Genomic DNA, 42,415 nt, shown 5'->3' with positions numbered 1-42,415 from the left:
GCGATTGGCGCAGCGGTAGCGCGCTTCCCTGACACGGAAGAGGTCACTGGTTCGATCCCAGTATCGCCCACAGACAAACCCCCGGCCTCCCGGGGGTTTCTTCTTTGCCCGGAGCTGATCGCGCACCTCGGTGCGCGGTGTCAGGGACGGAGCCTGGGCCGCCGCAGCGCCCGCTCCGTCGACAGCCAGACACCGTAATCGGGCTTCTCCAGGGTGCCGCCGAACACCGACGCGTGGGCCACCGGTTGGCGCCCGGCTTCCAGGTGCGGCCGCAGTCCCCGACCCCAGCCGGCCGCGAGATAGGCGGGGATGTGCCCGCAGGTCTCCGTGACATCGCCGAACCGCAGATCGACGCGCACCGCATGGGCGTCGACGGGGTTGCCGGGTTCGGGCCGCAGGATGGCCAGGATCGGCGCATCGGCGGCACCCGAGTCTTTCCAGGCCGACACGACACGGTGAATGCCGGCGTAGTAATGGGATTCGCCGACGATCTCCTGCAGCCCATCGAACGGATAGAAGACCGTCTCCGTGATCGGCACGGGCTCGTAGGTTCGGTGCCTTCGCTTCGCGGCACCGAGGGAGACCATCGACACGTGTGACGCGACGAAGTCCACGACAAACCAAGCGGGTCTGGCTCCGGGCCGCCGCCCGATCTTCCGGTCGAAATCGTTCACTGTGCTCCCTGCCCTGCTCTGATCCTCCCAAGGCGCCGCTACCGTGCGCACCGCCCAATTGGAGGGGCAGCGTCGTGCGGCCGCACCGGTGCGGCGTCATCCGTACTGGGGATGGCGGCGCGGGCGCGGGTCCGCCAGTCTCGAGGTGGAGGTCCATCGATGGAACTGTTCGTGGTGGTCGCACTGTCCCTGCTCGTGATCATCGGCATCGCCGCCTGGCGCATCCGGGTGGCCGGCCGGTCGGTCGGCCGGTCGGCCGGGGCCGACGTTCCCCGTCGCCGCGCCTCCGATGCCGTGCCCGCGCCCACTCCGCGGGCTGCTCCCGCCCCCGCCGTGTCCGCGAACACACGCCCGGGGATGGCTTTGAGCCGATATCTGCCGCCGCAGGACTGGGCGAGACTGCTCGTAGCCGACGCCGGGGGACTGCCCACTCTGTACCTGCAGCCGCACGGCGGGGAGCTGTGGCTGACCGAGCCGACGACGGGCCTGCTTGTGAGCATCAGCAATGTGCACCTGCGCGGCCTGGGGATCTGGACCATCTGGCTGCGCAACGTGGATTCGCGCACCATCGTCGCCCGCGAAGGCCTGATCCAGCCCGGAGCGATGGTCTCCCTGGTGCGTGAGCCCGGGCATCCGGCTGCCGGCGGCGCCGTTTCCGTGCACTCGTCCAGCGGGCGCAGGGTCGGCCAGGTCAGCCCCCGGATCGCGGCGGGGCTGGCCGACCTGATCGACACCGGCACCGTGCTGCACGCGGTCGCTGTCGCCTTCGACCCGAAGCCGGGTGCGGACCGGCCGGGCCTGATCAAGGTTCTGGCGGCGCCGCCGGCAACCATCGAGCACCTGTTCCGGCGGCTGCCGCGCGCCGCCACGATCGCGCTGAACGACCGGGACGCCGTCCTGTCCGGGCCCTGGGGGTCGAAGGCTTCACTTGCGCCGCTAAAGTTGGAGAGGTTCGCACACAACTGAGGAGTTACACACGTGGTTGACGGCTTTGAGCTTTTCACCGACCGGTCCGTTGTCGCAATGCGCGTCAACGGCGAGCTCAGGGACCTCGCCGCAACGGTGACGCCGACGGATGCCGTCGAGCCCGTCACCCTGTCGTCCGCCGACGGCCTCAACATCCTTCGGCACTCGGCCGCACATGTGCTCGCGCAGGCCGTGCAGACCGTGAACCCGGCCGCGCGGCTCGGCATCGGCCCGCCCGTCACCGACGGTTTCTACTACGACTTCGACGTCGCCGAACCGTTCACCCCGGATGACATCAAGTCGCTCGAGAAGGCCATGGACCGGATCATCCGCCAGGGCCAGCGGTTCGTGCGCCGGGTCGTCACCGCCGACGAGGCCAGGGCTGAGCTCGCCGCCGAGCCGTACAAGCTCGAACTGATCGGGCTCAAGGGCGCCGCTCCCAGCGGGGACGACGCGAGCGCCGAGCTGGGAGCCGACAACGAGTCCGTCGAGGTCGGCGGCGCCGAACTGACCATCTACGACAACGTCGACCCGAAGACGGGGGAGACCGTGTGGAAGGACCTCTGCCGCGGTCCCCACCTGCCCAACACGCGCATGATCGGCAACGGCTACTCGCTCACCCGGCTGGCCGCCGCCTACTGGCGCGGCTCGGAGAAGAACCCGCAGCTGCAGCGGATCTACGGCACGGCCTGGCCCACCAAGGACGAGCTGCGTGCCTACCAGGCCCGCCAGGAGGAGGCCGCCAAACGCGACCACCGCAAGCTCGGCGCCGAACTGGACCTGTTCAGCTTCCCGGAGGAGATCGGCTCCGGCCTGCCCGTCTTCCATCCCAGGGGCGGCATCATCCGCCAGGAGATGGAGAACTACTCCCGCAAGCGCCACGCCGAGGCCGGGTACGACTTCGTCTACACGCCGCACATCACCAAGTCGAACCTGTTCGAAACCTCCGGGCACCTCGACTGGTACTCCGACGGCATGTTCCCGCCGATGAAGCTCGACGCCGAATACGACGCCGACGGGCACATGACCCGCCAGGGCGTCGACTACTACCTCAAGCCGATGAACTGCCCGTTCCACAACCTCATCTTCCGCTCCAGCGGCCGCAGCTACCGCGACCTGCCGATGCGGCTGTTCGAGTTCGGCTCGGTCTACCGCTACGAGAAATCCGGCGTGGTGCACGGCCTCACCCGGGTGCGCGGGATGACCCAGGACGACGCCCACATCTACACCACGAAGGAGGGGATGAAGGAGGAACTCACCTCCACCCTGAACTTCGTGCTGAAACTCCTCGCCGACTACGGCCTCGAGGACTACTACCTCGAACTCTCCACCAAGGACCCGAAGAAGTTCGTGGGCAGCGACGAAGCCTGGGACGAGGCCACCCAGACTCTCGCCGAGGTCGCCGAGGCATCCGGACTCGAACTCGTCTCCGACCCGGGCGGAGCGGCCTTCTACGGCCCGAAGATCTCGGTGCAGGCGCGGGACGCGATCGGCCGCACCTGGCAGATGTCGACCATCCAGCTGGACTTCAACCTGCCGGAGCGGTTCGACCTCGAATACACGGCGCCCGATGGCTCCCGCCAGCGCCCGGTGATGATCCACCGTGCCCTGTTCGGCTCGATCGAACGGTTCTTCGCGGTGCTCACCGAGCACTACGCCGGGGCGTTCCCGGTCTGGCTTTCCCCGGTGCAGGTCGTCGGCATCCCCGTCTCCGAGCAGTACGGTCCCTACCTCGATGAGATCATCGGCCGGCTCAAGGCGGCAGGCGTGCGCGCCCAGGTCGACCATTCCGACGACCGGATGCAGAAGAAGATCCGCAACCACACCAAGGCCAAGGTGCCCTTCCAGTTGATCGTGGGGGAGGAGGACCAGGCCAACGGCGCGGTCAGCTTCCGCTTCCGCGACGGCAGCCAGGACAACGGCGTTCCGATCGACGAGGCGATCACCCGCATCGTCGCCGCGATCGAGACCCGCGCCCAGGTCACCGGCCAGGGGCAGAGCTAGATGGTCCCCGGAAACGACGACGTCGGCACCGGAGCAGCCGGCACCGGCGCGACCGCCGACGACCGATTCGAGGGGATCGAGCACTCGTCCGACTTCGCCGCGGTACCGGATGCCTTCCAGCGGCTGTGGACGCCGCACCGCCTGGTCTACATCCAGGACGGCCAGCAGCCGGACGAATCCGACTGCCCGTTCTGCCGCGCCCCCGAGATGACCGACGAGAAGGCCCTGATCGTGGCGCGCGGGAAGCATGCCTACGTGCTGCTCAACCTGTTCCCGTACAACAGCGGGCACCTGCTCGTCTGCCCGTACCGGCACATTGCGACGTATGACGAGGCGACGCCCGAGGAGGTCGCCGAAATCGGTAGCCTGACCCAGGTGGCGATGCGCGTGCTCACCGAGGTATCCCACTGTGACGGCTTCAACATCGGCATGAACCAGGGCCGGGTCGCGGGTGCGGGCATCGCGGAGCACCTGCACCAGCACATCGTGCCGCGCTGGGCCCTCGACTCGAACTTCTTCCCGATCATCGCCAGGACGAAGGCCGTTCCCCGGCTGCTCGGCGAGGTGCGGCGCGAGGTCGCCGACGGCTGGCCGAAAGACGAGAACTAGCTTCACCTTCACGCTCCGCGCGGCACTTCGTCGTGCGAAACCCACAAGACGCAAGGAATAGAATCAAGGCTATGACTGAAACCACTTCCGCCGAGCAGTTTGGGTCGAGCCGCGTCAAGCGCGGACTCGCCGACATGATGAAGGGCGGCGTCATCATGGACGTCGTCAACGCCGAGCAGGCCCGGATCGCCGAGGATGCCGGTGCCGTCGCCGTCATGGCCCTCGAGCGGGTTCCCGCCGACATCCGTTCCCAGGGTGGTGTCGCCCGGATGAGCGACCCCGACCTGATCGACAGCATCATCGCCGAGGTCTCCATCCCGGTGATGGCGAAGGCCCGGATCGGCCACTTCGTCGAGGCCCAGGTGCTGCAGGCCCTGAACGTCGACTACATCGACGAGTCAGAGGTGCTGAGCCCGGCCGACTACGTCAACCACATCGACAAGTGGAACTTCACGGTTCCGTTCGTCTGCGGCGCGACCAACCTGGGTGAGGCGCTGCGCCGCATCACGGAGGGTGCCGCGATGATCCGCTCGAAGGGCGAAGCCGGCACCGGCGACGTCTCCGAGGCCATGAAGCACATCCGCACCATCAAGGGTGAGATCGCCCGCCTCTCGTCGCTGAGCAAGGACGAGCTGTACGTCGCCGCCAAGGAACTGCAGGCCCCGTACGAGCTCGTCGCCGAGATCGCGTCCACCGGCAAGCTCCCCGTCGTGCTGTTCGTCGCCGGCGGCGTGGCCACCCCGGCCGACGCGGCGATGATGATGCAGATGGGCGCGGACGGCGTGTTCGTCGGCTCCGGCATCTTCAAGTCGGGCAACCCGCAGGCCCGCGCCAACGCCATCGTCAAGGCCGTCACGTTCTACGACGACCCCAGCGTCATCGCCGCCGTCTCGCGCGGCCTCGGCGAAGCCATGGTGGGCATCAACGTGTCCGACCTGGCCGCACCGCACCGCCTCTCCGAGCGCGGCTGGTAGCCCGCAGTTCGTGAGCGTTGGAGTCCTCGCCCTCCAGGGAGACTTTCGTGAGCATGCCGCGCTCCTCCGGGGGCTCGGCGCGGAGGTCGAACTCGTTCGCCGCCCGGAGGAACTGGACCGCATCAGCGGCCTGGTGATCCCGGGCGGCGAGTCCAGCGTGATGGACAAACTGGCGCGCGCGTTCGGCCTGGCCGAGCCGCTCCGGGCCGGGATCCAGGCGGGATTGCCCGTCTTCGGCACCTGCGCCGGCCTGATCATGCTCGCCGACACCGTCCTCGACGCCATCCGCGGCCAGGAAAGCCTCGGCGGGCTCGACATCGCGGTGCGCCGCAATGCCTTCGGCTCCCAGACGGCGTCGTTCGAAACCGACCTCGACGTTCCCGTTCTCGGCGCCGACCCGGTGCACGCGGTCTTCATCCGCGCGCCCGTCGTCGAGACCGTCGGGCCGCGGGCCAGGGCGCTGGCCGGCCTCGCCGACGGCCGCTGCGTCGCCGTCGAACAGGGGAACCTGCTCGGCACCTCCTTCCACCCCGAGATCACGGGCGAGCACCGGTTCCACCAGTACTTCCTGGGCACGGTCGCGCGGGTCGGCTTCCGTGGCTGAGGTCCGCCCGTGACGCGCTTCGTCGCGCTGCTGCGCGGCATCAACGTCAACGGCATCACGATCGCGATGAACGACCTCCGCGACACGTTCGAGGAACTCGGCCACACCAGCGTGCGCACCGTCCTCGCCAGCGGCAATGTGCTCTTCGACACCGACCAGACGGATGCCCCTGCCATCAAGGCGCGGATCGAGCGTGCCCTCGGCGACAGGTTCGGCTACGACGCGTGGATCGTGCTCGTCGACACCGGCAGCCTGGCCCGGGTGGTGCGGGACTACCCGTTCGATCCCGGCCGGGAGGGCTGGCATCCGTACGTGGTCTTCGGCTCTGAACCGGCCGTGCTCGACGAGCTCGCCTCGGCGGCGTCCGGGCTGGACCCGGCCATCGAACAGGCGGCGCCCGGACACGGGGTGCTCTACTGGCAGGTGCTCCGCAGCGTCGGAATCACGAGCCCGTTCAGCAAGTTCACCGGGAAGGCGAGATACCGGACGACGACGACGACCCGCAACTTGCGCACCCTGGACAAGCTGCTCGCCGCGCCACCGGCCGGGTGAGACGGCGCCCCACCGGGCGCCTCGGGTTAGAATGAGCAGCACCCCATCGGTGCGACGACCAGGCAGCAGTGCGGCCGGCGGCAGCAGGCCGGCACCGATCCGAAGCCAAGCGAGACAAACGGGAGATTCATGTCCGGACATTCCAAGTGGGCGACAACGAAGCACCAGAAGGCGGTCACCGACTCTCGTCGGGCCAAGGCCTTCGCCAAGTTGATCAAGAACATCGAGGTCGCGGCGCGGATGGGCGGCATCGACCTGTCCGGCAACCCGACCCTGGTCGACGCGATCCAGAAGGCCAAGAAGACCTCGGTTCCGAATGAGAACATCGACCGCGCGGTCAAGCGCGGCGGCGGACTCACCGGCGAGGCCGTCGACTACTCCACCATCATGTACGAGGGCTACGCCGCCCACGGCGTCGCCATCATGATCGAGTGCCTCACCGACAACAAGAACCGCGCCGCGGCCGAGGTGCGCACCACCGTCACCCGCAACGGCGGCAACATGGCCGACCCGGGCAGCGTCGCCTACAACTTCCACCGTAAGGGCGTCGTCGTCGTCGCCAAGGGCAACAACGTCACCGAGGACGACGTGCTCGCCGCGGTCCTGGATGCCGGCGCGGAAGAGGTCATCGACGAGGGCGACAAGTTCGAGGTCCTCAGCGAGGTGCACGATCTCGTCGCCACCCGCACCGCGCTGCAGACAGCGGGAATCGACTACGACTCCGCCGACGTCGCGTTCATCCCGCAGCTCAAGGTCGAGGTCGACGCGGAAACCGCCCGCAAGGTGTTCCGGCTGATCGACGCGCTCGAGGAACTCGACGACGTGCAGAACATCTACAGCAACTACGACGTGTCGGCCGAGGTCATGGCGGAGCTCGAAGCCGAAAACGAGTAGCGGCCGATGAGCGTCCGGGTGCTCGGCATCGACCCCGGGCTCACCCGCTGCGGTGTGGGCGTCGTCGACGTGGCGGGGAACCGCACCGCGACCCTTGTCGACGTCACCGTGCTGCGCAGCGCCCCCGACCTGCCGCTGGAACAGAGGCTGCTCCTGATCAGCCGCGGACTCGAGGAGATGCTCGACCGGCACAAGCCCGCCTTCGTCGCGATCGAGCGGGTGTTCGCCCAGAACAACGTGCGTACCGTGATGGGAACCGCCCAGATCAGCGGTGTCGCCCTGCTGCTCGCGGCCCAGCGCGGCCTGCCGGTGACGCTGCACACCCCGAGCGAGGTCAAGGCCGCGATCACCGGCTACGGCTCGGCCGACAAGGCCCAGGTCGGGGCCATGGTCGCCCGCGTGCTCGGCCTGACCGAGGTGCCCAAACCCGCGGATGCCGCCGACGCCCTCGCCCTCGCGATCTGCCATGCCTGGCGCACCGGGATCTCCGGCGGAACCCTGCCCGCCGCCCCCGGCGGACCGGCCGGCAGCCTGACCCCGGCCCAGCGGGCGTGGCGCGCCGCCGAACGAAGCTCGGTGTCGCCCGTGCCCCGTAGTCTTAAGCGGTGATCTCCTCCGTACGTGGCCTCGTCCTCTCCGCCCTCGGTTCCACGGTCGTGATCGAGGTCGGGGGAGTGGGCCTGGCCATCCAGGTCACCCCCACCACTGCGCTGTCGCTCCGCACGGGCACCGAGGCGCGCCTGGCCACCACCCTGATCGTGCGGGAAGACTCGCTCACCCTCTACGGCTTCCCCGGCGTCGACGAACTCGCGGTCTTCGAACTGCTGGTCGGTGTGACCGGGGTCGGCCCCAAGTCCGCCCTCGGCGTGCTGGCCGTGCTCACCCCCAACCAGATCGCCCAGGCGGTCGCAGCCGAAGACGACGGCGTCTTCCGCAAGGTCAGCGGCATCGGGCCGAAGACCGCCAAGCTCATCGTGCTGTCCCTGGCCGGCAAGCTCGCTGTCACCACCGTCGCATCCGCGCCCGGTCGCCCGGTCGCCAGCACCGCCGCGGCGGGCGTGCAGGCCGCGCTGATCGGTCTGGGCTGGTCGGAGCGGGTGGCCGCGCAGGCGGTCGAGGAGACCCTCGCCGAAGCCGCCGACCCTGACCAGGTCGGTGTGGCCAGCCTGCTCCGCCTCGTCCTGGCCCGCCTCGGCCCCGCCCAGCAGGCATCGGAGCGCCGCTCATGACCACCAATCCCGCGACCAACCCCGGCCTGGCCGGCGACCCCGGCGTCGAAGTGACCAACCCGGTGCTCGAAGGCGAGGCGGAACTCGCCTTCGAGGGTGCCCTGCGCCCCCGCAGCCTGGGCGAGTTCGTCGGCCAGCACAAGGTGCGCGGTCAGTTGCAGCTCCTGCTCACCGCCGCGACCATGCAGAACCGCACACCCGACCACATCCTGCTGGCCGGCCCGCCCGGGCTGGGCAAGACCACCCTGGCCATGATCATCGCCTACGAGGGCAACCGGCCCCTCCGGATGTCCAGCGGCCCGGCCATCCAGCACGCCGGCGACCTGGCCGCGGTGCTGTCCTCCCTGGTGCCGGGCGAGGTCCTCTTCATCGATGAGATCCACCGGATGGCACGGTCCGCCGAGGAGATGCTCTACCTGGCGATGGAAGACTTCCGGATCGACATCATGGTCGGCAAGGGAGCGGGCGCCACGTCCATCCCGCTCGACCTTGCGCCGTTCACCCTGGTCGGCGCCACGACGAGGTCCGGCCTGTTGCCGAACCCTCTCCGGGATCGCTTCGGCTTCACCGCGCACCTCGAGTTCTACGCGGAGTCGGAACTGGAACAGGTGCTCGGCCGCGCCGCCGCGCTGCTCGACCTCCCGATCGGCCGGGACGCCCTGGCGGAGATCGCCGGGCGCTGCCGCGGCACCCCGCGAATCGCCAATCGCCTGCTCCGCCGGGTGCGCGACTACGCCCTCGTGCACGGGGGAGACGCCGACCTGGCCGCCGTGCATGCGGCGCTGGAACTCTACGACGTGGACCAGATCGGCTTGGACCGGCTCGACCGCGAGGTCATGCAGATCATCCTGACCCGTTTTGGGGGTGGGCCGGTCGGGTTGAACACCCTGGCCGTGTCGGTCGGTGAGGAGTCGGAGACGATCGAAGCGGTCGTCGAGCCGTTCCTGGTGCGGATAGGCTTCCTCACGCGCACCCCGCGTGGGCGCGTGGCCACTCCGGCGGCCTGGCGGCACTTCGGTCTCGTCAATCCGCTGGGCGCCGCGCCTCCGGGCGCCGCGCCTCCGGGCGCCGCGCCTCCGGGCGCCCTCACCCTGGATGACCTATAATTCGAGTTGGCTCGTCACGAGCCGCTCGCACACGCTTCGGCCACCGCGCCGCAACCGGAAGGTTTCACAGTTTTATGGATCCGTTGACTCTTGTCATGCTCGCCGTTCTGGCCGTGCTTGTCTTCTTCATGTTCCGCAATGGCCGCAAGCGCCAGAAGGACCAGGCAGCACTGCAGTCCCAGATGGTGGCGGGCGCCGAGGTCATGACCAACTTCGGCATGTACGGCACCATCCTGTCCATCGATGAGGAGGCCAACAAGGTCGCCCTCGAGATCGCCCCCGGCACCGTCGTGCACCTGCACCGCCAGACCATCGCGCGCGTCGTCGAGCCCACCGTGGCCGAGTCCGAGGCCGAGCCTGTCCCGACCGTCCAGCTGAACAAGGACGAAGCGATCGTCATGGGCGAACCCGAGTTCGGCCAGCGCGTCACCGATGCAGAATCCGACGAAGAGCCCAAAAAGGGCGACGCGTAACCAACCCCTCTCCATGCCCGCGCCATCGGCGCGGGCATGTGATTAGAAAGCTGAGTTTCAAGGTGGCAAAGTCGACTCCGGTCAAGAAGGCCTGGCGTTCCCTGACCTGGCTGGGTGTGATCATTGTCGGTCTCATCGCCCTCAACAGCGCCGGCGTCCTCACCGGAGGCGGTTCCTGGGCCCCCAAACTGGCCCTCGACCTCGAGGGCGGCACCCAGATCATCCTTGCGCCGAAGCTCGAGTCCGGTCAGTCCGTCTCCCAGGAACAACTCAACCAGGCCGTGTCGATCATCCGGCAGCGGATCGACTCCGCCGGTGTCTCCGAAGCGGAGATCAACACCCAGGGCGGCCAGAACATCGTCGTGTCCATCCCCGGGATCCCCGATGACGCGACGATCAACCGGATCGAGTCCTCGGCGAAACTCGAATTCCGCCCGGTCCTCGTCGCGGCGGCGCCCTCGGCCGCCAGCGTCGGCGGTGACGGCACGTCCAGTGCGACCCCGTCACCCACGGTCGACCCGAACCTTTCCAGCACCCCCACCGCGGTCCCGACCAACGGCAGCGACCTCAGCTACGTCACGCCGGCCCTGCAGGCCCAGTACGACGCGTTCGACTGCAGCAAGATCGACACCTCCAATGTGGCGCCGGCCAAGGAACCCCTCGTCACCTGCGAGTCCGACGGGTCGGTCAAGTACATCCTCGGCCCGGTCGAGGTCAGCGGCCAGAACGTCTCCAACGCCACCAACGGCCAGAAGACCACCCAGAGCGGCGCCACCACCGGCGAATGGGTCGTCAACATCGCCTTCGACGGCACCGGAACCAAGGACTTCGCCACGGTCAGCACCCGCCTCAGCGGGCTGACGGGCGTGCAGAACCAGTTCGCCATCGTGCTCGACGGCAAGGTCATCTCCGCTCCCCGCACCCTGGCCGTGATCACCGACGGCAACGCGCAGATCAGCGGAAACTTCACCCAGGACTCGTCCAAGACGCTCGCCGACCAGCTCAAGTTCGGCGCCCTGCCGATCAGCTTCACCGTGCAGAGCCAGGACACCATCTCGGCCACCCTCGGCTCGACCCAGCTCGGCAGCGGCCTGATCGCCGGCCTGATCGGCCTGATCCTGGTCGTGCTGTACTCGCTCGTGCAGTACCGGCTGCTCGGGCTGGTCACGGTGGCCTCCCTGACGGTGGCGGCGCTGATCACCTACCTGCTGATCACGATCCTGTCCTGGCGGGAGGGCTACCGGCTCTCGCTCGCCGGCGTCGCCGGGTTGATCGTCGCGATCGGCATCACCGCCGACTCGTTCATCGTCTACTTCGAACGGGTGCGCGACGAACTGCGCGACGGCCGCGGACTCGAGTCCGCGGTCGAGGCCGGCTGGAAGCGGGCCCTCCGCACCGTGCTGGCGTCAGATGCCGTGAACTTCCTCGCCGCCGGTGTGCTCTTCATCGTCGCCGTCGGCAACGTGAAGGGCTTCGCCCTCACCCTCGGCCTCACGACGATCGTCGACGTCGCCGTCGTGATGCTCTTCACCCACCCGATGCTGCAACTGCTCGCCCAGACCCGGTTCTTCAACGAGGGTCACCGGTTCTCCGGACTCGACCCGCGAGCACTCGGCGCCACCTACCGGGGCAGGGCCAAGTTCGCTCCCTCCCCGCAGTTGCCGTCCGGCAAGCTGGCGTCGGCCAGCCGCGAGGCCGCGAAGCGTCAAACCATCGCCGAGCGCAAGGCGGCAGAACTCGTCGGTTCCAGTACGGATCGGTCGACCGACGGGAAGGATTCCTAATGGCCAGCTTCTCCCAGTTCGGCAACGACCTGCACACCGGCAAGCGTTCGTTCAACATCGTCGGACGACGCAAGACCTGGTACACGGTCGCGGCGGTGATGATCCTGATCGCCCTCGTGGTGCCGCAGCTCCGCGGCGGTTTCGTCTTCGGCATCGAGTTCACCGGCGGCTCCGAATTCGTGGTGTCGGATGTGCCCAAGCAGGATCAGGCGATCGCAGGCAGGGCCGTGAACAGCGTCGTGCCCTCCGCGGTGCCCAAAGTGTCCAACGTCAGCACCACCGGTATCCGGGTTCAGACCGACCAGCTCAGCAGTGAGGCCACCCGTTCGGTGCGCAACGCCCTGGCCGACTCGTACGGTGTGCCGGCCGACAAGGTGACGGCATCCTTCATCGGCCCGTCCTGGGGTGCGGACATCACCGGCCAGGCCCTCCGCGGCCTCATCATCTTCCTTGTGCTCGCCGCCATCGGAATGGCGCTGTACTTCCGCACCTGGAAGATGTCGCTGGCGGCCATGGTCGCCCTGCTGCACGACCTGGTCATCACCGCGGGGTTCTACGGCATCACGGGTTTCGAGATCACCCCGGCCGCCGTCATCGGCTTCCTCACCATCCTCGGCTATTCCCTCTACGACACGGTCGTGGTGTTCGACAAGATCAGGGAGAACACGAGGGAGGACGGACCGGAATCACGGCGCACCTTCGCCGAGTCGGTGAACCTCGCCGTCAACCAGACGCTCGTGCGGTCGATCAACACGTCGATCGTCGCCGTGCTGCCGGTCGGCTCGATACTCTTCATCGGCGCCTTCGTGCTCGGGGCCGGAACCCTGAGGGACATCTCCCTCGCCCTCCTGATCGGGATCATCGCCGGGGCCTACTCGACCATCTTCATCGCCTCGCCGCTCTACGCGCAGCTGCGCACCCGCGAACCCGATGTGCGCAAGCGGGACAAGAAGGCGCTGCTCATGCGCGCCAAGGCCGGATCCGCCTCCAGGGTGGAAGTCTCCGTGTGAACCGCGCCCCCGCGCCGGTCATCGGGGCCGCCCGACATCCGGTAACCTGATTCAACTCCGCGAGGGGCGATAATTGGGTGAGGGAGTGAGGTGACGCGATGACCGAGATAACGACTCCACCTGCCTCGGCGTCATCGGCGTCGTCGGCGGCGTTGCCGCCTGCCTCCCTCCGCCGCCTGGTGCCCCGGATATTCTCCCGGGCCCAGCCGGCCGGCGCGGTCGACACCCTGTTGAAGACCGTGCGGATGCACCATCCCAAGGTGGACCTGTCGATCATCGAACGCGCCTATGCTGCCGCCGAGGGTGCCCACGAAGGCCAGTTCCGCCGGAGCGGCGAACCGTACATCACCCACCCGGTCGCGGTCGCCCAGATCCTCGCCGACCTCGGCATCGGGCCCAAGACCGTCGCGGCGGCGCTCCTCCACGACACCGTCGAAGACACCGAGTACACCCTCGACCAGCTTCGCTCCGACTTCGGCGACGAGATCACGATGCTCGTCGACGGTGTGACCAAGCTCGACAAGGTCAAGTACGGCGACAGCACCCAGGCCGAGACCGTGCGCAAGATGATCGTGGCGATGTCCAAGGACATCCGTGTCCTCATCATCAAGCTCGCCGACCGGCTCCACAACGCGCGCACCTGGGGTTTCGTGCCGGCGGAGTCCGCGGTGCGCAAGGCGACCGAGACGCTGGAGATCTACGCCCCGCTCGCGCACCGGTTGGGCATCCAGACGATCAAGTGGGAACTCGAAGACCTCTCCTTCGCTGTGCTCTATCCCAAGCTCTACGCCGAGATCGAGAGCCTGGTCAAGCAGCGCACCCCGCAGCGGGAAGAGTTCGTGCAGCACGTCATCGACGCCATCGTCGACGACCTCAAGGCCGCCCGGATCAGGGGCAAGGTCGCCGGCCGGCCGAAGCAGTACTACTCGATCTACCAGAAGATGGTGGTGCGTGGCCGCGAGTTCGACGAGATCTACGACCTTGTCGGCATCCGTGTGCTCGTCAACTCGGTGCGCGACTGTTACGCCGTGCTCGGGGCCATCCACGCCAGGTGGACGCCGCTGCCCGGCCGGTTCAAGGACTACATCGCCACCCCGAAGTTCAACCTGTACCAGTCGTTGCACACCACGGTGCTCGGGCCGAGTGGCCGCGCGGTCGAGATCCAGATCCGCACCCAGGAGATGCACCAGCGCGCAGAGTTCGGCGTCGCCTCGCACTGGAAGTACAAGGAACAGACCACCGGGAAGAGTTCGGGACCCGGCCCGCAGAGCGACACCGACATGGCCTGGCTCGCGCACATCTCGGACTGGCAGGCTGAGACCGCCGACCCCGGCGAATTCCTCGACTCCCTCCGCTACGAGATCGGCGCCAAGGAGGTCTACGTCTTCACCCCGAAGGGACGGGTGATCGGGTTGCCGACCGGCGCGACCCCGGTGGACTTCGCTTACGCCGTGCACACCGAGGTCGGCCACCGCACCATGGGCGCCAAGGTGAACGGCCGGCTCGTACCCCTGGAGAGCCCGCTGATCACGGGCGACGTGGTCGAGGTGTTCACGTCGAAGAACCCCGACTCCGGTCCGAGCAAGGACTGGCTCAACTTCGTCAAGAGCCCCCGCGCCCGCAACAAGATTCGCCAGTGGTTCACCAAGGAACGCCGCGACGAGGCCATCGAGCAGGGCAGGGACGCCATCGCGCGCGCGATGCGGAAGCAGAACCTTCCGCTGCAGAAGCTGATGAACCAGGACTCGTTCGCCGAGGTCGCCGCGGTGATGAAATACGAAGACGTGTCGGCGCTCTACGCCGCCGTCGGCGAGGGTCACGTCTCCACCCAGTCCGTGCTCGAGAAGGTCGTCGCCACGCTGCAGAGCGTGGAGGAGAGCGACGCGACCGATCTCCCGTTCGCCCCGCACGGCAGAACCCAGACCCTCCGGAACAGCGACTCCGGAATCCTCGTTCGCGGAGCCCCCGACATCCTGGTCAAGCTTGCGCGCTGTTGCACCCCCGTTCCCGGTGACAAGGTCGTCGGCTTCATCACCCGCGGGGCCGGGGTGTCGGTGCACCAGGCCGGCTGCCGCAACGTGCAGTCCCTGCTCAAGGAACCCGAGCGGATGATCGACGTGGACTGGGCTCCGACCTCGAAGAGCCTGTTCCTGGTTCAAATCCAGATCGAGGCGCTCGATCGGTCGGGTCTCCTCTCGGACGTGACCCGGGTGCTCTCCGAACACCACGTGAACATCCTGTCGGCCACCGTTCACACCTCGAGCGACCGCCTCGCGATCAGTCGGTTCGTCTTCGAGATGGGGGATACCACCCACCTCGACCGCGTGCTCAACGCGGTTCGCCGGATCGACGCCGTCTACGACGTCTACCGGGTCAACGACGGCTGACGCCAGCCCTCGGCCGCTGCGAGACGCCCCAGTGCGAGGCTCCGAAAGGGAACGTAGGCCCGGTCGCAGCGCCCCAGCGCCTGCTCGGCTCCGCCCGGCCCGCAGAGCCTGAGCAGCGCGCCGATCAGCGGGACGACGTCGACGTCGGGGTCCGGCCAGCGGGCGAGGTCGACCACCGTGCGGAGGGGCCGGGTGACCCGGAGGCCGGTGATCGAGGCCGTGTCCGTCGGCGGGCAGGTCACCTCGCGCAGGATCAGCCTGGCCGAGGGCTGCAGATGCACCCTGGCGCCCACCTCCACGCAGAACTGATGGCGGCGGGGCTCCGCCGCGAGCCCGAGGATCCAGGCCGCGGTGAGGCGTTCAGCGATCGCCCTCGGCGGCACGAGGAGCGCCGCAGCCTGCGCCCGCGTGTCGGGGGCGTCAAGCTCGTCGACCGGGCACCAGAAATCGCCGAGGGTGAACAGCTCACCGTCCAGCCGGGCGCTGCACAGCTCGGCGACGGGCAGGTCACGGCCGGAGAGAACGGAACGCAACCTGGTTGTCATCCGCCCAGAGTGAGGCCGCCGCGGGCGGCCGGAAAAGCGAAACGGGGATCTGTGGACAGATCCCCGTTTTCACTGCTGTGGACGAACCGGGCGCCCCGGCGCGGCCCTACTGGCCGATGGCCTTCAACCACGCCTTGCGGGTCTCCAGGGCCTCGGTCGCCGCGGCGATGGCTGCGGCATCCTTCCCGGCCTTCGCCTCGTCCAGCTCAGACTCGAACTTGGCGATGGCGTCGTGCAGCTGGCCGGCGAGACCCTCGGCACGGGCCTTCGTCTCCGGGTTGTTGCGCTTCCAGTGGTCGTCGTCGAGCTTGCGCACGGCGGCCTCGACCTTGCGCATGCGGTCTTCGACAACCTTCACCGAGTCGCGCGGAACCTTGCCGAGCGCGTCCCAGCGGCGCTGGATCGAGCTGAGGGCCGTGCGCGCACTGGTGCGGTCGGTCTCGGTGAGCAGCAGCTCGGCCTCGGTCAGCAATTCGAGCTTCTGGGCCAGGTTGCCCGCGAACTCCTCGTTGTCCTGGGCGTCGATCTCGCTCTTGACCGAGTAGAGCACGTCGCCGGCGGCCTTGAACTTGGCCCACATGGCGTCGTCCTGCTTCTTGCCGCTGCGCCCGGCTGACTTCCAGTCGTCGAGCAGGGTGCGGTAGACGGGGATGCCGTCGGCGCCCTTCGGGGCAAGCGCCTCGGCCTGCTCGATCAGCTGCTGCTTGCGGTTGCGCACGTCCTTGTGGGCGCTGTCCAGCTCGGCGAAGAACGCCTTGCGGTTCTGTTCGATCGTGGTGCGCGCGGCACGGAACCGCTTCCACAGGTCGTTGGCCTCGCCCTTGGGGATGCGGGGTGCGTCGTGCTGGTGCGCCTGCCACTTCGCGAAGAGCGCCTCCAGTGCGGCGCTGGTCTGCTTCCACTGCGTCTTGGCCGGGTCCTCGGCGGCAAGCGCCTCGGCCTCGGCCACGATGGCGGCGCGCTCGGCGACGGCCGCGGCGGCCGCTGCCTTCGCCTCCGCGCCCTGCTGCTCGGTGAGTTCGGTGACGGCGCCGCCCAGGGCGCCGAGGCGAGCCGCGAGGGCAGCGAGGTTGCCGACGGCGTTCGCGCCGGCCACAGCCTCGGTCAGGTGCGCGACGGACTTCGCGATGTCTGCCGCGGGAGCGCCGCCCTTGGCGCGCTGTTCGAGGAGCGTGACTTGTCCGTTGAGCTCAACGTACTTGCGCTCGAAGTAGGCCAGGGCCTCTTCCGGGGTAGCGTCCGGGTACTGTCCGACGGCACGTTCGCCGGTCGCCTCGCGCACGTAAACCGTGCCGGATTCGTCTACGCGACCCCATGGTTGCTGATCTGTCGTAGTCAAGAGCCTCACCTTTAAATGTCGTTGTCTGCCCACGAATGAGCCAATACCCGGTCAAGCCTATTGCAAGGCCGACCGCTGTTCGCCTGAAACTACTTAACTGATACCTGAGTGATGGTCGTCGGGACGACGGGCTTGCCGTCCGTGGCACCGCCCTCCACCCCGGCGGCCACGATCTCGGCCTTCACCCGGTCGAGTCCGCTGGTGACCCGGCCGAGCACGGTGTAGCCGCCGACGGCGTCCGCCGGGATGGTCGTGTCGTCATAGACGATGAAGAACTGGCTGCCCATGCTGTAGGCGTTCCCGCCCTGGCGGGCCATGGCGATGGTGCCGGCCGGGTAGACGCTGTCGGCGGGGGCGTTCTCGACCGGTCCGTAGCTGTAGCCGGGACCGCCCGTGCCGTCGCCCTTGGGGTCGCCGCACTGCAGCACGGAGAATCCGCCGGTGGTGAGCCGGTGGCAGGACACCCCCGTGTAGAAACCGGACTTGACCAGGCTGATCATCGACGACACGGCCTGCGGGGCCGCGGCGCCGTCGAGTTCGATCCCGAGGGGGATGCCGTTGAGGTCCATCGTCCCGGTCCAGCTGCGGCCCTCCGCGAGCGTGCTCGGGGGCACGTCGCCCGTGTTCGCCCCGGCGGCAGCGGTCGGTGTGGCACTGGGCGTGGCCGCGGCCGATGCGGACGGCGCGGGGGTGCCCGGTCCGCCGTTGAAGAAGAAGACCTGCGCGAGGATGGCGAGCACGATCACGACGGTGACCCCGGCACCGGCCAGCACGTTGTCGCGCACGCGCCGCTTCTCCTGGTGTTCGTGCACGGCACGCCGCGCCTGGTACGCCCGGACGCGGGACCTGGCCTCGCGGGTCTCGCGGTCTTGCTTCTTGTTCGGTGCCACGTCGAATCCTCCAGGGGCTGCCACAGGGGCCAGGTCAGACAGGGAAAATCGGGGCGCGCGAGCGGGCCCGGACCACGTTGAACTCTACGCCAGCATCGTTCGGCGCCCGTCCAGCCGCGCGGGCGGCCACCGATGCCTGATCGGCCCCGTCACCGGCACAAACTACGCTGGACTCATGGTCGATGTTCAACCGGGACTGCGCAGTGGCGCAACCCCCCTCGCGGTGCGGATGCGCCCGACCACGCTGGCCGAGGTCGCCGGGCAGCGGCACCTGCTCACCCCGGGCTCCCCGCTGGTCAGCCTTGCCAGCGACAAGACGGGGGAGCAGGGCTCCGTCTCCGTCATCCTCTGGGGTCCGCCCGGAACCGGCAAGACCACCCTGGCCCAGGCGATCGCCCACAGTTCCGGCCGCCGGTTCGTCGAACTCTCGGCGGTGAACGCCGGGGTGCGCGACGTGCGCCAGGTGATGGAGGAGGCCCGCACCAGCCGGGATCTGTACGGCCTGTCCACCGTCCTGTTCCTCGACGAGATCCACCGGTTCAGCAAGGCCCAGCAGGACGCGCTGCTGCCCGGGGTCGAGAACGGCGTGATCATCCTCGTCGCTGCGACCACCGAGAACCCGTCGTTCTCGGTGATCTCCCCGCTGCTGTCCCGGTCGCTGCTTCTCACGCTCGAAACCTTGAGCGACGACGACCTCGGCATCGTCGTCGACCGGGCCGTCACCGACCCACGCGGCCTGGCGGGACGGTTCACCCTCGACCCGGATGCCAGGGCCATGATCATCCGCCTCGCCTCCGGCGACGCCCGGCGGGCGCTGACGGCACTGGAGGCGGCATCCGTCTCCGCGGCCACCGCGGTCGAACCCGGCTCCGACGAGCCGGCGCTGATCACCACCGAGATCGTCTCGCTGGCCGTGGACCGGGCGCTGCTGCGCTACGACCGCAACGGTGACGAGCACTACGACATCATCAGCGCCTTCATCAAATCAGTGCGCGGTTCGGACGTCGACGCCTCCCTGCACTACCTCGCCCGCATGATCGAGGCAGGGGAGGACCCCCGCTTCATCGCGCGCCGGATCATCGTGCTCGCGTCGGAGGACATCGGCATGGCCGACCCGCAGGCCCTGGTCATCGCCGTGGCCGCCGCCGACGCGGTGCAGCTGATCGGCATGCCGGAGGGACGCATCCCGCTCGCCCAAGCCGTGGTGCACCTGGCCACCGCCCCGAAATCCAACGCCGCCTATCTGGCGCTGGACAAGGCCATCGCCGACGTGCGGGCCGGCAAGACCGGCCGGGTGCCGAAGCCCCTTCGCGACGCCCACTACGGCGGGGCGAAACGGCTGGGACACGGCAAGGGCTACAGGTACCCCCACGACGACGCCCTCGGCGTGCTCGCCCAGCAGTACCCGCCCGACGAGCTCAGGTCGGTCCGGTACTACGAACCCACCGAACACGGCAACGAGCGAGAGGTGTCCGCCCGGCTCGCGAAACTCCGCCGGATCATCCGCGGCCAGTAGCACACGGGCAGGCAGCAGGCCGCAGGCGGGAGCGCACGGGGAAGTCCCGCTGTGGTAACCTGTTCAGGCCTACAACCGGTTCGGCATGCGGCTGCGTCCGAACCCACGTTGAGGGGATTCCTCTATAGCCGAGGATCCCGTGGCACCACCCCTCTGATCTCCCATGACGCCCGGCGTTCTCCTTCGAGAGCGCCAGCGCCCTGGATTCCCCGTTCTGTTTGCAGTTCCATCGAAAGGACACCGTGTCTACCAAGTCACGTACCCGCAGTAAGACCCGCCTCTCGCGGGCACTGGGCATCGCCCTGACCCCCAAGGCCGCGCGCTACCTCGAGAAGCGTCCTTACGCTCCGGGCGAGCACGGCCGCACCAAGCGCAAGACGGACTCCGACTACGCGGTGCGCCTTCGCGAAAAGCAGCGCTTACGTGCCCAGTACGGCATCCGCGAGGCACAGCTCAAGATCGCCTTCGAAGAGGCACGTCGCGCCCAGGGCCTGACCGGTGAAAACCTGGTCGAGATCCTCGAGACTCGTCTCGACGCCCTCCTCGTGCGTTCGGCCATCGCCCGCACCACCGCGCAGGCCCGCCAGATGGTTGTGCACCGTCACATCCTGATCGACGGCCAGCTCGTCGACCGGCCCTCCTTCCGCGTGAAGCCGGGTCAGCTCATCCACGTCAAGCCCAAGAGCGAAGGCATGGAGCCGTTCCAGGTTGCGGCTGCCGGCGGTCACGTCGACGTGCTCCCGAAGCTGCCGCCGTACCTCGAGGTCGAGATCGACAAGCTGCAGGCGCGCCTCGTGCGCCGCCCGAAGCGCATCGAAATCCCCGTGACCTGTGAAGTCCAGCTCGTCGTGGAGTACTACGCGGCCCGCTAGGTCCCGATTCAGCCGCATCGCCGCCGCGCGGTGCATCTGAACTACGCTGGAGAGCGGATCATCCTTCGGGGTGGTCCGCTCTTTGGTTTTTGTCCCGCCGTGCCCTGCGGCGCCTCGTCGCATGCCGAATCTGGAATGGATGGTTGTCAATGTCAGGTGGGGATATCGCCGGACTGATCGCGGCCGCCGTGTTCGCGGTACTTGTCGGCGTGCTCGCGGTTCCACTCATGAAACTGGGCCGCGTCTTCGACGAGACGACCGCGGCCATCCGTGAGTTGAGCCGGAACGTCACGCCGATCCTCGAGGAAACGACCACCACCATCCAGGAGACGAACAAGCAACTGGCCAGGGTGGACACCATCACCGGCAATGTGGCGGATGTCACCGGCAACGTCTCCGCGCTGGTCGCACTGGTCGCGGCGACCGTCGGCGGTCCGCTGGTCAAGCTGGCCGGGTTCTCGGCCGGTGTGCGCGCCGCCTTCCTGGCCGCCCGGCCGTCCCGCGCCCGTCGTCGGCGCAGGTAGGCCCGGGTCGGCTACGCTGGAAAGGTGCCGGTCGAGTCTGGGATTCGCCGGCCTGTCCGTGTTCGACGGCGTGACCGACCCGCAACTGCCGTCCTACGCATGTCCCACCCCGCATCCGGGTCTCCGCAATCAGGGTCTCCACACACCTCAGGGAGCATTGTCATGAAGAACTTCATCTGGTTCGTCGTCGGCGTCGGCGTCGGACTTGTCATATCCCGCGAAGCCAGCAAGACGCGCCAGGGCAAGCAGTTCTTCAGCGACCTCGACACGAAGGCCCGCGAATTCGGCGAAGCCATCTCCGAGGGCTATCGCAAGCGCGAGGCCGAACTGCGCGACGCGATCGGCGATGTCGGCGCAGGAGCGACCGACGTCGCCGCCGACGCGGGTAACGCCATCGGAAACCTGGCCAAGCCGTAGGCTGCCCACCCGGCAACCCTCTCCATCTCGTCTCAACGAACTACGGAACACATGCAGACTGCTGAAATTCGCGGGCGCTGGCTCGACTTCTTCGCCGATCGCGGGCACACCGTTGTCCCCTCCGCCTCGCTCGTCAGCGACGACCCCACACTGCTCTTCACGGTTGCCGGCATGGTGCCGTTCGTGCCGTACCTGACCGGTCTCGTGCCTGCTCCGTACCCGCGGGCGACCAGCGTGCAGAAGTGCATCCGCACCAACGACATCGAAGAGGTCGGCAAGACGCCGCGGCACGGCACGTTCTTCCAGATGAACGGGAACTTCTCCTTCGGGGATTACTTCAAGGAACAGGCGATCGGCTACGCCTGGGAGCTGCTGACGACGTCGGAAGCCGACGGCGGCTACGGTTTCGCGGAAAAGGACCTCTGGGTCACCGTCTACGAAGACGACGATGAGGCCTTCCGCTACTGGAGGGCTCTCGGCCTGCCGGAGGGGCGCATCCAGCGCCTCGGCATGGACACGAACTACTGGTCCACCGGCCAGCCCGGCCCGGCCGGTCCCTGCTCGGAGATCTTCTTCGACCGCGGCCCGGCCTACGGCATCGACGGCGGCCCGGCCACCGACGACGACCGGTATGTCGAAATCTGGAACCTCGTCTTCATGCAGTACCTCCGCGGCGAGGGCACCGGCAAGAACGACTTCGTCATCCTCGGCGACCTGCCCAAGAAGAACATCGACACCGGCATGGGGCTCGAACGCGTCGCTTTCCTCAAGCAGGGCGTCGAAAACATGTACGAGATCGACCAGGTCCGCCCGGTCCTCGACCGCGCCGCCGAGCTCTCCGGCCGCCGCTACGGCGCCTCCCACGACGACGACGTGCGAATGCGGATCGTCGCCGACCACGTGCGCTCCTCCCTGATGCTGATGAGCGACGGCGTCATGCCGTCCAACGAAGGCCGCGGCTACATCCTGCGCCGGCTGATGCGTCGCAGCGTGCGGGCGATGCGCCTCCTCGGCGTCGACACGGCATCCTTCACCGAGCTGTTCCCGGCGTCCCGCGACGCGATGGCGAGCGCCTACCCGGAGGTCAAGGCCGACTTCTCCCGGATCAGCCAGGCCGCCTACGCCGAGGAGGAGACCTTCCTCCGCACGCTGGCCAGCGGCAGCAGCGTGCTCGACCTGGCCGTCGCGAAGACGAAACAGGCCAACAAGAGCGTCCTCCCCGGCCAGACCGCCTTCCTCCTGCACGACACCTACGGGTTCCCGATCGAGATCACCCTGGAGATGGCCGAGGAGGCCGGGCTGAGCGTCAACCGCGACGCCTTCGACACGCTGATGAGCAAGCAGCGGGCGATGGCCAAGGCCGACGCGAAGGCGAAGAAGACGCACCTCGCAGACCTCTCCGTCTACAGTGCCTTCCGCGCCGAGGGAGAGACCGCCTTCACCGGCTACGAGACGCTGCAGACCGAGTCCACAGTGCTCGGCATCATCGTCGACGGCGTCTCCGTCACCAGCGCCGTGGCCGGCGAAATCGCCGAGGTGATCCTCGCCGAGACCGCGCTCTACGCCGAATCCGGCGGCCAGGAGGCCGACGCCGGGCTCATCGTCGGCACCGGCTACGAGCTCGAGGTCATCGATGTGCAGAAGCCCGTCAAGGGCCTGATCAGCCACAAGGTTCAGGTCACCAGCGGCGAGGTCGGCGTCGGCGACCAGGCCACCAGCGTGGTCGACCCCGACTGGCGCCGCGGCGCCCGCCAGGCGCACTCCGGCACCCACGTGCTGCACGCCGCCCTCCGCCAGGTGCTCGGCCCGAACGCCCACCAGTCCGGTTCGTACAACAAGGCCGGCTTCTTCCGCCTCGACTTCTCCTGGAACCAGGCGCTGTCCCCGGCGACCCGCAGCGAGATCGAGGAGATCTCCAACAACGCGATCCGCGACAACCTGCCCGTCACCACCCGGGAGTTGCCGCTGGCCGAAGCCAAGGCGCTCGGCGCCATGGCACTCTTCAGCGAGAAGTACGGCGACCGCGTGCGCGTCGTCGACATCGGCGGGCCCTGGTCGCGGGAGCTCTGCGCCGGAACCCACGTCTCCACGAGCGCCGAGATCGGCATGATCAGCCTGGTCAGCGAGGCATCCGTCGGCTCCACCAACCGGCGGGTCGAGTCGCTCGTCGGCCTCGAGGCGTTCCGGGACCTCGCCGCCGAGCGTTCCATCGTGTCCCTGCTCACCTCGAGCCTGAAGACGCCGAAGGAACAGCTGCCCGAGCGCATCAACGACCTGGTCCTGAACCTCAAGGCCGCCGAGAAGAAGATCGCCGCGTTCGAGGCGCGCGCGCTCACCGACAAGGTGCCCGCGCTGGTGGCCACCGCCGCCCGTGCCGGCTCCGCCATGGTCGTGGCGGAAAGCCTCGGTACCCTGGGCTCCGCCGACGACCTGCGGATGCTCGTCACGGCCACCAGGGAACGCCTCGGCAGCGATCCGGCGGTCGTCGCCCTCGCCGCCGTGGTCGCCGACAAGCCGGTCGTCATCGTGGCCACCAACCAGGCGGCCAGGGATGCCGGGCACCGTGCGGGAGCCCTCGCCAAGCAGGTCGCCGGGATCCTCGGCGGCGGCGGCGGCGGAAAAGACGACCTCGCCCAGGGTGGCGGCGCGAAGGTCGCGGCCATCCCGGCGGCCCTCGCCGCCGTTCGCACCACCGTCGCGGGCTGACCGGTGCGACACGGCGTGCGGGTCGGGGTTGACGTCGGCACCGCCCGGATCGGCCTGGCCAGGAGCGACCCGCACGGCATGCTTGCGACGCCGGTCGAAACCGTCAGCCGCGACCACTCCGGCGCCACCGACGTGGGGCGGATCGTGGCCGTGGTCGCCGAACTGGACGCCATCGAAGTGGTGGTCGGCTTGCCCCTGGCACTCTCCGGCAACCGGACGGCATCCACCAACGACGCCGTCGGGTTCGCCGAGACGCTCGCGCGCAGCCTGACCGTGCCGGTGCGGCTCGTCGACGAGCGTCTCTCCACAGTCGCCGCGCAGTCCGTGCTCCGGGCGGCCGGGCGGAAGGCGAAGACCCAGCGCCCAGTGGTCGACCAGGTTGCCGCGACTATAATTCTGCAGCATGCCCTGGACACCGAACGTGCCCTCGGAAAGCCACCCGGCTCGCCCGTAGCTCCGACCGAAGGGCCGTAACCGTGTCGAATCTTCCCCCTGAGCCCGTTGATCCGCCGGGCGTCCCAGACTCCGTCGACTGGGACGCGTTCCTCGGCGGGCGGGCACCGGGTGAAGACGCCCCTGAGGCCGCCCCGGTCGCCGCCGCCCCGGTGGCGCCGCTCCCCTCCCGGCGCACCGTCCGCGGTTCGCACATCGGCGGCACGCGATCCGGCCGGCGCACGCAGCTCGCCCCGCCGCGGGAGAAACGCAGCCGAAGGGGAGCCTGGGGCTGCCTGATCGTGCTCCTGGTCCTGGTCGGCCTCGCCGCCGGCGCGGCGGCGTTCCTGCAAGGGCCGATCGCCCAGCTGGTCGCCAGCGTGCAGGGGCCGGCCGACTACACCGGCACCGGCGAGAAGAAGGTCGTCTTCATGATCCACGACGGCGAGACCGGGCAGGACATCGCCCAGGCCCTGACCGACCAGGACGTGGTCAAGAGCTTCGACGCGTTCTACGACCTGCTGCTCAAGGAATCTCCGGCCCCGGTGTTCCAGCCCGGCGCCTACCAGCTCTCCGCGAAGATGAGCGCCCGGGCGGCGCTCGACGCCCTGGTCGACCCGGCCAACAAACTCAAGCAGACCGTGGTGGTGCCGGAGGGTACCGCGGCCGTCGACGTGCTCCAGCTGATCAGCGAGGGCACCAGCCTGCCGCTCGCCGATCTCACGGCCGCCGCGGCCGACCTGGCGTCCTTCGGGCTGCCGGCCGAGGCGACGTCCCTCGAAGGCTTCCTGTTCCCCGCCACCTACACCTTCCCGCCCGGGGTGTCGGCGCACGACGCCGTGAAGACCCTCGTGGACCGGCAGTTCACGGCCCTGGACGACGCCGGGGTCGCCCCGGCCGACCGGTGGCGCACCGTGGTGCTCGCCTCGCTCATCCAGCGGGAAGCCGGCCTCGCCCCCGACTTCTACAAGGTCTCCCGGGTCTTCCTCAACCGGCTCGACCCGGTCCAGTGGGAGAGCGGGCTCCTCCAGTCCGACGCCACCGTGGCCTACGGCACCGGCAAGACCGACCTCGTGACGACGACGGATGCCGAACGCGCCGACGCAGGCAACGGATACAACACCTACGTGCACCCGGGGCTCCCCGTCGGGCCGATCTCCAACCCGGGCGACCTCGCCATCGACGCGGCCCTGCACCCGGCGGACGGCAGCTGGCTGTTCTTCGTCACCTGGAACCTCGACACCGGGGAGACGATCTTCTCCACCACCGCGGACGAGCACGAGGCCGCCGTGGTGAAATGGCAGGCCTGGATGAAGGAGCACCCCGAATATGGTTGATTCCACCGCGTTCACCGGAATTCCCGCAGGCAACCGGCTCGCCGTGCTCGGCTCGCCGATCGCCCACTCGCTCTCACCCGCCCTGCACCGGGCCGCCTACGCGGCGCTCGGCCTCGATTGGCGCTACGACGCCATCGACGTCCCGGCAGGCAGCCTGGGCGAGTTCCTCGCCGGTCTCGACTCCGACTGGCGCGGTCTGTCACTGACCATGCCGTTGAAGCACGAGGTGCTCGGCCACCTGGCCGGCCTGGACCGGGTCGCGACCGTGACCGGCTCGGCGAACACGGTGCTCGTCCAACTGGCCGACGGCCGGCGCACCCTGCACGGCTTCAACACCGACGTCACCGGCATGGTCAGGGCCCTGGCCGAAGGCGGGCTGCGCCGCGCGAGCCACGTGACCGTTCTCGGCGCCGGTGCGACCGCGGCGTCCGCGGTCGTCGCCGCCGCCGAGCTGGGCGCCGAAACGGTCGAGGTGCTCGCGCGCACCCCGGCCAGGGCTGCCCCGCTGGTGGAACTGGGCCGCAGCGTCGGGGTCGTCGTGACCGTCGCCTCCTGGGCCGGCACGTCCGAGCCCGGCCGCGCCGGCGACCTCGTGATCAGCACCCTGCCCGGCGGCGTCACCCCGCGGGACGACTTCCCGGCCGGCCTGCGCAGGCAGGCCCTGCTCTTCGATGTGAGCTACTCGCCGTGGCCGAGCGCCCTGGCGTCCTCCTGGCTCGAGGAGGGCGGCACCGTGATCTCCGGACTGGAGCTGCTGCTGCACCAGGCCCTCGTGCAGGTGCGCATCTTCGTGAGCGGCGATCCGTTCGAACCGTTGCCCGGCGAGGACGCGGTGCTCGCCGCGATGCGCGGCGCGCTGACCCGACAGCCTGTGGAAGAATAAGCGCATGCTTCGTTGGCTCACCGCCGGAGAGTCCCACGGCCCCGAACTCATCGCCATTGTCGAGGGTTTGCCCGCTGGAATCCCGGTCTCTCTTGATGCGATCCGCCTCGATCTTGCGCGCCGCAAACTCGGCTACGGTCGAGGCGCCCGGATGTCTTTCGAACAGGACGAACTGAACGTCTCCGGGGGAGTGCGGCACGGTTTCACCCTCGGCGGGCCGGTCGCCCTGCGGATCGGCAACACCGAATGGCCCAAATGGGTCGACGTGATGAGCCCCGAACCGGTGGACGCCTCGGCAACCACCCGCGGCCGTGGCGCCCCGCTCACCCGCCCCCGCCCCGGCCACGCCGACCTGGCCGGCATGCAGAAATACGGCTTCGACGAGGCCCGCCCGGTGCTCGAGCGCGCCAGCGCCCGGGAGACCGCCGCCCGGGTCGCCCTCGGTGCGATCGCCCGGTCCTTCCTCGCCGAACTCGGCATCACCCTGGTCAGCCACACCCTCGCGATCGGTCCGGTCCGCGTCCCGGAGGGCTCACCGCTGCCGACCGCGGCCGATGTCGACCTGCTCGACGCCGACCCGCTGCGCTGCTTCGACGCCGCCACCTCGGCCCTCATGGTCGCCGAGGTCGACCTCGCGCACAAGGAGGGCGACACCCTGGGCGGTGTCGTCGAGGTGCTCGCCTACAACCTTCCTCCCGGGCTCGGGTCGTTCGTGCACTGGGACCGTCGCCTCGACTCGCAGCTCGCGGCCGCGCTGATGGGAATCCAGGCGATCAAGGGGGTCGAGGTCGGCGACGGCTTCCTCACCACGACCCGCCGCGGCTCCGACGCGCACGACGAACTGGTCCAGGCCGACGGGGCCATCCAGCGCGTCAGCGACAAGGCCGGCGGCACAGAAGGCGGCATGAGCACCGGAACCGTGCTGCGAGTGCGGGCCGGCATGAAGCCGATCGCCACGATCCCGCGCGCGCTCCGCACCGTCGACGTCGCCACCAGCGAGGCGGCACCGGCGCACCACCAGCGCTCGGATGTCTGCGCCGTGCCGGCCGCCGGAGTGGTCGCCGAGGCCATGGTCGCCCTCGTCCTCGCCAACTCGGTGCTCGAGAAGTTCGGCGGCGATGCCCTCGAGGAGACCCGGCGCAACCTGGAGTCCTACCTGGCGAACATTCCCGCGAACCTCAAAACGGGCGCGTCGAGCGACGCCTCGCTGTGAGCCGGCGGCGCTCGACGACCCGGTCAGGGTCGGGGCGGAGAGCGTGACGGAGCATCCGTTGCTGCCCCTGGTGCTGATCGGGCCGATGGCCTCCGGCAAGTCGAAGGTCGGTCGCCGGGTCGCGAAAGCCCTCGACCTGCCGTTCATCGACACCGACACCCGGATCGTCGCCGCTCACGGTCCGATCCGGGAGATCTTCGAGACGCACGGCGAGGAGCGCTTCCGCGCGCTCGAACGCCAGGCCGTCGCCGACGCCGTCGCCGAGGACGCCGTGGTGTCCCTGGGCGGGGGAGCCGTGCTCGACCCTGCCACCCAGGCCGCCCTCGCCCGGTGCACCGTGATCTACCTGAGCGTCTCCGCGAATGCCGTCAGGGCCCGCATCGGCGGCGGGAAACGACCGCTGCTGAAGGACGGCCTCGCCGACTGGAAACGCATCTACGCCGAACGCCGGCCCCTTTACGAAGCGCTGGCGAACGTGCGCTTCGACACCTCACATCGACCGCTTGACGTCATCGCCAGAGACGTCGTGAAATGGGTAAGAAAGAGATCGTGACCGCAACAACTGAGCCGAAATTCACCGTACCGACCGCCGAGACCACGGCGACGACCGTGATCCGGGTGGGCGGCACCGAACCGTACCCGGTCATCGTGGGCCGCGGCCTCGTCGGCGACATCAGCGAACAGCTCGGCGACAAGGTCGCCAAGGTGCTGATCGTGCACACCTCCACCCTCGGTGCGAGGGCAGTGGCCCTCCGCGAGAGCCTGCTGGGCCGCTACGAGGTGCTGATCGCCGAGGTGCCCGACGCCGAGGCCGCGAAACGGGTCGAGGTTGCCGCGTTCTGCTGGCAGGTGATGGGTCAGGCCGATTTCAGCCGCACGGATGCCGTGATCGGCTTCGGCGGCGGCGCCGTCACCGACCTGGCCGGCTTCGTCGCCGCCACCTGGTTGCGCGGGGTGCGCCTCGTGCAGATCCCGACGAGCGTGCTCGGCATGGTCGACGCCGCCGTCGGCGGCAAGAACGGCATCAACACCGCCGAAGGCAAGAACCTGGTCGGCACCTTCTACGCGCCGGCGGCGGTGATCTGCGACCTCGACGTGCTCGACGACCTCCCGCGCAACGAGATCCTCGCCGGTTTCGCCGAGATCGTGAAGGCCGGCTTCATCCAGGTTCCCGAGATCCTCGACATCGTCGAAGCGGATGTGGCCGTGGTGACCGACCCGACCACACCCCAGTTCCGGCGGGTGCTCGAGCTCGCGATCGAGATGAAGGCGCGCGTCGTCGGCGAGGACTTCAAGGAGGCCGGACTCAGGGAGATCCTGAACTATGGGCACACGCTCGGCCACGCCGTCGAGCATGCGGAGCGCTACGGCTGGCGCCACGGCGCCGCCGTCGCCGTCGGGATGATGTTCGCGGCCGAGCTGGCCCGGCTGAGCGGACGGCTCTCGGACGAGGCCGTCGACCGGCACCGCCGCATCCTCGAGTCCCTGACCCTGCCGACGAGCTACCCGGTCGGCCGCTGGAACACCCTCCTGGCCACCATGCAGCGGGACAAGAAGACCCGCAGCGGAATGCTGCGGTTCATCGTGCTCGACGACATCGGCAAGCCGACCGTGCTCGAAGGACCGGACGCTTCGCTCCTGTTCGCCGCCTACCAGGAGATCGGTTCCTGACCGGCGGCTGTTGTGCAGGCTGTGCAAGCATCCGGTCTCGTGTGTCTAGAATGACAAACGACCGGCGGATGGACCTCGGTCGCCCCTGACCCAGCCGATCGGAGGTTCGCGTGACGAGTCCGTGGACCGTTGACCCGACCGGCGAGCTCGGCCCCGAGCTGTTCATGAAGCTGGAACAGGCACACGAGGCCGCGCTCACCGACCGGATCGTGCGCTCCGGAGTGCGCCGGCTGGTGCAGGAATCCTGGGACCGGTCGCTCACCCTCCGCCTCGACCCGTCGAAGCCGGCGCCGGAGCGCGAGCTCAGCGCCGAGGAGCTCCGGGAGCTGCGCGACCGGCATCCGCTCGCCGCCGTTCTGCCCGTGGTGCACAACCTGCTGATCCGGCACGCCTTCGCCTCCGGCCTGATCGTGGCCATCGGCGACGAACTCGGCCGCCTGCTCTGGATCGACGGTGACCGCGTCGTTCGGCGGAAGGCCGAGGGAATGCTGTTCGTGGAGGGGTCCGACTGGTCGGAGCGCCGGGTGGGCACCAGCGCGCCCGGCACGGCGCTGGCCCTGGACCACGGCATCCAGATCCAGCGCGCCGAGCACTTCAGCCAGCTCGCGCATCCGTGGAGCTGCACCGCGGTCCCGATCCACGACCCGGACACGGGGGCGATCCTCGGCGTCATCGACATCACCGGCGGCGCGGAGGCGGTGGCACCGCAGACCCTCCCGCTGGTGGAGGCCGCCGTGGCCGCGATGGAGGCCGAGCTGCGGATCCAGCGGCTCACCCGCCCAGCGGGCCGGCCCCGGATGACCAGGCCCCACGCCGCCGCCGTGTCCGCACCGGCGGGCCGGCCCCGGATGACCAGGCCCCACGCCGCCGCCGTGTCCGCACCGGCGCCCACGCCGCCGACGGTGCCGCTCCGCACGCTGCCCGCGCGCCTGGACGTGCTCGGCCGCGATCACGGACGGCTCGAAAACGGGACGACCTCCGCCGTGATCAGCCCGCGGCACGCGGAGATCCTCACCCTGCTCGCCTGGAACCGCGACGGCCTGTCCGCCGACCGTCTCTCGCTGCTGCTTACCGACCAGTCCAACTCCGTCGACAACCTCCGCGCCGAGATGGTGCGGTTGCGCCGGGTGCTCGAACAGGCGACCCCGCGGATCGGTATCGCCTCTCGGCCCTACCGCCTGGAGTCGGCCATCGACCTCGACGCCCTCCGCGTGCTCGCCCTGCTCGAACGAGGGGCGCACCGGGTGGCGCTCGGGGCGTACCGGGGGCCGGTGCTGCCGAGTTCGACGGCGCCCGGCGTCCAGGAGATCCGGGCCGAGGTCAGCGCACGGCTGCGGGAGGCCATGCTCAGCGACGCCTCGGCCGAGTTGCTGCTCGAGTATGCGCGCACCGACGAGGCCACCTACGACAGCGAGGTGTGGCGCGCGTGCCTCGAACTGCTGCCCGCACGCTCGCCCAAGCGGGCATCCGTCGTGGCCAGGCTGAAGCGGATCGAGGCGGACCTCGACCTCGCAGGCGCCGCGGAGGATGCCCGCAACCTGCCGCAACGGTGAAGCAACCTTCCCTTTCCTAGGCTCGACGCCAGGTCCGCAGCACGCGGCACCCACCGACAACGTCGTCGACGAGGAGAGAACATGACCGTCTATTCCCAGCCCGGAACCCCCGGCTCGCTAGTCACCTTCAAGCCCCGGTATGAGAACTGGATCAACGGCGGCTGGGTCAAGCCCGTGAAGGGCCAGTACTTCGAGGACATCTCCCCGGTCGACGGGAAACCGTTCGCCGAGGTTGCCCGCGGAACGGCCGAAGACATCGAACTGGCCCTCGACGCCGCGCACCGCGCCGCACCCGCCTGGGGCAAGACCACCGCCACCGAGCGCGCGGCGGTGCTCAACAGGATCGCCGACGTCATCGACTCCAACCTCGAACTGCTCGCCGTCGCCGAGACCTGGGACAACGGCAAGCCGATCCGGGAGCCGCTCAACGCCGACCTGCCGCTCGCGAGCGACCACTTCCGCTACTTCGCCGCCGCGATCCGGTCCCAGGACGGCGACCACGCCGAGCTCGACAACGACACCGTCTCCTACCAGTTCCACGAACCGCTCGGCGTCGTCGGCCAGATCATCCCCTGGAACTTCCCCATCCTGATGGCCGTCTGGAAGCTCGCCCCGGCCCTCGCCGCGGGCAACGCGATCGTGATGAAGCCCGCCGAACAGACGCCCGTGTCGATCATGGTGCTGATCGAGCTGATCGGCGACATCCTGCCGCCCGGCGTTCTCAACATCGTCAACGGATTCGGCCTGGAGGCCGGCAAGCCGCTCGCCTCGTCGCCGCGCATCCGCAAGATCGCGTTCACCGGGGAGACCACCACCGGCCGCCTGATCCTCCAGTACGCCAGCGCCAACATCATCCCCGCCACCGTCGAGCTCGGCGGCAAGAGCGCCAACATCTTCTTCAGCGACGTCGCCCAGGAGCAGGACAGCTTCTACGACAAGGCGCAGGAGGGCTTCGTGCTCTTCGCCTTCAACCAGGGCGAGGTGTGCACCGCACCGAGCCGGGCCCTGCTGCAGAAGCCGATCTACGAGAGCTTCCTCGCGACCGCCGTTGAGCGCACCCGCAAGGCGATCCAGGGCAACCCGCTCGACACCGCCACCCAGGTCGGCGCGCAGGCCAGCAATGACCAGCTCGAGAAGATCCTCTCTTACATCGACATCGGCAAGCAGGAGGGCGCCCGGCTGGCCCTCGGCGGCGAGCGGGTCGACCTCGGCGGCGACCTCAGCGGCGGCTACTACGTGCAGCCGACCATCTTCGAAGGCAACAACAAGATGCGCATCTTCCAGGAGGAGATCTTCGGCCCGGTGCTCGCCGTGACGAGCTTCAGCGACTACGAGGATGCCATCTCGATCGCCAACGACAACCTCTACGGGCTCGGCGCCGGCGTCTGGTCGCGCAACGGCAACGTGGCCTACCGGGCCGGACGGGACATCCATGCCGGCCGCGTCTGGATCAACAACTATCACCACTACCCGGCCGGCGCCGCGTTCGGCGGGTACAAGAGCTCCGGGATCGGCCGGGAGAACAACAAGCTCGCGCTCGGGCACTACCAGCAGACCAAGAACCTGCTCGTGTCCTACTCCGAGAAGCCGCTCGGCTTCTTCTAACCAGGGCGGATCGCCGGGGGAGCGGCCGCCGCCGAATCAGCGGCGGCCCTCTCCCGGTTCGAACCCAGCCACGCGTCACCCGGAGGAGAACCAGACCATGTCCGAACCCGCATCCACGGCCACCGTCGTCGGCACCCTCACGGTGCCGGGGGAGCACCTGCCCCGGGTCGAACTCAGCGGTACGGCCGTCTCCACCCTGAGGGAGCTGTGGGACGAATTCGGGCCCCTGATGTTCCACCAGTCCGGCGGCTGCTGCGACGGCAGCTCGCCGATGTGCTTCCCGGCCGGGGAGTTCATCACCTCCGACCGCGACGTGCTCCTCGGCCGCCTCGACATCGCCCCGGCCGGGGCCGAACCCCGGTCGATCGAATTCTGGATCTCCGCCGAGCAGTTCGAATACTGGAGCCACACCTTCCTCACCGTCGACGTCGTCCCCGGTCGGGGGAGCGGGTTCTCGGTCGAGGCGCCGCGCGGGGTGCGGTTCCTGATCCGGTCACGCCTGATGGACTCCTTCGCCTGACTCGCCGGCCCGACTCGCTTGCCTGACTCGCCGGCCTGATTTGCCCGCCTGACCGGTGTGCCCGGTTCTCCTCCACAGGACCCGCGGCGGGGCCGACCCTGTGCACAGCCGCACCGCCGGCGCACGCCGGGGGCATCCTGATCGGCATGACACTCTCCCTCCGCATCGAAGACTCCGCCCCCGTGACGACCAGCGACGAGGCCAGGGAACGCGTGCGCGACCTGGTCGGGCACGCGATCCGGCCCCAGCTCTGGTTCATGCTGCTCGACCGTCACGGCCGCCAGCTGCCACTGCTGATCCCGGTGGACGGCATCCCGCTGCGCCCGGAGCCCGGCAGCGCGACCGTGCTGGCGGCCGGGCTGAACGACCTCCTCGGCGAACTCGCCCCCGGCGGCAGCGTCATCCTGACCCTGGAACGGCCCGGTTCAGCGGCCCTGACCGCTCCCGATCAGGCCTGGGCCGGTGAACTCGCCGCAGCATTCGGCACGGTCGTCCCGATCACGGGCATGTTCGTGGCGCACGACGACGGCGTCTGCGACCTGACGGCCTGAGCGGGTCGCCGCACCCCTCGACTACTCTGGGGAGGTGAATGAGACCCTGCCCCCGTGCCCTGAATGCTCCAGCGAACTCAGCTATGAGATGGGTGCCCTGCTGGTCTGCCCTCTCTGCGCGCGCGAATGGGCCGCCGAGCCCGGCAACGAGGCCGAGCCGGCCGGAGAGGCCGTGATCACGGATGCGTTCGGCACCGTCCTGACCGACGGCGACACCGTCACGGTGATCAAGGACCTCAAGGTCAAGGGCAGCTCCAGCGTGATCAAGGTCGGCACCAAGGTTCGCGGCATCCGCCTGGTCGACGGCGTCGGCGACCACGACATCGACTGCAAGGTGGATGGCGTCGGCCCGATGCAGCTCAAGTCCAGCCTGGTGAAGAAGGTCTGACCGGCCAGGCTGCTTCAGCGAATCCTGACCGCCCGCAGGGTGGCTTGTCTGTCCTGCTGTCGACTGACCATCTCGGTGATCCAAATGGGCGCGAACGGTGAGGTGCAACCCGGGGGAGTGGGGTAGTCCTTGAGCACCTCGAGGCGCTCACCGATGTCGATGGCACGAGCGCGGTACTCGGCGTGCTCGATCCCGATCTGGGCCAGGCACTGGTTCATCGCCCATTGCAGGCGATCAGGGGCATCCCGCAGCTCAGCCTCGATGGTGTCGAGCAGGCCGGAGAGATCGAGGTCGTCGGCTGCTTTCACGATACGTTCGGAGGTCAGCGCCCAGCCGGCACTCGCGACCACCGGGTCGGGGTCGGCGAACCAGACCCGGCGAAGCTCGTCGGCGTGCGAGTTCTTCTTCACGACGTAGTTCACGAACCAGTCCTGCACCTTGGGCGTTCTCGCCTGCCGCAACATGGCGTCCAGTTCGTCGCGCTCGAACGTTCCCGGACGACAGACCAGCAGAGAGAGAAGTCGCGCCGCGGTGTCCTCCGTCGCCCACAGTTCGCCGGCAAGCTTCGGTTGGGTCTTCAACCGTCTAGCGAGCACGCGAAGCCTACTGAGGTTCACGCCGTGGTCGTCGCCATGTCTGGCGTTCACCTCGCGGGATCTGGGGTCCTCGAGAGCAGCCAATTCGGCCAACACCTCGGTCAACGTCGTTCCGGTTGCCGTCGTCTGGGCCATCCCAGCCTCCTGCCATTACGTGTGGGATTCAGCCTACGATGAAGATCCGGCTGCTGGCAGGTCGATCCAGGCCGACGCCGCCGTGCTGTCAACACGTGGTCTCGGTCGCCGGACTTATTCCTCCCCGTTGTTGCGGGATCCGTGCTCGTCTACTATCGTACAATCAAATGGTTGTATCAGAGCTTTCCGGTCAGGATGTGAACCGTATCTTCCGCGCCCTCGCGGACTCGACGCGGCGCGACATCCTGCGCCGCACACTCGTCATGGACGTATCGGTGTCTCAATTGGCCGACTCCTACGTGATGTCCTTCGCGGCCGTCCAGAAACACGTCGCCGTTCTGGAGGACGCAAGGCTCGTGACCAAGGAAGCACGCGGCCGCGAGCGGATGGTGCGGGGAAACCTTGATCGCATCCGCCAGGCGCAGCGCCTGCTCGATCGCTTCGAGGAGGTCTGGCGTGCGCGCATCGACCGTCTCGACATCCTTCTGGCTGAAGGCGATCCCGCTCCACCTGAGACCTGAGACCTGACACCTGAGACCTGAGACCAGAGACCAGACACCTGACACCTGACCGAAAGGAAGATCATGCCCGTCACCTCCGTCGAGAAGGACCTCGACCAGCTCACCATCACGATCGTCGCCGACTTCACGGCCCCGCTCCGTCGGCTCTGGGATGCGTACACCGATCCGCGCCAGCTGGAGAGGTTCTGGGGACCACCGACCTATCCGGCGACGTTTCTTCGGCACGACGCCGTGGCAGGCGGACGCAGCGTGTACGTGATGACCGGCCCCGAGGGAGACGCGCACTACGGCTGCTGGGAGTGGACGTCGGCCGACGCTCCCCGCGCGTTCGAAGTGCTCGACAGTTTCGCCGACGAAGCCGGCCAGCCCGACCTCGGCCTCCCGACCACGCGGATGGACTTCGCTTTCGAAGAGACGAACGGCGGGAGTCGTCTGAAGACGACGTCGCACTTCGACTCTCTCGAACACATGCAGCAACTCCTGGAGATGGGCATGCTGGAGGGCACCCGCCAGGCAATGGCCCAGATCGACACGGTGCTGGCCGATCTGGCCTCTTTCGCCACCGAGCGTAAGGCGGAGGCGCAGGTCCTCAGCGACACCCAGGTGCGGGTGGCACGTGTCATCCGCGGCACCGTCGACCAGGTCTGGCGTGCGCATACCGATGCCGCACTCATGAAGAAATGGCTGCTCGGGCCCGACGGATGGTCGATGCCCGTCTGTGAGGTCGCGACCGCGGTCGGCGACACGTACCGCTACGAGTGGCAGCGGGATGGCGGCGACGAACGATTCGGTTTCACCGGCGAACTGCTCGAGTCTGAAGAGCCGTACCGGGCGGTCACAACCGAGGCGATGATCGGAATGGACTTCCCGGCAACGCTCAACGAGCTGACCCTCACCGCTGTCGAGGGTGGAACCCTGCTCTCACTCGTGATCACGTATGCGAACGCCGAGCAGCGCGACGCGGTCCTGGCGACCGGCATGACCGACGGCATGGAGACAAGTTACCAGCGTCTGGAGGGGATGTTGCAGCCGACTCTGGCCTAGTCAGGAAGGCGGTCGCCGCCGAACGACGGCGGCGACCGCACCGATTTCGACGAGCGCTCAGGGCACGCCGAGTCCGCGCCATCCGTGACGTGCGCGCTGGCCCGCGGGTCTCGAGCCGCCCCCTAGGCTGGGTGGATGAGCAGAGTCCTCGTCCTGAACGGTCCGAACCTGGGGCGCCTCGGCAGTCGCGAACCCGACGTCTACGGTTCGGCGAACCTCGAGCAACTGCGCACCATGCTCACGGGGGCGGCCCCGGAGGGGGTCACGGTCGACGTGCGCCAGACCGACGACGAGGCCGAGCTGATCCACTGGCTCTACGAGGCCGTCGACGAGCGCATCCCCGTCATCCTGAACCCGGCCGCGTTCACCCACTACAGCTACGCCCTGCGGGATGCCGCGGCTCTCGTCACCAAGGCGGGCGTCACCCTGGTCGAGGTGCACCTCTCCAACCCGCACGCGCGGGAAACCTTCCGTCACACCAGCGTGGTCAGCGCCGTGGCGACCGGCGTGATCGCCGGTTTCGGCTTCGACTCCTATCGGCTCGCCCTGGACTTCATCACCCGCTCGCTCTGACGCCGGCCGTCGGCCACTGACCGGGCCGGACGCTCCCTTTGGCGCGCGACCCCGGGGCCAACTACACTCGTCTGAGGCCTTTCGGCCGCGCACCTTCCTAATTGAACCAATTGAACGGAACACCCTTCCATGGCATCAACCGCCGATATCCGCAATGGCGTCGTCCTCAACATCGATGGCCAGCTGTGGGCAGTCACCGATTTCCAGCACGTCAAGCCGGGCAAGGGCGGTGCGTTCGTTCGCACCAAACTGAAGAACGTCGTCACCGGCAAGACCGTCGACCGCACCTTCAACGCCGGCGCCAAGATCGAGACCGAGAACGTCGACCGCCAGGACTTCCAGTACCTGTACGCCGACGGCGATTCGTATGTCTTCATGGACGTCTCCGACTTCGACCAGCTGCACGTACCGGCCGTCGTCGTCGGCGACGCCGTGAACTTCATGCTCGAGAACCAGAACGTGACCATCGCCCTGCACAACGGCAACCCGCTCTATGTCGAGCTGCCGGCATCCGTTGTGCTCGAGATCACCTACACCGAGCCTGGCCTCCAGGGCGACCGTTCCACCGGCGGCACCAAGCCGGCCACCGTGGAAACCGGCTTCCAGATCCAGGTGCCGTTGTTCCTCGAGCAGGGCACCCGCGTCAAGGTCGACACTCGCACCGGTGACTACCTGGGCCGCGTCAACTAGTGAGCGCACGGACCAAGGCGCGCAAGCGCGCCCTCGACATCCTCTACGCCGCAGATGTGCGCCAGACGACCATCCCGGAGTCGCTCGCGGTCGAAGCCGAGCGGGCCGCCAACGAGCCCGCCCGGATGGCCTCCTGGCTGTACGCGCGCGACATCGTCGACGGGGTCGTCGAGCACCGCGAGGAGATCGACGAACTGATCGAGACCTACTCGCAGGGCTGGTCCCTGGCCCGGATGCCCACCGTCGACCGCGCGATCCTGCGCATCGGCATCTGGGAGATCCTCTTCAACGATGCCGTGCCGCACGCGGTAGCCATCGACGAAGCGGTCGAGTCGGCGAAGATCCTCTCAACGGATGACTCAGCCGGCTTCGTCAACGGACTGCTCGGCCGGATCGCCCAGACCGCGCCATCCGCGTAGTATTCCAGCAAGGGTATGCGAGCAGGGGGACCACGATGACCATCGAGCCGACGGAACCGCAGCCGGGTAACCAGTTCCCGCAGGGCTACGGCCAGCCGCCGTACATCCCGTTTCCGCCGGCGCCGAAGACCAACACCCTGGCGATCGTGTCGCTCGTGTCGTCGTTCTTCGTCTCCCTCGTCGCGGTCATCACCGGCCACATCGCCCTCGGGCAGATCAAGCAGCGGGGCGAAGCCGGGCGAGGGCTGGCCGTCGCCGGCCTGATCATCGGCTACGTCGGCATCGCCGCCACGGCGTTGTTCGTTGTGCTCGCAATCGCCTTCGCTGCCACCTTCGGCGCCATCATCGCTGCCGTCGCCGGTGGAGCGGCAGCGCCCTACCCGTTCGGCTCCGATACCTCCACCGAAGCCCCGTCCGAGCCGGGCTCCCTCACCGGCCGGCTGGGGGCCGCGGACTTCGACGCAGGCTACCTCGCTGTCGGCACCGGCCCGATGACCGTCGACGTCTACTTCGACCCGATGTGCCCGTACTGCAAGCAGTTCGAGGACGCCAACGGGGCTCAGCTGCGGGCCGCTGTCGACAGCGATGCCATCACCCTGCGGTTGCACGCGTTGACCTTCCTCGACCCGGCATCGAACGGGACCGACTACTCCTCACGGGCCTCCGCCGCCCTCACCTGCCAGGCCACCCTGCGCCCGGAGGCCACCCTCGCCTACCTGGCCGCCCTGTACTCGAACCAGCCGGCCGAGAACACGCCCGGCCTCACCGACGACGAGCTGGTGTCGTTGCAGGGTGCCGACCCGGGCTTCGCGGACTGTGTGGCGAGCGGACGCTACCTGACCTGGTCGCAGGACAACACGAAGACGGCCCTGAACGGGCCGATTCCCGGTGCGGAGATCGACTCGATCCAAGGCACCCCGACCGTGCTCGTGGACGGTGCGCAGTACCAGGGACCGATCGACGATCCCCAGGCCTTCGCCGACTTCCTCGCCGGCCGGATGTGATCCGGCTCATGGTGGTTGTCGTCGTCGCAGCTGACCCCCGGGACTAGCCATGGACATCCGTGACGCGGTCCCCACGGACTGGCCGTCGATCTACCCGATCTTCGCCGCGGTCGTCGCCACCGGGCAGAGCTACGCCTACCCGCCCGGCCTGTCCTCCGACGCCGCCAGGCTGCTCTGGCTGGGCCAGGAACGCACCGTCGTCGCCGAGATCGACGGCAGCATCGTCGGCACGGCGATCATGGGACCGAACCGGCCGGGACGCGGGTCCCACATCGCCACCGCGAGCTTCATGGTGGCCCCGGACGCCCAGGGGCAGGGTGTCGGCCGCGCCCTGGGAATCCACATGGTCGACTGGGCGATGACCCGCGGCTATCGAGGCATCCAGTTCAACGCCGTGGTCGAAACGAACGAACCCGCGGTGCGGTTGTGGCGCTCGCTCGGCTTCGACGTCATCGGCACTGTCCCCGGCGCATTCGAGCACCCGGAGCAGGGATTCGTCGGGCTCCACATCATGTTCAGGAGCCTGACTGATGGGGAACCGGCGGTGCCGGACGGCGTGTCCGCCGAGTTGCAGTAACCCGACCCGGCGGACCACCGTTCTGGTTCCGCTTCGCGTGTTAGTCGTCGCGGTGGTCGTCGTGCCGGCTGGACACGCCGGAGGCGATGTATACCGTGCGGTTCGCCGCCGGCTGGATGAGCACCGTCGGGTCCGCACATTCCTCCGGTACCGCGATGGTGTCGCGGGTTCGCCCGTCGCCCGCCGGGCTCAGGCCGAAGGGATCGGTGGAGTCACCGACGGCGCCGCCGCAGACGAGGGTGGCGATGACGGATGCGACGGGGTTGACTCCGGTGCCGCGCGGCGGCGGAATCACGAGACCACGAATGTCGACGGTGATCCGCCCATCCGCACGCACGCGTGCCGTGCTCCGGTCGTTCACCCAGGGCGCAGTCCCAGGGTTGATGCCGGCGATGACCGGGCTCGCCGGAGCCGGCTGGCTTCCCAGAAGGTGGACACGCACGACGGAATGGCCGTCGTGGCTGTGGCCGCCGCCGTCGGCGAAGGCCGGTGCGACCGAGAAAGCGGTGAAGGCAAGAGCGGTGGCGGTGGCCGCGGTGAGTAGCCGGCCGGTTCGAGTGAGGTGCACAATCGTCTCCTTTGTCGCTTGCACTGAGCAGGCCCGGATCCGAAGCCCGCTACTGTTACCAACGACGTAGAGGTGCTGTCGGTTCATCCCGTCCGGTGTCAGGGCGTGACGACCACCTTGCCGAGGACGCGACCCTCGCCGACGCAGGCGAGCGCCGCAGCTACCCCATCGAGTGAGAAGACGCGATCGATGTGGATGCGCAGATCGCCATCGACACAGCGCTCTGCAACGGGTTCGAAGTATGCCGGCCCCTGCCTCGCGATGAGGAATCCCAGGCTGCGCCCGCTGAACAGGCCGAGCAGAGCGCCGACCGTCACAACGCGCAGCAACGTGCGCACGTTGCCGCCGACGAAGAGGTAGCGGCCGCCTCTGGCCACTGCGCGCCGGTAGGCGAACACCGAACGGTGTGCCACGAGATCGAGCACGAGGTCGAACGGCTCGAGCCGGCTGAAGTCCGTGCTGTGGAAGTCCACTGTGGCGTCGGCGCCGAGCCCGCGCAGGTAGTCGAGCTTGCCCGCGTTGTCGACGCCGGTCACATGTGCTCCGGCACGCGCGGCGAGCTGGACTGCGAACGAGCCTGCCCCACCACCTGCCCCGTTGACCAGCACGCGTTGGCCCTGCCGAACGCCGGCCGTTCCCTGAAGCGCGATCGAGCCTGCCTGCGGAAGTGTCGACGCCTCGGCGAACGTCAGCCCCGCCGGCTTCTGCGCGAGCGCCGATTCGGGCGCCACCGCGAATTCGGCGAATCCCCCTTTGAGGCCCAGATTGTCGCCGTACACCTCGTCGCCCACGCGCAGCCGCGTGACGCCTGGCCCGACGGCAGCGACAACGCCGGCGATATCGGAGCCGAGCACCCGCCGGGCCGGGGAACGCAGCCCGCCGATTCGTGCGTACATCGGCGTGCCCCGTAGCCCCTCCCAGTCCGTGAGATTGACGGATGTCGCGGCCACCTTGACCAGCACCTGGTTCGCACCCGGCGCCGGAACCGGAATGTCCTCGACCCTCAGCACCTCGGGCGGACCGTACCGGTCGAAGACGACGGCCCGCATGCGACCAGGAACGGCTGAACCAGAGGATGCGGACATGCGGGTCAGTGTACGCGGGGTCAGGCGCCGCCGATCCGGTCGACATCCGTGTCGGTGACGGCGCGCAACCGGGCGCGGTCAGGTGGCAGCGGGCGACTCCCGCCGGAGGCATCCGCCCAGGCGCTGAATGGGAGGTCGGCCACTGTTCGCGAAGGGGATATGGCTCTACAATCACCGAGCGGGTTCGGTGCCTGGTGGGTGGCTGCTTCGCGAAAGGTGGAAACGAGATGGAGATCCCCAGCAGTGCTCCGGGAGCGAGCGAGCGAGCACCGCGGTTGCCCCCGCGATGGTTCGTCGTGCTGGCCTGGAGGGTGCACAGGACCCTCTATCGGGTCACCGGTGGGCGTCTGGGGCTGTGGCCGGCTCGGGCCCAGCGGTGGGGCACGCTGCGATTGACCACCGTCGGACGCCGCAGTGGTCAGGAGCGGTCGGTGATCCTCGGCTACTACGTGGATGGTGCGAGTTTAGTGACCTTGGCGATGAACGGCTGGGGCGAAGCAGAGCCCGCATGGTGGCTGAACCTCCAGACGCACCCGACGGCTCGGGTGCAGCTCGCCGACGGGACGCGCGAGGTCGTCGCCCACGCCGCGACAGGAGCGGAACGGACGCGGCTGTGGGAGCGGTGGCGGGTCCTGGACAAGGACCTCGACGGGTACGCCAGCCGCCGCCCGTCTGAGACGGCCGTGGTGGTCTTCGAACCGGTGAGGTGACCGGTTCCGTCTCCGCCGGTGCCCGAGCCGGGACCGTCCCGGTGGTCGAGCCGCCCGGCGGTCGAGCTAGTCCAGACCTGGTCCCGGGACTCGGCGGTCGAACGAACCGTGTGGTCGAGCGTGTCGAGACCACGGAGACCGGGAGCCGGGTCAGGGGTGGGCGGCTGTGGCGGTGCGGGCGCGGTTCTGGTTGGCGGGGTGCCAGTTCTGTTTCGGGTCGTACCAGGGTGGGGCTTTGATCTGGGGTGAGCCGCGGACCATACGG

Annotated in this window: 46 protein-coding genes and 1 tRNA gene; 39 read left to right on the top strand and 8 right to left on the bottom strand. The window is 68.7% G+C overall.

Annotated elements, in window-relative coordinates; all coding sequences use genetic code 11:
* Window positions 1-70: transfer RNA gene (locus E3O32_RS10520), tRNA-Val, on the top strand.
* A 70-nt stretch (window positions 71-140) separates the two neighbouring features.
* Here the strand turns inward: E3O32_RS10520 and E3O32_RS10515 are convergent.
* The gene (locus tag E3O32_RS10515; protein ID WP_134509292.1) at window positions 141-674 is read right to left on the bottom strand and encodes a hypothetical protein; all 534 of its coding nucleotides are present in this window, start codon (window positions 672-674) and stop codon (window positions 141-143) included.
* A 159-nt stretch (window positions 675-833) separates the two neighbouring features.
* On the opposite strand from E3O32_RS10515, the gene E3O32_RS10510 reads away from it, so the two are divergent.
* The 14 genes from E3O32_RS10510 to E3O32_RS10445 all read left to right on the top strand — a co-directional run bounded on the left by E3O32_RS10510 (window position 834) and on the right by E3O32_RS10445 (window position 15,266).
* The gene (locus tag E3O32_RS10510) at window positions 834-1,640 is read left to right on the top strand and encodes a hypothetical protein (RefSeq protein ID WP_134509290.1); all 807 of its coding nucleotides are present in this window, start codon (window positions 834-836) and stop codon (window positions 1,638-1,640) included.
* Between the two features lie 57 nt (window positions 1,641-1,697).
* Entirely contained in the window at window positions 1,698-3,644 is a 1,947-nt protein-coding gene (gene thrS / locus E3O32_RS10505; RefSeq protein WP_241974783.1) for a threonine--tRNA ligase, read from the top strand.
* The gene (locus E3O32_RS10500) at window positions 3,645-4,253 is read left to right on the top strand and encodes an HIT family protein (protein ID WP_134509286.1); all 609 of its coding nucleotides are present in this window, start codon (window positions 3,645-3,647) and stop codon (window positions 4,251-4,253) included. It abuts the gene before it with no gap.
* A 71-nt stretch (window positions 4,254-4,324) separates the two neighbouring features.
* Complete coding sequence (gene pdxS / locus E3O32_RS10495) at window positions 4,325-5,227, top strand: pyridoxal 5'-phosphate synthase lyase subunit PdxS (protein WP_134509284.1); 903 nt, start codon at window positions 4,325-4,327, stop codon at window positions 5,225-5,227.
* Between the two features lie 10 nt (window positions 5,228-5,237).
* Window positions 5,238-5,831 carry a pyridoxal 5'-phosphate synthase glutaminase subunit PdxT gene (gene pdxT, locus E3O32_RS10490; protein ID WP_134509282.1) on the top strand — a complete coding sequence of 198 codons (594 nt, stop codon included), beginning with the start codon at window positions 5,238-5,240 and terminating at the stop codon, window positions 5,829-5,831.
* A 9-nt stretch (window positions 5,832-5,840) separates the two neighbouring features.
* Window positions 5,841-6,383, top strand: a complete 543-nt coding sequence (locus tag E3O32_RS10485; protein ID WP_134509280.1) for a DUF1697 domain-containing protein — start codon at window positions 5,841-5,843, stop codon at window positions 6,381-6,383.
* Between the two features lie 129 nt (window positions 6,384-6,512).
* Complete coding sequence (locus tag E3O32_RS10480; RefSeq protein ID WP_134509278.1) at window positions 6,513-7,277, top strand: YebC/PmpR family DNA-binding transcriptional regulator; 765 nt, start codon at window positions 6,513-6,515, stop codon at window positions 7,275-7,277.
* 6 nt (window positions 7,278-7,283) lie between these two features.
* Window positions 7,284-7,886, top strand: a complete 603-nt coding sequence (gene ruvC, locus E3O32_RS10475; RefSeq protein ID WP_134509276.1) for a crossover junction endodeoxyribonuclease RuvC — start codon at window positions 7,284-7,286, stop codon at window positions 7,884-7,886.
* Complete coding sequence (ruvA, locus tag E3O32_RS10470) at window positions 7,883-8,506, top strand: Holliday junction branch migration protein RuvA (RefSeq protein WP_134509274.1); 624 nt, start codon at window positions 7,883-7,885, stop codon at window positions 8,504-8,506. The genes ruvC and ruvA overlap by 4 nt, the downstream gene beginning before the upstream one ends.
* A complete protein-coding gene (ruvB, locus tag E3O32_RS10465; RefSeq protein ID WP_134509272.1) occupies window positions 8,503-9,612 on the top strand; it encodes a Holliday junction branch migration DNA helicase RuvB in 1,110 nt (369 codons plus the stop codon). The genes ruvA and ruvB overlap by 4 nt, the downstream gene beginning before the upstream one ends.
* Before the next feature lie 74 nt (window positions 9,613-9,686).
* Window positions 9,687-10,085, top strand: a complete 399-nt coding sequence (yajC, locus tag E3O32_RS10460; RefSeq protein ID WP_134509270.1) for a preprotein translocase subunit YajC — start codon at window positions 9,687-9,689, stop codon at window positions 10,083-10,085.
* Between the two features lie 62 nt (window positions 10,086-10,147).
* On the top strand, window positions 10,148-11,869 hold the full coding sequence (gene secD / locus E3O32_RS10455) for a protein translocase subunit SecD (RefSeq protein ID WP_134509268.1): 1,722 nt from the start codon (window positions 10,148-10,150) through the stop codon (window positions 11,867-11,869).
* The gene (gene secF / locus E3O32_RS10450; RefSeq protein WP_134509266.1) at window positions 11,869-12,879 is read left to right on the top strand and encodes a protein translocase subunit SecF; all 1,011 of its coding nucleotides are present in this window, start codon (window positions 11,869-11,871) and stop codon (window positions 12,877-12,879) included. The genes secD and secF overlap by 1 nt, the downstream gene beginning before the upstream one ends.
* Window positions 12,880-12,977: 98 nt before the next feature.
* Window positions 12,978-15,266, top strand: coding sequence for a RelA/SpoT family protein (locus E3O32_RS10445; RefSeq protein WP_134509264.1), 2,289 nt, complete (start codon window positions 12,978-12,980; stop codon window positions 15,264-15,266).
* Here the strand turns inward: E3O32_RS10445 and E3O32_RS10440 are convergent.
* From E3O32_RS10440 to E3O32_RS10430, 3 genes are all read right to left on the bottom strand, one after another.
* Window positions 15,245-15,811 carry a hypothetical protein gene (locus tag E3O32_RS10440; protein WP_134509262.1) on the bottom strand — a complete coding sequence of 189 codons (567 nt, stop codon included), beginning with the start codon at window positions 15,809-15,811 and terminating at the stop codon, window positions 15,245-15,247. The two genes, E3O32_RS10445 and E3O32_RS10440, sit on opposite strands and share 22 nt — an antisense overlap.
* Window positions 15,812-15,917: 106 nt before the next feature.
* Window positions 15,918-17,150 (bottom strand): DUF349 domain-containing protein, encoded by a 1,233-nt coding sequence (locus tag E3O32_RS10435; protein ID WP_134509260.1) that lies wholly within the window; start codon window positions 17,148-17,150, stop codon window positions 15,918-15,920.
* Window positions 17,151-17,239: 89 nt separating this feature from the next.
* Complete coding sequence (locus tag E3O32_RS10430; RefSeq protein WP_134509258.1) at window positions 17,240-18,040, bottom strand: peptidylprolyl isomerase; 801 nt, start codon at window positions 18,038-18,040, stop codon at window positions 17,240-17,242.
* A gap of 175 nt (window positions 18,041-18,215) precedes the next feature.
* Between E3O32_RS10430 and E3O32_RS10425 the strand changes: the two genes are divergently transcribed.
* The 16 genes from E3O32_RS10425 (at window position 18,216) to E3O32_RS10350 (ending at window position 34,228) form a co-directional block, all read left to right on the top strand.
* Window positions 18,216-19,556, top strand: a complete 1,341-nt coding sequence (locus E3O32_RS10425) for a replication-associated recombination protein A (RefSeq protein WP_134509256.1) — start codon at window positions 18,216-18,218, stop codon at window positions 19,554-19,556.
* 242 nt (window positions 19,557-19,798) lie between these two features.
* Window positions 19,799-20,428 carry a 30S ribosomal protein S4 gene (rpsD, locus tag E3O32_RS10420; protein WP_134509254.1) on the top strand — a complete coding sequence of 210 codons (630 nt, stop codon included), beginning with the start codon at window positions 19,799-19,801 and terminating at the stop codon, window positions 20,426-20,428.
* A 149-nt stretch (window positions 20,429-20,577) separates the two neighbouring features.
* Window positions 20,578-20,952, top strand: coding sequence for a DUF948 domain-containing protein (locus E3O32_RS10415; protein ID WP_134509252.1), 375 nt, complete (start codon window positions 20,578-20,580; stop codon window positions 20,950-20,952).
* 162 nt (window positions 20,953-21,114) lie between these two features.
* Window positions 21,115-21,369: a hypothetical protein gene (locus tag E3O32_RS10410; protein ID WP_174776504.1), complete on the top strand. Its 255-nt coding sequence runs from the start codon at window positions 21,115-21,117 to the stop codon at window positions 21,367-21,369.
* A gap of 51 nt (window positions 21,370-21,420) precedes the next feature.
* Window positions 21,421-24,075, top strand: a complete 2,655-nt coding sequence (gene alaS / locus E3O32_RS10405) for an alanine--tRNA ligase (protein ID WP_134509250.1) — start codon at window positions 21,421-21,423, stop codon at window positions 24,073-24,075.
* Window positions 24,076-24,078: 3 nt separating this feature from the next.
* On the top strand, window positions 24,079-24,549 hold the full coding sequence (ruvX, locus tag E3O32_RS10400; protein ID WP_174776503.1) for a Holliday junction resolvase RuvX: 471 nt from the start codon (window positions 24,079-24,081) through the stop codon (window positions 24,547-24,549).
* Between the two features lie 2 nt (window positions 24,550-24,551).
* Window positions 24,552-25,844: an endolytic transglycosylase MltG gene (gene mltG / locus E3O32_RS10395; RefSeq protein WP_134509248.1), complete on the top strand. Its 1,293-nt coding sequence runs from the start codon at window positions 24,552-24,554 to the stop codon at window positions 25,842-25,844.
* Window positions 25,837-26,727 (top strand): shikimate dehydrogenase, encoded by an 891-nt coding sequence (locus E3O32_RS10390; protein ID WP_134509246.1) that lies wholly within the window; start codon window positions 25,837-25,839, stop codon window positions 26,725-26,727. Before mltG ends, E3O32_RS10390 begins: the two co-directional genes overlap by 8 nt.
* Window positions 26,728-26,731: 4 nt before the next feature.
* Window positions 26,732-27,940, top strand: coding sequence for a chorismate synthase (aroC, locus tag E3O32_RS10385; protein WP_134509244.1), 1,209 nt, complete (start codon window positions 26,732-26,734; stop codon window positions 27,938-27,940).
* Between the two features lie 85 nt (window positions 27,941-28,025).
* Window positions 28,026-28,493, top strand: coding sequence for a shikimate kinase (locus E3O32_RS10380; protein ID WP_134509298.1), 468 nt, complete (start codon window positions 28,026-28,028; stop codon window positions 28,491-28,493).
* Window positions 28,472-29,611, top strand: coding sequence for a 3-dehydroquinate synthase (gene aroB / locus E3O32_RS10375; RefSeq protein ID WP_134509242.1), 1,140 nt, complete (start codon window positions 28,472-28,474; stop codon window positions 29,609-29,611). Before E3O32_RS10380 ends, aroB begins: the two co-directional genes overlap by 22 nt.
* A 110-nt stretch (window positions 29,612-29,721) precedes the next feature.
* Window positions 29,722-31,164 carry a sigma-54-dependent transcriptional regulator family protein gene (locus E3O32_RS10370; protein WP_241974780.1) on the top strand — a complete coding sequence of 481 codons (1,443 nt, stop codon included), beginning with the start codon at window positions 29,722-29,724 and terminating at the stop codon, window positions 31,162-31,164.
* Between the two features lie 81 nt (window positions 31,165-31,245).
* A complete protein-coding gene (gene exaC, locus E3O32_RS10365; RefSeq protein ID WP_134509240.1) occupies window positions 31,246-32,769 on the top strand; it encodes an acetaldehyde dehydrogenase ExaC in 1,524 nt (507 codons plus the stop codon).
* Window positions 32,770-32,866: 97 nt separating this feature from the next.
* Window positions 32,867-33,289 carry a DUF779 domain-containing protein gene (locus tag E3O32_RS10360; RefSeq protein WP_134509238.1) on the top strand — a complete coding sequence of 141 codons (423 nt, stop codon included), beginning with the start codon at window positions 32,867-32,869 and terminating at the stop codon, window positions 33,287-33,289.
* Window positions 33,290-33,435: 146 nt separating this feature from the next.
* Window positions 33,436-33,840, top strand: a complete 405-nt coding sequence (locus E3O32_RS10355) for a hypothetical protein (protein ID WP_134509236.1) — start codon at window positions 33,436-33,438, stop codon at window positions 33,838-33,840.
* A 34-nt stretch (window positions 33,841-33,874) separates the two neighbouring features.
* Complete coding sequence (locus E3O32_RS10350; protein WP_134509234.1) at window positions 33,875-34,228, top strand: zinc ribbon domain-containing protein YjdM; 354 nt, start codon at window positions 33,875-33,877, stop codon at window positions 34,226-34,228.
* 14 nt (window positions 34,229-34,242) lie between these two features.
* Here the strand turns inward: E3O32_RS10350 and E3O32_RS10345 are convergent, their stop codons facing one another.
* On the bottom strand, window positions 34,243-34,959 hold the full coding sequence (locus E3O32_RS10345; RefSeq protein ID WP_134509232.1) for a DNA alkylation repair protein: 717 nt from the start codon (window positions 34,957-34,959) through the stop codon (window positions 34,243-34,245).
* A 167-nt stretch (window positions 34,960-35,126) separates the two neighbouring features.
* On the opposite strand from E3O32_RS10345, the gene E3O32_RS10340 reads away from it, so the two are divergent.
* From E3O32_RS10340 to E3O32_RS10310, 7 genes are all read left to right on the top strand, one after another.
* Complete coding sequence (locus E3O32_RS10340) at window positions 35,127-35,480, top strand: ArsR/SmtB family transcription factor (protein ID WP_134509230.1); 354 nt, start codon at window positions 35,127-35,129, stop codon at window positions 35,478-35,480.
* Window positions 35,481-35,543: 63 nt separating this feature from the next.
* Window positions 35,544-36,524 (top strand): SRPBCC family protein, encoded by a 981-nt coding sequence (locus E3O32_RS10335; RefSeq protein ID WP_134509228.1) that lies wholly within the window; start codon window positions 35,544-35,546, stop codon window positions 36,522-36,524.
* A gap of 135 nt (window positions 36,525-36,659) precedes the next feature.
* Window positions 36,660-37,097 carry a type II 3-dehydroquinate dehydratase gene (locus tag E3O32_RS10330; protein WP_134509226.1) on the top strand — a complete coding sequence of 146 codons (438 nt, stop codon included), beginning with the start codon at window positions 36,660-36,662 and terminating at the stop codon, window positions 37,095-37,097.
* A 129-nt stretch (window positions 37,098-37,226) separates the two neighbouring features.
* Window positions 37,227-37,787, top strand: coding sequence for an elongation factor P (gene efp, locus E3O32_RS10325; RefSeq protein ID WP_104100509.1), 561 nt, complete (start codon window positions 37,227-37,229; stop codon window positions 37,785-37,787).
* Window positions 37,787-38,206 (top strand): transcription antitermination factor NusB, encoded by a 420-nt coding sequence (nusB, locus tag E3O32_RS10320; protein WP_134509224.1) that lies wholly within the window; start codon window positions 37,787-37,789, stop codon window positions 38,204-38,206. Before efp ends, nusB begins: the two co-directional genes overlap by 1 nt.
* Window positions 38,207-38,241: 35 nt before the next feature.
* Window positions 38,242-39,210, top strand: a complete 969-nt coding sequence (locus E3O32_RS10315) for a thioredoxin domain-containing protein (RefSeq protein ID WP_134509222.1) — start codon at window positions 38,242-38,244, stop codon at window positions 39,208-39,210.
* A gap of 49 nt (window positions 39,211-39,259) precedes the next feature.
* The gene (locus tag E3O32_RS10310; protein WP_134509220.1) at window positions 39,260-39,787 is read left to right on the top strand and encodes a GNAT family N-acetyltransferase; all 528 of its coding nucleotides are present in this window, start codon (window positions 39,260-39,262) and stop codon (window positions 39,785-39,787) included.
* Window positions 39,788-39,827: 40 nt separating this feature from the next.
* Here the strand turns inward: E3O32_RS10310 and E3O32_RS10305 are convergent, their stop codons facing one another.
* The 3 genes from E3O32_RS10305 to E3O32_RS17720 all read right to left on the bottom strand — a co-directional run bounded on the left by E3O32_RS10305 (window position 39,828) and on the right by E3O32_RS17720 (window position 41,583).
* A complete protein-coding gene (locus E3O32_RS10305) occupies window positions 39,828-40,355 on the bottom strand; it encodes a hypothetical protein (protein ID WP_134509218.1) in 528 nt (175 codons plus the stop codon).
* Between the two features lie 98 nt (window positions 40,356-40,453).
* A complete protein-coding gene (locus tag E3O32_RS10300; protein ID WP_241974779.1) occupies window positions 40,454-41,440 on the bottom strand; it encodes an NAD(P)-dependent alcohol dehydrogenase in 987 nt (328 codons plus the stop codon).
* 20 nt (window positions 41,441-41,460) lie between these two features.
* Complete coding sequence (locus E3O32_RS17720) at window positions 41,461-41,583, bottom strand: hypothetical protein (protein WP_255453763.1); 123 nt, start codon at window positions 41,581-41,583, stop codon at window positions 41,461-41,463.
* An 84-nt stretch (window positions 41,584-41,667) separates the two neighbouring features.
* Here E3O32_RS17720 and E3O32_RS10295 point away from each other — a divergent pair, with 84 nt between their 5' ends.
* Window positions 41,668-42,150, top strand: coding sequence for a nitroreductase/quinone reductase family protein (locus E3O32_RS10295; protein WP_134509216.1), 483 nt, complete (start codon window positions 41,668-41,670; stop codon window positions 42,148-42,150).
* The last annotated feature ends 265 nt before the right edge of the window (window positions 42,151-42,415 follow it).

The sequence above is a fragment of the Cryobacterium mannosilyticum genome (assembly GCF_004402705.1).
In the GTDB taxonomy this organism is placed as follows: Bacteria; Actinomycetota; Actinomycetes; order Actinomycetales; family Microbacteriaceae; genus Cryobacterium; species Cryobacterium mannosilyticum.
The sequence above is the reverse complement of the archived record's forward strand: the minus strand, read 5'-3'. Positions and strand labels throughout refer to the sequence as shown.

What these genes read in the sequence shown, in the direction of transcription:
- E3O32_RS10510 (WP_134509290.1), top strand. Translation starts at nt 834, where the DNA reads ATGGAACTGTTCGTGGTGGTCGCACTGTCCCTGCTCGTGATCATCGGC.
- thrS (WP_241974783.1), top strand. Translation starts at nt 1,698, where the DNA reads ATGCGCGTCAACGGCGAGCTCAGGGACCTCGCCGCAACGGTGACGCCG.
- E3O32_RS10500 (WP_134509286.1), top strand. Translation starts at nt 3,645, where the DNA reads ATGGTCCCCGGAAACGACGACGTCGGCACCGGAGCAGCCGGCACCGGC.
- pdxS (WP_134509284.1), top strand. Translation starts at nt 4,325, where the DNA reads ATGACTGAAACCACTTCCGCCGAGCAGTTTGGGTCGAGCCGCGTCAAG.
- E3O32_RS10480 (WP_134509278.1), top strand. Translation starts at nt 6,513, where the DNA reads ATGTCCGGACATTCCAAGTGGGCGACAACGAAGCACCAGAAGGCGGTC.
- ruvC (WP_134509276.1), top strand. Translation starts at nt 7,284, where the DNA reads ATGAGCGTCCGGGTGCTCGGCATCGACCCCGGGCTCACCCGCTGCGGT.
- ruvB (WP_134509272.1), top strand. Translation starts at nt 8,503, where the DNA reads ATGACCACCAATCCCGCGACCAACCCCGGCCTGGCCGGCGACCCCGGC.
- yajC (WP_134509270.1), top strand. Translation starts at nt 9,687, where the DNA reads ATGGATCCGTTGACTCTTGTCATGCTCGCCGTTCTGGCCGTGCTTGTC.
- secF (WP_134509266.1), top strand. Translation starts at nt 11,869, where the DNA reads ATGGCCAGCTTCTCCCAGTTCGGCAACGACCTGCACACCGGCAAGCGT.
- E3O32_RS10445 (WP_134509264.1), top strand. Translation starts at nt 12,978, where the DNA reads ATGACCGAGATAACGACTCCACCTGCCTCGGCGTCATCGGCGTCGTCG.
- E3O32_RS10440 (WP_134509262.1), bottom strand. Translation starts at nt 15,811, where the DNA reads ATGACAACCAGGTTGCGTTCCGTTCTCTCCGGCCGTGACCTGCCCGTC.
- E3O32_RS10425 (WP_134509256.1), top strand. Translation starts at nt 18,216, where the DNA reads ATGGTCGATGTTCAACCGGGACTGCGCAGTGGCGCAACCCCCCTCGCG.
- E3O32_RS10415 (WP_134509252.1), top strand. Translation starts at nt 20,578, where the DNA reads ATGTCAGGTGGGGATATCGCCGGACTGATCGCGGCCGCCGTGTTCGCG.
- E3O32_RS10410 (WP_174776504.1), top strand. Translation starts at nt 21,115, where the DNA reads ATGAAGAACTTCATCTGGTTCGTCGTCGGCGTCGGCGTCGGACTTGTC.
- alaS (WP_134509250.1), top strand. Translation starts at nt 21,421, where the DNA reads ATGCAGACTGCTGAAATTCGCGGGCGCTGGCTCGACTTCTTCGCCGAT.
- E3O32_RS10390 (WP_134509246.1), top strand. Translation starts at nt 25,837, where the DNA reads ATGGTTGATTCCACCGCGTTCACCGGAATTCCCGCAGGCAACCGGCTC.
- aroC (WP_134509244.1), top strand. Translation starts at nt 26,732, where the DNA reads ATGCTTCGTTGGCTCACCGCCGGAGAGTCCCACGGCCCCGAACTCATC.
- E3O32_RS10380 (WP_134509298.1), top strand. Translation starts at nt 28,026, where the DNA reads ATGGCCTCCGGCAAGTCGAAGGTCGGTCGCCGGGTCGCGAAAGCCCTC.
- aroB (WP_134509242.1), top strand. Translation starts at nt 28,472, where the DNA reads ATGGGTAAGAAAGAGATCGTGACCGCAACAACTGAGCCGAAATTCACC.
- exaC (WP_134509240.1), top strand. Translation starts at nt 31,246, where the DNA reads ATGACCGTCTATTCCCAGCCCGGAACCCCCGGCTCGCTAGTCACCTTC.
- E3O32_RS10360 (WP_134509238.1), top strand. Translation starts at nt 32,867, where the DNA reads ATGTCCGAACCCGCATCCACGGCCACCGTCGTCGGCACCCTCACGGTG.
- E3O32_RS10355 (WP_134509236.1), top strand. Translation starts at nt 33,436, where the DNA reads ATGACACTCTCCCTCCGCATCGAAGACTCCGCCCCCGTGACGACCAGC.
- E3O32_RS10345 (WP_134509232.1), bottom strand. Translation starts at nt 34,959, where the DNA reads ATGGCCCAGACGACGGCAACCGGAACGACGTTGACCGAGGTGTTGGCC.
- E3O32_RS10340 (WP_134509230.1), top strand. Translation starts at nt 35,127, where the DNA reads ATGGTTGTATCAGAGCTTTCCGGTCAGGATGTGAACCGTATCTTCCGC.
- E3O32_RS10335 (WP_134509228.1), top strand. Translation starts at nt 35,544, where the DNA reads ATGCCCGTCACCTCCGTCGAGAAGGACCTCGACCAGCTCACCATCACG.
- E3O32_RS10330 (WP_134509226.1), top strand. Translation starts at nt 36,660, where the DNA reads ATGAGCAGAGTCCTCGTCCTGAACGGTCCGAACCTGGGGCGCCTCGGC.
- efp (WP_104100509.1), top strand. Translation starts at nt 37,227, where the DNA reads ATGGCATCAACCGCCGATATCCGCAATGGCGTCGTCCTCAACATCGAT.
- E3O32_RS10315 (WP_134509222.1), top strand. Translation starts at nt 38,242, where the DNA reads ATGACCATCGAGCCGACGGAACCGCAGCCGGGTAACCAGTTCCCGCAG.
- E3O32_RS10310 (WP_134509220.1), top strand. Translation starts at nt 39,260, where the DNA reads ATGGACATCCGTGACGCGGTCCCCACGGACTGGCCGTCGATCTACCCG.
- E3O32_RS10300 (WP_241974779.1), bottom strand. Translation starts at nt 41,440, where the DNA reads ATGTCCGCATCCTCTGGTTCAGCCGTTCCTGGTCGCATGCGGGCCGTC.
- E3O32_RS10295 (WP_134509216.1), top strand. Translation starts at nt 41,668, where the DNA reads ATGGAGATCCCCAGCAGTGCTCCGGGAGCGAGCGAGCGAGCACCGCGG.